The organism is Rathayibacter sp. PhB186 (genome assembly GCF_003751825.1).
Classification (GTDB): domain Bacteria; phylum Actinomycetota; class Actinomycetes; order Actinomycetales; family Microbacteriaceae; genus Rathayibacter; species Rathayibacter festucae.
Map to the genome: position 1 here is coordinate 1 of NZ_RJKO01000003.1, position 55,193 is coordinate 55,193.

The following is a 55,193-nucleotide window of genomic DNA, read 5'->3' on the forward strand; positions in this document are numbered from 1 at the left end:
TCACAAGACCCGGACGGGGTTATAAATTTGGCATTGAACATAGTGCACGCTGTTGAGTTCTCAAGAATCGGACACATCCCGCCTCCACACCTGAAAAGGTGCTTCACAACGGAAGTGATCGAAGATGTTGCCTTAGTCGGAAGACTTCGCTAAGCTGAAGAAGTTGTTCTCTCAGCCGCCGTGGCAACTTGACTAACTTAGCACATCCGCAGGCCGTGTCAAATCCGGCTTCTTCGCGATGCCGTTGCGCTCGTAGGCGCTCCGACGTTGCTCGGTTCCGGACCTGAGTCCGTCGCCGGGCGGCGAAGTTGCTGGACCCGAAGGATCCTGCGAAGGCTTTACATCCGTGCGGCAGACGTGACCCGAAGGACTGTCTTGCCGAGTGGATGGTGCCGAATGAGGCCGGGACGTCGAACCGCGCTCCCTGAGGAGCCCTGTTCTTCCGTTTCCCTGCGGCCTGTGTGGCGACTTGGAATAAGTTACGGCCCGATCCCGGCACTGTCAAACCGGGCCCCCGAAACCGCTCATCCCGGGCGTGTCGCGCTGAAGGTCCTCCCCAGGGCGCGGGTGCCGGAGCTCTCCACCGATCGCCCGGTCGGCCCTCTTCCGCCCCGGCACTGCTGACCACAATGGGCGCATGCCTCTCCCCGACCAGCCCCGTCCCCTGCTCGCCTCCCTCGAGGAGGCGGTCGCCGCGATCCACACGGCGGCGTCGGACCGGCGTCTCCTCCTGGTGGGAGTGACCGGATCGCCGGGCGCCGGCAAGTCCACGATCGCCGATCGGCTGCGTGCTCGCCTCCCCGGTGCGCTCGTCCTGCCGCTCGACGGGTACCACCTGCCTCAGCAGCGGCTGCGCGAGCTCGGCCGGCGGGAGCGGATGGGCGCACCGGACACCTTCGACGTCGACGGGTTCGTCGGGGCCTTGCGGAGTCTGCGGACCGCGCAGCCGGGCGGCACCGTGCGGGTCGCCTCCTTCGACCGCTCGATCGAGGAGCCGGTGCCGGACTCCCTCGCCCTCCCCGTGGGCGAGCGGACCGTCGTCCTGGTCGAGGGCAACTACCTGCTGCTCGAGGACGACGGCTGGGGTGAGGTCGCCGGCCTCCTCGATCTGACGCTGCACCTGCGGGTCGAGCCGGCCCTCCGCCGACGGCGACTGGTCGCGCGGCACCTCCGCTTCGGCAAGACCCTGGAGGAGGCGATCGCCTGGGCCGACGGGCCCGACGAGCGGAACGCGGAGCGGATCGAGGCGGCGGGAGCGCGGGCCGACGCGATCCTCGAGGAGTCCGCTCCCCGCGCCGTGCGGATCCTTCACCTCTCGGACACGCACCTGCTCGCCGACCCCGCTGCCCGGTACAACCGCATCGTCGATCCGCGCGCCGCACTCGACGCGGTGCTCGCCGCCCACTCCGCCGTCGCCGACCTCGACGCCGTCGTGGTGTCCGGTGATCTCAGCGACGACGGCGATCCCGAGTCCTACCGGGTCCTGCGCGCGAGGCTCGAGGAGTGGTGCGCCGAGCGGGATGCCGCGCTCGTGCTCGCCCTCGGCAATCACGACACCCGCGAGGGCTTCGGCTCCGACGGGCCCTGGAACGCCGAGGTCGTCGTGCGCGGGGTGCGGGTCCTCGTGCTCGACTCCTCGGTTCCGGGCGGAGCGTCCTGGGGACTCCTCACCGAGCCGACCCTGGCCTGGCTGCGGAATCGAGTGGCCGAGGACCCGGAGACACCGACGGTCGTGGTGCTGCACCACCCGCCGATCGAGGCGGTCACCCCGCTGCACCGGCGGATGGGACTCGCGAATCCGCACGACTTCTGGGAGGCGGTCGAGGGTTCGACGCTCCTGGCGGTGCTCGCCGGGCACTGGCACCACGCCTTCGTCGACACGACCCACCCGGCTCCGGTGGTGGTCGCTCCCGGTGCCGCGAATCGGACCGACGTCCTCGCCGGACCGCAGCACGAGCGGTCGATCGCCGCCTCGGGAGCCGCGATCGTGGAGATCCTGCCGAGCGGGGTGCGCGTGACGAGCACCGAGATCGATGCTCCGCACCGGGGCAGCGAGCTCTTCGACGTCAGCGGGGAGGTGCTCGCCGACTGGCAGCGACGCCTCGGTTTCCCGGGATGACGCGGCCGCGCTCGAAGGGATGACTCCCTCGGACGGGGAAGCGGACGGCGCGGGGCCGCATGCGACAGCCCGCGCCGCCCGCTGCTCGGGGGCGCTCGGTCCGGGGGACCGGGCGGAGGTGCGCGGCACCGGGATCAGCCGGTACCGCGCACCAGGGGGTCAGGCGTGGATGCCGACCTCTTCCGGCGAGACGTCCGCGCCGGGGGCGGAGGGCTCGAGGGCCTCGGCGACGCGCTGCGACAGCGAGCTGTCCACGTTCGCCCAGTACTGGAGCACGCGCCGGCGCAGCTCCGGGCGGGTCACCTTGGAGACGTGGCCGGCGATGTTCGCGACCAGTCGCGCCTTGGCGTCGTCGTCGAGGACGTCGCGGTAGAGCGTGCCGGCCTGGCCGAAGTCGTCGTCCTCGGGGTGCAGGGTCGCCGCGGCCCGCGTGAGCGCACCGTCGGTCTCCCAGCCGGGGCCCTCCGCCGCGCGGGCGGGGTCGGCGTGCGCGCCGCCCATCGTGTTCGGCGCGTAGACGGGCACCTCGGAGCGCTGGAAGTCGAAGCGCATAGCGCCGTCCTTCGAGTACGAGTGCACCGGCGACTTCGCGGCGTTGACCGGCAGCTGCGCGTGGTTGGTGCCCACGCGGTAGCGGTGCGCGTCGGCGTAGCTGAAGATGCGCGCGAGCAGCATCTTGTCGGGGCTGGCCTCGATCCCGGGCACGAAGTTCGAGGGGGCGAAGGTCGCCTGCTCGATCTGCGCGAAGTAGTTCTCCGGGTTGCGGTCGAGGGTCATCGTGCCGACCTCGATCAGCGGGTAGTCCGCGTGCGGCCAGACCTTGGTGAGGTCGAACGGGTTGAACCGGTAGGACTCGGCGTCGGCGTACGGCATGACCTGGACGGAGAGGGTCCACGAGGGGTGGTCGCCGCGGTCGATCGCAGCGGACAGGTCGCGGATGTGGAAGTCCGCGTCCTCGCCGGCGATCTGGTCGGCCTGCTCCTGGCTGAGGATCTCGATGCCCTGGTTCGTCTTGAAGTGGTACTTCACCCAGAAGCGCTCGCCGGCGGCGTTGACCCACTGGTAGGTGTGCGAGCCGAAGCCGTCCATGTGCCGCCACGAGCTCGGCAGGCCACGGTCGCCCATCAGCCAGGTGACCTGGTGCGCCGACTCGGGCGAGAGGGTCCAGAAGTCCCACTGCATGTCGTGGTCGCGCAGGTGGGTGCCGGGCAGGCGCTTCTGCGAGCGGATGAAGTCGGGGAACTTGATGCCGTCGCGGAGGAAGAACACCGGGGTGTTGTTGCCGACGAGGTCGTAGTTGCCCTCGCTCGTGTAGAACTTCAGCGCGAAGCCGCGCGGGTCGCGCCAGGTGTCGGGCGAGCCCTGCTCGCCGGCGACGGTGGAGAAGCGGGCGAGCATCTCGGTCTCGACGCCGGGCTGGAACAGCGCGGCGCGGGTGTAGGCGCTGACGTCGCCGGTGGTGACGAAGCGGCCGAAGGCGCCGCCGCCCTTGGCGTGGACGACGCGCTCCGGGATGCGCTCGCGGTTGAACTGCGCGAGCTTCTCGAGGAGGTAGTGGTCGTGGAGCGCGATGGGGCCGTCGGCTCCGACGCTGAGCGAGTGCTCGTCGCTGGCGACGGGGGCTCCGGCATCGGTCGTCGTGAATCGTTCCTCGGTCATGAGTCCTCCTGTCGGCGGAGCGCTGTCTCGCCCTCCGCGGCGGTGATGGCGGGCGCCGGCCGGGTCTCGGCCTGCGCGAGGCAGTCGGGGCAGGTGCCCCAGAACGTGATGTCGGCCGTGTCGATGGCGAAGCCGCTCGACGACGACGGGTGCAGGCAGGGCGCCTGGCCGACGACGCAGTCGACGTCGGCGACGGCGCCGCAGCTGCGGCAGACGACGTGGTGGTGGTTGTCGCCGACCCGGAGCTCGAAGCGGCGGGCGTGGCCCTCCGGCTCGATGCGGCGGGTGAGGCCGGCCTCGGTGAAGGCGGCGAGGACCCCGTACACGGCCTGGGCCGAGGCGTCGGGCAGATCGACGCGCACCCGCGCGAGGATCTGATCGACGTCGGAGTGCGGATGCCCCTCGAGCGCCTGCAGGACGGCCCGCCGGGTCGCGGTGGCCTTGAGCCCGGAGGCTCTCAGCCGGTCGTCCGTCATCGTCATGAGGACAAGGCTACCGAGTTGTGTTGAATAGTTCAAAACAACGGCGCGTCGCGGTGGGTGCGCCGGCGCCGCGTGCGCGTGCTGGCGGGGCGGGTCTCGATACGCCGCTCCGCGGCTACTCGACCAGCATGCGCTGTGCGCTCGCGTTCCTCGCGTTCTTGCTGATCGAGTAGACCGCGCAGCGGGCGTATCGAGATCCACACCCGTCAGCACGCGGGTCTGCAGACCGCCCTGCTGAGCACGGCGGGTCTCGATACGCCGCTCCGCGGCTACTCGACCAGCATGTGTGCCGGTCCGCGGCTACTCGACCAGCATGTGTGCCGGTCCGCGGCTACTCGACCAGCATGCTTCTCGCTGATGAACGAGCCCGCGAAGCGGACCGCTCCTAGGCGACCGGGCCCTCGACGAGGGTGACGGTCGCGGACTGCGAGGTGCCGGCGGCGGTGGTCCAGGTGAGGGTGACCGATTCGCCGGGCTCGCGCTGGGCCAGGTCCGCGGAGAGGGCGTCGCCCGAGGTGACGGCCGTGCCGTCGACCGCGGTGACGACGTCGCCCGCGACGAGACCGGCGGCGGCAGCGGGGGTGCCCTCGATCACGCCGGCGATGACGGCGCCCGCCGCGGTGCTCGCGCCCGAGACGGCTCCGGAGGCGGTGCCCGCCGTCGTGCTGGACGGCAGCGAGACGCCGAGGAAGGCCGGGTAGCCGATCGCGACGGTCGACGTGTCGGCGCCCGCCTCGATCGTCGCGACGATGTCGAGGGCCTTCGAGATCGGGATGGCGAAGCCGGTGATGTCCGCGGTTCCACTGGAGGCGGCGGTGTCGATGCCGACGACCTTCCCGGCCGCGTCGACCAGCGGGCCGCCCGAGTCGCCCGCGACGATGTCCGCGTCGACCTGGATCAGGCCGGTGAGCTTCTCGCCGGTGATGCCGGTCTCGGCCTGGGTGGTGATGCTCTGGCCGAGGGCTTCGACGGTGCCGGCCGCGGCGACCAGGTTGCCGGTGCCCTTCGCGTTGCCGACGGCGGTGACGGCGTCGCCGACCGCGACTCCGTCGGTGTCGAGGGTCGCCGGGGTGAGGCCCGACGCGTTCTCGAGCTGGAGCACGGCGACGTCGTTGGTCTTGTCGGTGCCGACGACGCGGGCGGTGTAGGCCTGCCCGGTGCTCTCGACCGTGACGGTGATGCTGGTGGAGCCCTCGACGACGTGGTTGTTGGTGAGGATCATGCCGTCGGAGGTGAGGATGACGCCGGTGCCGGCGGAGGTCGCGCCCTCGTAGGTGAGGTCGGAGGTGATCGTGACGACGCCGGCGGTCTGCGCGGTGCTCGCGGGGACGGCGTCGGTCGCCGTGGACGTCGACGTGGAACCGGAGGTCCCCGAGCCGGTGCCGCCCGAGCCGTACCCGTACACCGACCCGCTGCCGGAGCCGTATCCCGAGGAGGACCCGCCCGAGGAGGACCCGCCCGAGTAGGGCAGCACGACGATGCCGCCGCCGAAGGAGCCGCGGGAGCCGCCGGGGTAGACGATGGTGCTGGCGGCGCTCGACGAGGCGGCCGAGGCGGACTCGGAGCGGCCGGCGAGCGAGACGCCGCCCGCGGTGACGCCGATCAGCAGGGCGAGCCCGGCACCGCCGGCGATCAGGGCGCGACGGCGACGGCGTCGGTCGTCGGTCCGGAGCGCCTGGCGCTCCTCGGCGCCGGTGGGGTCCGTCGCGGTGGCAGCGGGCTCGCGCTCGGCGCCGTGGGATTCGGGTGACTCGTTCATGATGCGTCCTCGTGGCCGGGGCCGCCCCTGACGGCGACCGGAGTCCATTCGACGACCCGCCGCATCGCGCGGGCTGGACGCTGCCTATGGCGATCCTATGAACCCGGCGGCGCCCCCTCCCCCGACTTCCTCTCGCCAGGAAATAGTTGTGGCTACAACTGAGTTGGACCTAGCATGACCGGCATGACCACCTCCTCCCCCGACCTGCTCGCCCCCGACACCGTGATGGGGGCGGTCACCCTGCGCGTCGCCGATCTCGACGCGATGGTCGCCTACTACCGCGACGCCGTCCTGCTCGATCTGCTCTCGCAGGACGGCTCGGTCGCGGCGCTCGGCCGCGGCGGCGTCCCGGCGGTGATCCTCCAGCACGCTCCCGAGCTGCGGCACGCGGCCCCGCGCAGCGCCGGCCTGTTCCACACCGCGATCCTCTTCGAGTCGGAGGCGGCGCTCGCCGCCGCCGTGCACAGCGTCGCGACCCGGCACCCCGGCTCCTTCACCGGCAGCTCCGACCACCTGGTGAGCAAGGCGTTCTACTTCGACGACCCGGAGCACAACGGCGTCGAGCTCTACTGGGACCGCGACCGCAGCCAGTGGTCCTGGACGCACGGGCGGATCGAGATGTCGACGCTCTTCCTCGACCCGAACGCGTTCCTCCGGGAGCACCTGACCGAGGAGGCCATCGCCCAGCCGCGGCTCGGCGGCGCCTCGGTCGGCCACGTGCACCTCAGCGTCGGCGACGTCGCGACGGCGAAGGAGTTCTACGTCGACCGCCTCGGCTTCGAGACGACGATCGCCTACGGCGGGCAGGCGCTGTTCGTCTCGGCGGGCGGCTACCACCACCACATGGCGATGAACACCTGGAACTCGCTCGGCGCCGGGCGGCGGCAGCTCGCGCTCGGGCTGGGGCAGGTCGAGATCGTCGTGCCGGCGGCGGACGATCTGGGCGCGCTCGGCGAGCGCCTGCGCAGCGCGAAGGTCGCGACCGCGGACGACGGGCGGACGCTGTCCTTCGAGGACCCGTGGGCGAACACCCTGCGGGTGACCGCGGCGGCCTGAGCGGAAGGCCCGTCGAGACGGGCGATGACGGGACGGATCGCCGGAAAGCCGGGCGGGTACGATGGGCGCGCGGAGATCCGCACAGCCCCTCGAGACTCCGGAGAACACGGTGCCCACGATCGTCGTTGAAGTCATGCCCAAGGCCGAGCTGCTCGATCCGCAGGGGAAGGCCGTCGCCGGCGCGCTCTCGCGGCTCGGCCACTCCGCCGTCACGGGCGTGCGGGTGGGCAAGCGCTTCGAGATCACCGTCGACGAGGTGACCGACGAGGTCCGTGCCTCGATCGCCGCCCTGGCCGACGACATGCTGTCGAACTCGGTGATCGAGGACGTCGTCGGCATCCACTACCCGGAGGCGTGATCATGCGGATCGGCGTCATCACCTTCCCCGGCTCGCTCGACGACCGCGACGCCCAGCGCGCGGTCCGGTTCGCCGGCGCGGAGCCGGTGGCCCTCTGGCACGGCGACCACGACCTCGACGGCGTCGACGCGATCGTTCTGCCCGGCGGCTTCTCCTACGGCGACTACCTGCGCTGCGGCGCCATCGCCTCGCACTCGCCGATCATGCGCGAGGTGATCGACGCGGCGAACGCCGGCACCCCCGTCCTCGGCATCTGCAACGGCTTCCAGATGCTGACCGAGGCGCACCTGCTGCCCGGCGGCCTGATCCGCAACGACATCGGCTCCTTCGTCTGCCGCGACCAGCGGCTCGTCGTCGAGAACGCCGCCACCGTCTGGACCAGCGACTTCGAGGCCGGCCAGGAGATCACCATCCCGCTGAAGAACGGCGAGGGCGGCTACATCGCCTCGGCGGAGACGCTCGCGGAGCTCGAGGGCGAGGGCCGCGTGGTCTTCCGCTACCTCGGTGCGAACCCGAACGGCTCGATGAACGACATCGCCGGAGTCGCGAACGCGCGCGGCAACGTCGTCGGCCTGATGCCGCACCCCGAGCACGCGGTCGAGCCGGGCTTCGGCCCGGACACCCCGGCGGCGATGCGCTCCGGCGTGGACGGGCTCGCGTTCTTCACCTCCGCGGTGCGCGCGCTGGTCGCCACGGCCTGACGCCCGGCCGCGCTACTCCTGCGCGGCGCGCAGACCCGCGATCTCGCGCGCTGCGCCGTAGAGCGCGAGGACGGCCGCGGCGTGCGCCTCGGGCGCGAAATCGGTGAAGGCGTCCCGTGCTGCCGCGGCCGCCGCGTGGACCGGGGCGCGGTCGCGGCAGAGCCGCTCCAGGTACTCGGCGAAGGCGGTCGGCTCGACGGGCGCGAGAAGTCCCGGGCCGTCGAGGCCCTCCGTGAGGGCCGGGTCGACGTAGAGGACTCCGCGGCCGCCCTGCAGCGCCTCGACCACGACCATCGGCTGATTGTCGAAGCCGGACGAGGTCAGGGCGACGAGGTCGGAGCGGCGGACGGCGTCGCCGATGAGGCGGTTCTCGACGAAGCCGCGGAAGACGACGGCCGGGGACCCCGCCGCGAGCCGGATCGCGGGGGCGAGCGAGGGACCGGTGCCGATGATCTCGACGCGGAGGGCATCGGGGTCGCGGGCGAGGACGGCGAGGCAGGCCTCGACGAACGGGACGAGCCGCTTCTCCGGTGCGCACCGGCCGACCCAGAGCAGGCGGAGCGGACCCGAGCCGTCCGGCGCGACGTCGTCGAGGCCGGGTTCCCGCGGGATCACGGTGTTGGGCAGCACCGCCACCCGCGGCAGGCCGGCGCGACGGAGCGCCGAGGCCTGGTGGGCGGAGGGGGAGATCACGAGATCGGCCCGTGCGGCGGCGCTCCGGGTGACGTCGCGGAGGAGCTCGCCGAGGCGGTCGTCGCCGCCGCGTCGCGGGCGCGGGCGGCGGCCGGTCACGGCGGCGACGTAGGCCGCGGCGAACGGCGCCAGCAGGCGGCCGGCGCGACCGGGCACCCCGCGCCAGAAGAAGGTGTGCACGGTGGCGACCGAGGGGAGCGAGAGCGCCGCGGCGACCTCCAGTGCGGCGACCGCGAGGCCGAACTCGGAGTGGACGTGGACGGCGCCGACCCCCTCGTCGCGGAGCAGCCGCTCGAGCAGGGTCCGGGTGCGACGGGAGTCGCGGACGACCGGCAGCTGAGCGACGGGGATCCGGGGCGCCGGGATCAAGCGGACGTCGATCCCGTCGAGCGGCAGTGTCGTAACGGAGCGGGGGACGATCAGCAGGACGCGGACGCCCGCCTCCACGAGGCTCCGGCACTCCGCGACCATCGCCGTCTGCGCGCCGCCGGTGTAGTCGAGCGCGTAGTCGCTGACGACCGCGACGGTCGACTGCGCCGCCGAGGGAAACCGAGTACTGCTCATGACCATCGGGCGACGCTAGCAGCGGCCGGCGGAGCGGCTCCGCGGAGGCGCGTCGGGCGACGCTGGGTGCGGGCGGTAGCTCCGCAGGGGCGTATCGAGACCAGGACGAGTTCGGCCAACATGCTGGTCGAGTAGCCCCGAAGGGGCGTATCGACACCCCGCGTGCACGCGGTGGTGGATCTCGATACGCCCGCTGCGCGGGCTACCCGATCAGCATGAAGCGCGCCCCTTGGGCGAACTGCTCTCTCGACGGCGGAGTGCGGCGCAGCCGCTCCATCGCGAGCCGGGGCTACGGGCCCGTCAGCACCTCGGGCTCCGGGGTCATCGAGATGGTGGGGATGGAGGCGGTGATCACGGTGCCGTCCGAGCGGCGGGTGCCCTCGATGTCGGACGTGGTCGGCGCGCCGGTGAGGCGGGGGCCCTGGTGGCCGAGGCCGACGCGGACCGGGTTGCCGGACTCGACGTGCACGCGCTCGCCGCGGACGGTGATCGCCGCGGCGTCGCCGTCCTCGACGGTCAGCAGCACCGCCTCCTGGGTCACCTCGACCCGCACCCGCGTGCCGTGCAGCGCGATGCGGAAGGTCAGGCGGTCCCAGTCGTCGGGGAGGCGCGGGTCGAGCGTGATCCGCCCGCCGTGGTCGCGCATCCCGCCGAAGCCGTAGACCAGCGCGGACCAGACGCCGCCGGTCGAGGCGACGTGGATGCCGTCGGCGGTGTTGCGGTGCAGGTCGGCGAGGTCGACGAACAGCGCCGAGAGGAAGTAGTGCCGGGACAGCTCGCTGTAGCCGACCTCGGCCGCGATGATCGACTGCACGACCGCCGAGAGCGTCGAGTCGCCGGTGGTCAGCGCGTCGTAGTACTCGAAGTCGGCGCGCTTCTGCTCCGCCGTGAACTCGTTGCCCTGCAGCAGCAGCGCGAGCACGACGTCGGCCTGCTTGAGCACCTGGAAGCGGTAGATCACCAGCGGGTGGAAGTGCAGCAGCAGCGGCCGCTTGGACGCCGGGGTGTTCTCGAGGTCCCACAGCTCCTTCTCGAGGAACGCCGCGTCCTGCGGGTGGATGCCGGCGCGCGCGTCGAAGGGGATGTGCATCTTGTCGGCCGCGCGGGCCCACTCGATGACCTCGTCCTCGTCCAGCAGCAGGCGGGCGACCATCCGCTCGTAGGCCGACGGCTCGACGGCCTTCAGCAGCTCGACGGCGCGGGCGGCCGCGCGCAGGTTCGAGCGGGCCATCACGTTCGTGTACAGGTTGTCGTTGACGACGGTCGTGTACTCGTCCGGCCCGGTGACGCCGTGGATGTGGAAGTGGTCGTCGCCGTTGCTGCGCCAGAAGCCCAGGTCGGCCCACATCCGCGCGGTCTCGACCAGGATGTCGATCGCGCCGCGGGCGAGGAAGTCGTCGTCGCCGGTCGCGCCGACGTACTGCATCAGCGCATACGAGATGTCCGCATCGATGTGGTACTGCGCGGTACCGGCGGCGTAGTACGCCGACGACTCCTGGCCGTTGATGGTGCGCCAGGGGAAGAGCGCGCCGCGCTGGTTGAGCTCGGCCGCGCGCGAGCGGGCCGCCTCGAGCATGTTCTGGCGGAAGCGCAGGGCGTTCCGCGCCACGAGCGGAGCCGTGTAGCTGAGGAACGGGAGGACGTAGACCTCGGTGTCCCAGAAGTAGTGCCCGCCGTAGCCGGAGCCCGAGACGCCCTTGGCCGCGACGCCGCCGCCGTCCGTGCGGGCGGTGGACTGCGCGAGCTGGAAGAGGTTCCAGCGGGTGGCCTGCTGGATCGCCGGCTGACCGTCGATCTGCACGTCGGAGCGGGTCCAGAAGTCGTCGAGCCACTCGCGCTGCTTGGTGAACTGCTCCTCCACCGGGGTCTCGCGGGCGCGGTCGAGCGTGCGGTCGCAGCGGTCGGCCAGCTCGCGCACGGGGACCCCGCGGGAGGTGTGGTAAGTCAGCGTCTTCACCAGGCGCACCGGGACGCCGGCCTTCGCCTTCACGCGGTAGACGTGCTTGGCGAGGTCGTCGTCGATCTGGGAGGTCTGATCCCACTCGTTCTCGGTCTCGAGCACGTGCTCGGCACCGCAGGCGACGGTCATCCGGGAGTTGGTGGTGCGGTAGCCGAGCAGGTAGCGCGTGCCGCTGACCCGCTTGAGCTGCGGCTGCAGCACCCGGTCCTCGAAGGACTCGGCCTTGCGCGGGTCGAAGCCGGCCGCCTCGCTGCCCGAGGGCGCGTGGTACTCGTCGACGCCGTCCTGGCGGTTGAGGATCTGACTCGAGATCAGCACCGAGGCGTCGTGGTCGAGCATCTCGACCTCGTAGTCGAGGATCGCGAGGTGCCGGTCGGTGAAGGAGACCAGGCGGCGCGAGCGGATCAGCACGCGCTTGCCCGAGGGGGTGCGCCACTCCAGCTCGCGGGTGAGCACGCCGTTCGCGAAGTCGAGGCGGCGCGTGTAGGCGAGGACGTCGGCCTCGCTCAGCACGAACGGCTCGTCGTCGACGTAGAGGCGGATGATCTTCGCGTCCGGCACGTTGACGATGGTCTGGCCGACGCGGGCGAAGCCGAACGCCTCCTCCGCGTGCCGGATGGGCCAGGTCTCGTGGAAGCCGTTGATGAAGGTGCCGTAGGCGTAGCCGTCGCGGCCCTCCTCGACGTTGCCGCGCAGGCCCAGGTAGCCGTTGCCGGTCGCGAAGAGCGTCTCGGTGCGCCCCTGCAGCTCGGTGGCGAACTCGGTCTCGATCAGCGACCACTCGTCGACCGGGAACCGGTTGCGGTCGAGCGGGTCGGAGGTGATGGGGTTCATGCGGCGTCCTCGGGGGCGGGGGCGGAGGGGAGGAAGGGGAGCAGCTCGGCCAGGTCGTCGACGACGATGTCGGCGCCGTGCTCGAGCAGGGTGTCGCGGCCGACGCCGCGGTCGACGCCGACGACGAGGCCGAAGGCGCCCGCGCGGCCGGCGGCGACTCCGGAGTGGGCGTCCTCGACGACCACGCACTCGGCCGCGGTCAGCCCGAGCAGCTGCGCGGCGTGCAGGTAGGTGTCCGGCGCAGGCTTGCCGGCGATCGCGTCGCGGGCGGCGAGGAGGCCGTCGACGACGACCTCGAAGCGGTCGCGGATCCCCGCGGCCTCGAGCACCGGCACGCCGTTGCGGGAGGAGGTGACGACGGCCACCTCGACGCCCGTGGCGATCGCGGCGTCGACCAGGGCGAGCGAGCCGGGGTACGGGGCGACGCCGTTCTCGGCGAGGGTCTGGTTGAAGGCGTCGTTCTTGCGGTTGCCGAGTCCGCAGACGGTCTCGAGGGCGGGGTCGTCGCTCGGCGAGCCCTCGGGGAGGGTGATGCCGCGCGAGGCGAGCAGCGCCCGGACGCCGTCGTAGCGGGGGCGGCCGTCGATGTACCGGAAGTAGTCGGCGTCGGTGTAGCCCTCGGCGATGCCGCGCGACTCGAGGTACGGCGCGAAGAGACGGGCCCAGGCCTGCATGTGCACGTCGGCGGTGGGGGTGAGCACCCCGTCGAGGTCGAAGAGCAGCGCCTTCGCCCGGCCGAGGGCGGAGGCGTCGGGGCGCGTCGGTGAAGCAGTCACAGCGGGGAGGACCTCTGGTCGGGGCACGGGTGCGGTGGGCTCCGCCGTCGACAGGCCGTCCGCGCGGACACCGGGTATCGTATACGCCCCCCGGTCGCCGTCTGGAACCGTTTACACGTCCGACATCTGCGGGCCCCGGACGGTCTGCGCGGCGTGTGCGCGCCGGTGCGCGCGGAGTCGTCCGCGGAACGAACGCCGGACGACCGGATCCGCGCGTTCGAGGGCGATCCCGGGCGCTCGGCCTTCGTTGCGCGGCCCGTCAGGCGGTGTCTGCGAGGGCGTCCCCCGCATCGGGGGTGGCCGCGAGCTGCGAGACGCGGGCGGGGCTGATCCGCAGGGCAGCCGCGACGGCCTCGACGGTGTAGCCGTCGGCGCGGAGGGTGCGGACGGCCTCGCGGCGGAGCGCGCCGGCGTGCCGCAGGGCGGCGCGGGCCGCCTCCTCGGCGCGGGCACCCTCGTCCCAGATCGCGAGGACCTCGGGCGGCGCCTCGACGGTCACCCGCACGTCCACCTCGTCGACGGCGACGTCGAGGTGCACGGCGGCGAGCTCGCGGGCGGCGGCCGGGATGCCCCGGGTCGAGACCGCGTCTCCGGTCGCGACGATCTCGACTCCGTTCGGCGCGGTCGACGTCAGCTCGGGGATCTCGATGGTCCACCAGGGAGTGCCGTCCCGGTAGGCGCGGGCCGCGAGGACCCGGGGTCCGCTCGTCATGGTCATCAGGGTATTCCAGCCCACCCTGCTGCTCAAGAGTCAGGGTGGGCTTTAACTTCGTGGAGAACGGAGGGATCTCGCGCCTGGGGAGGAGATCCGCGCGGGGCAGTCAGCCGAGGGGCTGCAGGTCGGCCTCGCCCGGGCCGGCGGTGAGGCGGTGGCGGCCGAGCGGGAGCATCAGCGGGGTGCCGGAGGTGGGGTCGGTGATGATCCGGCTGTCCAGGCCGAAGACGGCGCGGACGGTGTCCTCGGTCAGGACCTCGGCGGGGGTGCCGGCGGCGTGCACGGTGCCGCCGGCGAGGGCGACGAGGTGGTCGGCGTAGCGGGCCGCGAGGTTGAGGTCGTGCAGGACCATCACGACGGTCGTGCCGCGGTTCCGGTTGAGGTCGACGAGGAGGTCGAGCACCTCGACCTGGTGGCTGACGTCGAGGAAGGTGGTCGGCTCGTCCAGCAGCAGCAGGTCGGTCTCCTGGGCGAGAGCCATCGCGATCCAGACCCGCTGGCGCTGGCCGCCGCTGAGCTCGTCGACGGCGCGGTCGGCGAGGGCGGCGGTGTCGGTCGCGTCGAGCGCCGTCGCGACGGCCTCGTCGTCGTGCGCGTTCCAGCGGCTGAGGATGCCCTGGTGCGGGTGGCGGCCGCGGCCGACGAGATCGGCGACGGTGATCCCCTCCGGAGCGATCGGCGACTGCGGCAGGAGGCCCAAGGTGCGGGCGAGCTGCTTCGCCGGCGTCCTGTGCACGGCCTTGCCGTCGAGCAGCACGGTGCCGGCGCGCGGCGCCAGCAGCCGCGACATCGAGCGCAGGAGGGTCGACTTGCCGCAGGCGTTCGCGCCGACGATGGCGGTGATCCGGCCGGGCGGGACGACGAGGTCGAGTCCCTCGACGACGGTGCGGTCGCCGTAGCCCAGGGTGAGCGCGTCGACGGTGAGGGTGTGCTCGGCGGTCACAGGGAGCCTCCCGATCGGTTGCTGCGGACGATGAGGTAGATCAGGTACGGCGCGCCGAGCACGCCGGTGACGACGCCGACCGGGTAGCGCAGGCCCAGCGCGTACTGCCCGACGAAGTCGGCGACGAGCACGAGCAGCGCGCCGACCAGCGCCGACGGGATCAGCAGCGAGCGGCCGGGGCCGACCAGCCGCGCGGCGATCGGGCCGGAGAGGAAGGCGACGAACGCGATCGGCCCGGCCGCGGCGGTCGCGAAGGCGATCAGGCCGACGGCGGCGACGATCACGACGAGGCGGGTGCGGTTCACCCGGATGCCCAGCGCGGAGGCGGTGTCGTCGCCGAGCTGCGTGCCGGAGAGGTCGCGCGAGCGGGCGAGCAGGACCGGGGTGAGGACGACGACGGCGATCAGCACCGGCACGACCTCGCTCCAGCGGGCGCCGTTGAGGCTGCCGGTCAGCCAGCGGCTGGCCTCCTGGAAGTCGAAGGCGGCGGCGCGGGAGAGCACGTAGGCGGTGACGCTGTCGAGCATCGCGGCGACGCCGATCCCGATCAGGATCAGACGGGTGCCCGCCACTCCGCTGCGGTAGGAGAGCGCATAGACGACGAGCGCGACCAGGAGGCCGGCCGCGATGGCGAGGACCGAGACCTGCGTCGCTCCGAGCGAGAGCGTGACGATGGCGAAGGCCGCGGCGGCGCTCGCTCCGGCGCTGATGCCGATGATGTCGGGGCTGGCCAGCGGATTGCGCAGCATGGTCTGGAAGGAAACGCCGCCGAGGCCGAAGCAGAGGCCGACGAGCACGCCGAGGATCGCGCGCGGCAGGCGCAGGCGCCCGACCGTGAAGGAGGCGCCGGGGACCTGCTCGCCGAGGATCACCCGGACGACCTCGGCCGGCGAGTAGATCGTCTGCCCGACGATCAGGGAGACGGCGAAGACGACGACGAGCAGCGCGACGAGCACGGCGATGACGGCGCGCCGGCGGCGACCGCGACGACGGCGGCCGGCCGCGACGGCCAGCGCGGTGGCGGAGGGCGCGGCGGAGCGGGCCGCGGGCCGGGACTGCACGGCGGTCACAGCTCGCGCACCTTCTGCCGGCGGACTATCGCGATGAAGACGGGGGCGCCGATCAGCGCGGTGATGATGCCGACGTCGATCTCGCTCGGGCGCGCGACGATCCGGCCGACGACGTCGGCGCCGATGAGGAGGACCGCTCCGGCGACCGCGGAGAAGGGGAGCAGCCAGCGGTGGTCGACGCCGACGATCAGCCGGCAGGCGTGCGGGACGACCAGGCCGACGAAGCCGATCGGCCCGGTGACCGCGGTGGTCGCTCCGCAGAGGACGACGGCGCCGAGGGCCGCCGCGCCGCGGGCCAGCGCCACGCGCTCGCCGAGGCCGGCCGCCAGCTCGTCGCCGAGGGCCAGGGTGTTGAGGCTCTTCGCCGAGAGCACGCAGAGCGCGAGCCCGACGGCGAGGAAGGGCAGGACCTGGCCGATGCTCGCGAAGGTGCCGCCGCCGACCCCGCCGATCTGCCAGGAGCGGATGCCGCCCGAGAGGTCGGCGCGCGGCAGGACGATCGCGCTGATCACCGAGACGAGCGCGGCGGAGGTGGCGGCGCCGGCGAGCGCGAGCTTGAGCGGCGTCGCTCCCCCGCGGCCGAGCGAGCCGACGACGTAGACGAAGACGGCCGCGACGGCCGCGCCCGCGATCGCGACCCAGATGAAGCCGGTCGCGGTGGAGAGGCCGAAGAAGACGATGCCGGTGACGACCGCGAGCGAGGCACCGGTGTTGACGCCGAGGATCCCGGGGTCGGCGAGCGGATTGCGGGTGACGCCCTGCATCAGCACGCCGGCGACCCCGAGCGCGGCGCCCGCGACCGCCGCGAGGACGGTGCGCGGGAGGCGCTTGGCGACCGCGGCCTGCCCGAAGCCGTCGGTGGAGCCGCCGAACGCGGCGACCACGTCGCTCCAGGCCACGTCGCGCGAGCCGATCATCACCGAGACCACCGCGACGCCGGCCAGCACCAGCAGCGAGACGAGCAGCCAGAGGGCGCGCAGACGCCTCGGGCGCCGCACGGCGGCGGCACCCGAGACGGGAGGTGCGGTGAGGGTCACGCGGTCGGAGCTCACGCAGTCGGGCGGGAGTGGATCACGCCGCCTTGTCCGCGGCCTCGGCCAGCATGGCGAGGTAGTCGTCGAGCACGTACGAGATCGACAGCGGGGTCGGGTTCGCGGCGGTGCCGAGCGGCGTGGAGGGCAGGCGCACGATGGCGTCGTTCTGCACGGCCGGGATCTGCGAGAGCAGCGGGTCGGCCTTGAGGGTGTTCACGAGCTCGTCGTCGCCGTAGGTCACGATGACGTCGACGTCGTTGAACGCGTCGGCCTGCTCGGCGCTCTGCGTGAGCGAGAACGCGTCGGTGGTGGCCGAGGCGGTCGCAATGCTCTCGGGCGTGGTCAGGCCGAGGTCCTCGAAGAAGGCCGGGCGGGTGTCGTGCGTCGTGTAGAAGCTGACCTGGCTGAGGTCGGTCGGGTCGACGTGGGTGAGGAACATCGCCGAGGCGCCGGCGAGCTGCGGGTGCGCGGCGACCTTCTCCTCGATCTCGGTCTCGAGCTCGCCGATGAGCGCGGCGCCCTCGTCGGCCATGCCCATCGCCTCGCTGTTGAAGGTGATGGTGTCGCGCCAGGAGGTGCCCCAGGCGGTCTCGGGGTAGGCGACGACGGGCGCGATCTCGGTCAGCGTGTCGTAGTCCTCCTGGGTGAGGCCGGAGTAGGCGGCGAGGATCACGTCGGGCTGCGTGTCGGCCACGGCCTCGAAGTCGATGCCGTCGGTCTCGTCGAAGAGGACGGGGGTCTCGCCGCCGAGCTCCTCGAGCTTCTCGGACACCCAGGGGAGCAGTCCGTCGCCGTCGTCGTCGCCGAAGTTCGCGGCGGCCATGCCGACCGGGACCACGCCGAGCGCGAGCGGGACCTCGTGGTTGGCCCAGTTGACGGTCGCGACGCGCTCCGGCTGCGACTCGATGGTCGTGGTGCCGAGCGCGTGCTCGATGGTGATCGGCTCGAAGCCGTTGTCGGCGGTGTCGGGGCCGGCCGCGGCGGACGAGCAGCCGGCGAGGCCGACGGTGAGCAGGGCGGTCGCGACGAGCGCGAGCGGCTTGGTGGCGCGGGGCATTGTTCCCTTTCGGAAGGCTGTGGTCATGGCGCGCAACGGGCGGCGGACGCCGTGCACTAAGGACAGCCTAACCAAAGAATGTGCAGGTTCTCAGCCGGAAAGGGCCGGGATGTCCCTACTTCAGGCGGTGACGAGCTTCTCCACGGTGCGGAGGTTCCGGGTCGTCGTGGTCGAGCGGAAGACGGCGCGGGCCAGGATCTTGGCGGCCGGAGTGTCGGTGGAGGAGCCCTTCGGGCAGCGCCAGTAGAGGACGCCGTCACCGCGGGCGAGCAGCTCGACGGCCGGGTCGGTCGCGCCGACCGCGGACTCGGCGGCGTCGAGGGCGGCGGAGTCGGAGCCGAAGACGACGTAGGGGTGCGCGGTCTCGTCGATCCGCTCGAACGGGTAGGCGGCGGCGGCCGCGGCGAGCGCCTCCTGCGTGACGAGGACGATCCAGGCGTCGTAGCCGAAGCGCTCGCCGAGGGCCGCCTCCAGCGCGGGCTTCAGCTCGGACGGGTCGCGGTCGGAGTCGAAGGCGGCGTTGCCGCTGGCGAGCACGGTGCGGACGGCGGTGCCGCCGACGCTCTCGACGGTGGCGGCGAGGTCCGCGCTGCGGACGGTGCGGCCGTTGACGTTCACTCCGCGGAGGAGGGCGACGAGGCGGGTCATGCCGCCGACGGTAGCGTGGCGGGATGGCGCGCGGTGGACGGATCTTCGGGGGCGATGCGGGGCGGGCGGGCTCGGACACGGGCTCGGACACGCTCGAGGCGGCGATCCTGCGCGCGAGCACCCGCGGGCCCGGCGCGCGGACCCGGGCGGAGATCGTCCCGCCGTCGGGGCGGCACCTCGTGCTGCCGTCGACCTCGGGGACCGTGCTCGCCGTGGACGTCGACGCGCTCGTGGCGCTGGCCGCCTCGGAGGATCTGCTGATCGCGCTGGAGCGGCGGCCCGGCGACTTCGCCGTGGCGGCGACTCCGCTGCTCTCGTGGTGGTCCGCGGACGAGACGGTGCCGGACGAGGAGACGGAGCGACGGCTCGACGCGCGCGCGCTCGCCGCGGTGAGGCTCGGGCCGGGTCCCGGGACGGATGTGGAGTCGCGGCTGCGCGGGCTCGTCGCGCGGGCGGACGTCGACGGGCTCGCCGCGGCGCTCGCGTTGCTGGCCCGGGTGCCGGATCCGCCGGCCGCGTTCCAGGACGCGGCGGGGTTCTGGCGGCTCATGGTGCCGGAGGCGCCGTTCGAGCGGCGGCTGCTGCTGGCGCTGGCGGTCGAGGCTCCGGCCGAGCGGGTGCTCCTGCTGCTGCGCGACTGCGGGTTCACGGCGACGCTGCCGAGGCGGCGGGCGGTGATCGCGGCGGCCTGCGCGCGGGTCGTGTCGGCGGCGCCGGACCCCGGGGCGCTCGCCGGACTGGCGGAGGCCGTCGACGACGCGCTGGAGAAGCGCTGGCGCGCCCCCTGACCACCTCCGGCACGCGGAACCGGCCTCGGCACGCGGGAACCCGCGGATCCGGCGAGCCGGACGCGAATCCGCGAGCCGGAACTCCCGGGGCTGCACCTCCGGCACGCGGAAACACCCTCGGCACGCCGAAGCGCGCGGATCCAGCGAGCCCGACGCGATTCCGCGAGCCGGAGCTGCCCGGGCCGCACCTCCGGCACGTGGGAACGCCCTCGGCTCGCGGAAACGGGCGGATGCAGCGAGCCCGACGCGGTTCCGCGTGCCGAAGCTCCCGGGGCTGCACCTCCGGCACGCGGAAACACCTTCGGCACGCCGAAACGCGCGGATCCAGCGAGCCCGACCCGAATCCGCGAGCCGGAGCTGCCCGGGCCGCACCTCCGGCACGCGGAGACGCCCTCGGCACGCGGAAGCCCGCTGATCGCGCGAGCCCGACCCGATTCCACGAGCCGGACCTCCCCCGGCCGCACCTCCGGCACGTGGAAACACCTTCGGCACGCCGAAATGCGCGGATCCAGCGAGCCCGACGCGGTTCCACGAGCCCGAACTCCCCCGGACCACACCTCTGGCACGTGGAAACACCTTCGGCACGCCGAAACTCGCGGATCCATCGAGCCCGACCCGAATCCGCGAGCCGGAGCTGCCCGGGCCGCACCTCCGGCACGTGGAAACGCCCTCGGCTCGCCGAAACGCGCGGATCCAGCGAGCCCGACGCGGTTCCACGAGCCGGAGGTGGACCCACGAGCACGCGGCGTGCGCCGAGCGACCGCCGCTCCGGCCCCCGGAGCACCCGCGCAGGCCGGGTGCCTAAGCTGGACGGATGTCCCTTCCCGGTCTCGAATTCCGTCGCTTCCCCGCCGCCCTGACCGCCGAGGGCGGACCCGACGCCGCCACGGCCGCCTGGGGCACCGCGATCAACGCGGGCTTCCACGAGAAGGAGTACACGCCGGAGCAGTGGCGCGACTGGGCCGAGCACATGGTCGCCGACCAGCGCGAGCTGACCGCCGTGCACGATTCGGCCTCCCCCGAGGGCATCGACGGCGAGTCCGTCCCCGTCGCCACCTACGCCGCGTTCCCCGGCTCGCTGCAGGTCGGCCGCGGGCGCGAGCTCGCCGCGCACCTCGTCTCGCAGGTCACCGTCCGGGCCACGCACCGCCGCCGCGGGATCCTCCGCGCCATGATCACCGACGACCTGCGCCTGGCCCGCGAGTCGGGCGCCGCGGTCGCCGTGCTCACCGCGAGCGAGGCCTCGATCTACCGCCGGTTCGGCTTCGGCCGCTCGGCCTTCACCCGCTCGATCCGCGTCGACACCGGCCCGCGCTTCGCCCTCCAGGTCGAGCCGGCCGGCCGCGTCGAGGTCGTCGCGACGACCTGGCTGCAGTCGCGGGTCGAGGAGGTCTTCCGCGCCTTCCACGCGCGCACCCCCGGCTCGCTGACCCGGCAGTCGCGCTACGCCGCGAACGCCGTCGGCACCGAGCCCGGCGAGACCGCGCCGGGCCGCGCCGTCCGCTCCGCCGTGCACCTCGACGCCGACGGACGGCTCGACGGCTACGTCACCTACAAGGCCGTCGGGCCGGACGAGGACGACCGCACCCTCGAGGTCGTCGACCTGGTCGCCGCGACCGCCGACGCCTACCTCGGGCTCTGGAGCTTCCTCGGTGCCGTCGACCTCGCCTCGACCGTCACCTGGGACATGGCGCCCGTCGACGATCCGCTGACCTGGGCCCTGCGCGACGCGCGCGTCGTGGAGGTGACGAAGGTCGCCGACCTGATCTGGACCCGCGTGCTCGACGTGGCGGCGGCGTTCGGCGCGCGGCCGTGGACGAGCGACGGCATGCTGGTGCTCGCGGTCCGCGACGAGCTCGGCCTCGTCGACGGCACCTACCGGATCACGGTCGAGGGCGGCGAGGGCCGGGTCGAGCGCAGCGACGACGCGCCGACCCTGTCGCTGGACGTCGCCGACCTCGGCACGCTGCTGCTCGGCTCCGCCCGCCCGTCCACGCTGGCGCGGGCCGGCGCGGTGACGCTGGCGGAAGCGGACCACGAGGGCGTCGACCGCTTCTTCTCGCCGATCGCGGCGCCGTACTGCATCTCCTTCTTCTAGGCCGCGCGCAGGGGGAAGCCCTGCTGATCGAGCAGCCCGCGAAGCGGGCGCATCGAGATCCATCAGCGCCGGAAGGGGGGGTCTGCAGGCCTGCCCTTCTGAGGGCGGCGGGTCTCGATACGCCCCTGCGGGGCTACTCGACCAGCATGTCGCGGCGCAGCCGCGTCCTCTCGACCGGCATCGCGCGGCGCAACCGCGTCCCTTCGACCGGCATCGCGCGGCGCAACCGCGTCCCTTCGACCGGCATGCAGAGTCCGGGACTCGCAGGGTCCTCCGGGTGTCCCCGCAACCGCGGTCGGTCATGCTGGAGGATCCCGACCCGCGAGGAGTTCCGCATGGGCGCATCCGTGATCGTCGACGCCGTCGTCGTGCTGAGCCTCATCGGCGCGCTCGTCGACGGCCTGCGCCGCGGCTTCCTCCGCACGCTCGGCGGCCTGGCGGGGGTGGTCGCCGGGGCGATCGCCGCCTCCTTCGCCGTTCCCGCGGTCTCCGCCTGGGCGGCCGGCAGCGAGTGGCGGCTACTCGCCGTGATCGGCACCGCGGTGCTCCTGCTCGGCGTCGGCTACGCGATCGGCGCGACCATCGGCGCCGTCTTCGGCCGCGGCGCCGACAAGGTGAAGCTCGGCCTCCTCGACCGCCTCGCCGGAGGGGTCGCCGGCGTCGCCATCACCGGGCTGGTCTGGATCGCCGTCACCTCGGCGGTCTCGCTGCTCGGCGTGCCGCTGGTCACGACCTCCGTCGCGGGCTCCACCGTCATCCGCACCATCGACGACCTCACGCCCGACCCGGTCCGCGGCTTCCTCGCCCAGCTCCAGTCGACCGTCGTCGACGAGGGCACCTCCTGGATCGTCGAGGCCCTCGACGCCCCGACCGAGGCGCCCGTCATCCCCAGCGTCGCGACGGACGACCCCGAGGTCGCGACCGCGACCGACTCGGTCGTGCGCGTCTCCGGCACCGCCTGGGCCTGCGACGTCGGCGTCACGGGCAGCGGCTTCGTCGTCTCGGACGACCGGGTGGTCACCAACGCGCACGTGGTGGCCGGAGTCTCGCAGCCCGTGGTCGAGGCGCCGAACGAGCCGCCGCGCACCGGTCGCGTCGTCTACCTCGACGCCGCCGCCGACCTCGCGGTCATCGCCGTCGACGGGCTCTCCGCCGCGCCGCTCGCCCTCGACGACGCGGTCCTGGCCGGCGACGACGGCGTGGTGGCGGGCTACCCGTTCGGCGGACCGCTGACCCTCGGCGCCGCGCAGATCTCCTCCGACGCCACCGTCTCGCTGATGGTAGACGGCGCGCCGACCTCGCGCGAGGTGCTGACGCTCGCGGCCCTCGTGAACCAGGGCAACTCCGGCGGACCGCTGCTCTCCCTCGACGGCACCGTCTCGGGCGTCGTGTTCGGCAAGGCCGCCTCGGTCGACAACGTCGGCTACGCGATCCCGCTCTCGGTGCTCGGACCGGTGGCCGCCGAGGCGCCGTCGCTGACCGACACGGTCGATTCCGGGCCCTGCCGCTCGGCCTGAGCGCGCACTCCCGCGCACAACATCAGCTGGGAAGGGGGTCCCTCGCCCCACAGCGGAGGCACCCCCTTCTCAGCTGATGTTGTGCAGCGCATCCGCGCACACCCCGGTCACTCCGCCGGCAGCGGCCCGTCCGTCAGCACCAGCCGCAGCTCGTCGAGCTGCACCACGGTCGGATCGGTCGCCAGGTACTCCTCGACCCGCGGATCCAGCGGGAAGCGCGCCGACTCCTCGATCGCGATCGCGACGATCCCCTCCGACGCCGGATCCGTCGTGTACCGATCGCCGATGTAGGGCACGTAGACCCCCGACGACATCCCCTGCACCAGCACCAGCCCGCCGTCGAGCCCGCGCTCGTGCAGCGCGCCCGCCACCCGCGCGATCCCGGTCGGCCGCTCCTGCGCGATGCCGACGGAGGTCGCGGCCGCGATCACCAGCGAGGCCACCAGCAGCAGGACGCCGACCGGCCGCGCGATCCGCCATGGCAGCACGAGCCCGTCGCGCAGCGCCTCGGCGATCCCCATCCCGGCCAGTACGCAGAGCAGCCACGCCCACGCCACGTAGTAGTGCGGCAGCGCGACCGCGCTGATCAGCAGGTGGAAGACCAGCAGGAGCAGTGTCGCGCCCGCCAGGTACAGAACCAGCGCCCGCCGCCGCGGCGCGAGCAGCGCCAGCAGCCCGCCGAGCACGAGCACGGCGAGCGCCGCCGGACCGACGCCCGACAGCATGAACCAGAGGTTCGCCCACCACGGCGGGAAGCGGTACGGCGCCCCCGCGACGTCGATCATGTGCCCGCTCGCGTTGTGCTCGCTCTGGAAGTCGAGCAGGTAGCGGATCGCCTCGACCGGGTGCACCGGCAGGTAGGCGAGCACCGCGGTCACGAGGAAGGCGAGCGCGAACGCAGCGAAGCCCCGGAGTGCCCGGCGGCGGTCGCCGATCAGCAGCAGCGGCACGAGGAACACCGGCGCCAGCGCCAGGGTCGTCAGCTTCGAGGTGACCGACAGCGCGAAGAGGACGCCGGCGAATCCGATCAGCCAGCCAGTGCGCTCCCCCGCCGCCCCGCGTCGCGCCCAGGCCCAGGCGGCGGCCATCGCGGCGACCGCGAAGAGCACCATGAACGGCTCCAGGAGCGCGAGCCGGTCGATCCGGGTGCCGCCGGTCGCGGTGGTCCGCGGGAAGAGGAGGAACAGACCGGCCGGGATCAGCGCGAGGACGGTGCCGAGCTCGCGCTTCAGCCAGAACCAGAGGATCACGCCGGTGAGGAGGGTCGCCGCGCCGGCCGCGATCCGCCCCGCGAGCAGGCCCTCGCCGAGCAGGACCTGCGCGAGTCCGATCAGGTACTTCGCGGTCGGCGGGTGCTCGAGGTTGGGCGTCATGTCCCCGTGGAGGTAGCTCCAGCCGGCGGAGAGGTAGACGGGCTCGTCCGAGGAGATGTTCGCGGCGCCGAGGTTGCCGAAGCACTGCCAGAGCGCCCAGAGCAAAGTCGCGAGGACGGCCGCGGCCCTCGCCGTGCCGGTTCCGCGTGTCGTGCCGACGGCGCGCGCCGTCCCGCTTCCGCGCGCCGTGCCGATCCCCCGCTCCACCCGGCCGATCCTAGGCGGTGCCCGATCGACGGGCAGGACGCCCGGAGGCCGCCCCCGAGCGCCGAGCGCCCGCCCCGGTAGGATCGTCGCGCATCCCCACCCTCTCTCCTGGAGCCTCCAGCACATGGCAGACAGCCGCACCGCAGACGCCCGCATCGCCGTTCCCGACACCACCGCGAACGCGGCCGTCACTCCCGAGAAGGAGCAGCCCTACGCGGCGCTGGGGCTGAAGCCCGACGAGTACGCGAGCATCCGCGAGATCCTCGGCCGGCGCCCCACGAGCGGCGAGCTGGCGATGTACTCGGTGATGTGGAGCGAGCACTGCTCCTACAAGTCGTCGAAGATGTACCTCCGCCAGTTCGGGCAGAAGGTCTCGCCTGCCATGAAGAAGAACCTCATGGTCGGCATGGGCGAGAACGCCGGAGTGGTCGACGTGGGCGAGGGCTGGGCCGTCACCTTCAAGATCGAGAGCCACAACCACCCCAGCTACATCGAGCCGTTCCAGGGCGCGGCCACCGGAGTCGGCGGCATCGTCCGCGACATCATCTCGATGGGCGCCCGCCCCGTCGCCGTGATGGACGCCCTGCGCTTCGGCGACATCGACGATCCGGACACCGCCCGCGTCGTGCACGGCGTGGTCGCCGGGATCTCCTTCTACGCCAACTGCCTCGGCCTCCCGAACATCGGCGGCGAGACGTACTTCGACTCCGTCTACCAGGGCAACCCGCTCGTCAACGCCCTCGCGGTGGGCGTCCTCCGCCACGAGGACCTGCACCTCGCCAACGCCCGCGGCGTCGGCAACAAGGTCGTGCTCTTCGGCGCGCGCACCGGCGGCGACGGCATCGGCGGCGCGTCGATCCTCGCCTCCGACAGCTTCGCCGACGGCGGCCCGACCAAGCGCCCGGCCGTGCAGGTCGGTGACCCGTTCGCCGAGAAGGTGCTCATCGAGTGCTGCCTCGAGCTGTTCCGCAAGGACCTCGTCGAGGGCATCCAGGACCTCGGCGCGGCCGGCATCTCCTGCGCCACCTCCGAGCTCGCCTCGAACGGCGACGGCGGCATGTTCATCGAGCTCGACTCGGTGCTGCTGCGCGACCCCTCGCTGACGGCCGAGGAGATCCTGATGTCGGAGTCGCAGGAGCGGATGATGGCGGTCGTCCGCCCCGAGAAGCTCGACGCGTTCCTCGAGGTCGTCCGCAAGTGGGACGTCGAGACCAGCGTGCTCGGCGAGGTCACCGACTCCGGCCGGCTCATCATCAACTGGCACGGCGAGGAGATCGTGAACGTCGACCCGCGCACCGTCGCCGTCGACGGCCCGGTCTACGAGCGCCCGATCGCCTACCCCGCCTGGCTCGACGCCCTGCAGGCCGACTCCTCCTCGCGACTGCCGCGCTCGACCGAGGGCGACGCCCTGCGCGCCGAGACCCTCGCGCTGCTCGGCTCCGCGAACCTCGCCGACAAGAGCTGGATCACCTCGCAGTACGACCGCTACGTGCTCGGCAACACCGCGCTGAGCTACCCCGACGACGGCGGCATGGTCCGCGTCGACGAGGAGTCCGGACTGGGCTTCGCCGTCGCGACCGACGCCAACGGCCGCTGGTGCCAGCTCGACCCCGCGCAGGGCGCGCGCCTCGCGCTCGCCGAGGCGTTCCGCAACGTCGCCGTCACCGGAGCGACCCCCGTCGCCGTCTCGGACTGCCTCAACTTCGGCAGCCCGGAGAACCCCGAGGTGATGTGGCAGTTCCGCGAGGCCGTCGGCGCGCTCGCCGACGCCTGCCTCGAGCTCGAGATCCCCGTCACCGGCGGCAACGTCTCGTTCTACAACCAGACCGGCGACGTGCCGATCTTCCCGACCCCCGTCGTCGGCGTGCTCGGCGTCATCGACGACGTCGCCCGCCGCATCCCCTCCGGCTGGCAGGACGAGGGCGACAACGTCTACCTCCTCGGCGTCACCCGCGACGAGCTCGACGGCTCCGCCTGGGCGGGCACCGTGCACGACCACCTCGGCGGGCGTCCCCCGCAGCTCGACCTCACCGCCGAGAAGTCGCTCGCCGAGCTGATCGCGGCCGGCTCGACCGAGTCGCTGATCGCCTCCGCGCACGACCTCGCCGACGGCGGACTCGTCGTCGCGCTGGCCGAGTCCGCGATGCGCTTCGGCGTCGGCGTGCGGATCTGGCTCGACGAGCTGATGGAGCGCGACGGCGTCGACGCCACGGCAGCCCTCTTCTCGGAGTCGACCGGCCGCGTGCTCGTGTCGGTGCCGCGCGAGGACGACGTGAAGTTCCGCGGGCTCTGCGAGGGCCGCGGCTACCCCGTGCTCCGGATCGGCGTCACCGACGCCGAGTCCCCCGTCGTCGAGGTCCAGGGCCTCTTCACGGTGCCGCTCGAGGAGCTGCGCGCCGTGAACGGCGCCGTGCTGCCGTCCCGCTTCGCCTGACGCCGGGCGGCTCCGCTCCGGAGCCCGCCCCACCCCTCAAAAGTTGCGGTAGTCGCGCTCGACTACCGCAACTTCGGAGGACTCGCCCGCACAGCCCGCCGGGGCCTCCAGCCGAGCCTCCAGAAGTTGCGGTAGTCGCGCGCCGCTACCGCAACTTTTGAGGAGTCGACGCGCGCGTTCGCCCGCGCCCCGCGGCGGGTGCCCGCGCATGCCTGCCCGCGCCCCAGAGCCCGCAGCGCCCGCCCCACTCTCCAAAAGTTGCGGTAGTCGCGCGCCGCTACCGCAACTTTTGAGGAGTGGGGCGGGCGAGTCTCCGCGGGTGCATCTCGGGTGCGCAGAAGTTGTCGTACTCGGGAAGCGCGTACGACAACTCTTGAGGAATGGGCGCGCGGGAGCAGTGCCGGGGTTCCGGGATTACGGAATGTTTGCAATAGTGGAGGTATGACCTCCGAACGTGATCTCGCCGGCGAGCTCGACGAGCTGCGGGAGCGGGTGGCGCGGCTCGAGGGGGAAGCGCTCGTCGCGGCTCCTCCCGGCACCGCCGCCACCGGCGCCCCGGCGCAGGACGACCCGTTCTGGGCGCTCAGCGCGCTCAAGGAGCGGCTGCCCTCGCCGGGCGGGGTCGTCTTCGCGGGCGCCGTCGCCACTCCGGCCGGGCCGGTCGAGTGGCAGTACGGCCTCAGCACCGACGCGTTCTTCGAGCGCGACTGGGGGTCGAGCCCGGGCCCGGCGGCGCTGGCCGCGCTGGGCAGCCCGGTGCGGCTGCGCTTCCTGCAGGCCGTCGCGGGCGGAGTCGAGACGGTCGCGCAGCTCGCCGAGAGCGAGGGCGCGGGCACGACCGGCCAGATCTACCACCACGTCAACCAGCTGGTCGCGGCGGGCTGGCTCGAGGCGCGCGGCCGCGGGCGCTACGGCATCCCGCCCGAGCGGCTGGTGCCCCTGCTGACGATCCTTCTGGCCGCAGGAGGTCCCCGATGAGAACCCGAACCCGCGTGATCGCCGCCGCCGCGGCCGTCGCCGTCCTCGCCGGAGGGGTGCTGCTGCGCCCGGCGGCACCCCGGCTCTCGGACGAGCGCACCGGCGACGCCGCGATCGCCCAGTGGCTGTCCGAGCAGGCCGACGGCACACGCGACCGGCTCGTCGCCGCCGTCGTCACTCCCGACGGCGTCCGCTTCGCCGGACTCGGCGCCGACGAGAGCACGGAGGTCGAGATCGGCTCGGTGACCAAGACGATGACGGCGCTGCTCCTCGCGCAGAGCGCCGACGCCGGGACGGTCGCCCTCACCGATCGCGCCGGCGACCACGCGGAGCTGGGCGGCTTCGACGGCACGCTGGAGGAGCTGGCGAGCCATCGCTCCGGGCTCCCGCGCCTGTCCTCGGCGCCGCTCGACCTGGCGGCGACGCTCGTCGCGCAGCTGCGCGGCGTCGATCCGTACACGACCTTCTCGCCGGACGACGTCCTGCGCCAGGCGGCGAGCGCCGGCGGCGGGACGGACGAGGTCGCCTACTCCAACCTCGGTGTCGCCGTCCTGGGGCAGACCCTCGCCCGGGCGGAGGGAGCCGACTACGCCGACCTCGTGCAGGAGCGGATCTTCACGCCGCTCGGGATGACCGGCAGCTCGGCCCCCGTCTCGGCGGACGCGCTCGCGCCGGACGCGCCCACGGGCTACTCCGAGAGCGGCCGCTCGGTCGGCCCGTGGACACTCGAGGGCTACGCACCGGCCGGAGGCGTCCGCTCGACCGCCGCGGACATGGCGCGGTACGCGCGCGCCCTGCTCACCGACGACCCGGCGCTCGGCGTCCCGGCCGCGACCGTCCTCGAGCCGCGCTTCGACGCCGGCGACGGCGACCGCATCGGCCTCGCCTGGTTCACCTCCCCGGCGGAGGGCGGCGGCTCGACGACCTGGCACAACGGCGGCACCGCCGGCTACGCGACCATGCTCGCGATGGACCGGGAGCGCGGCGTCGCCGTCTTCGTGAATTCGAGCACCGCGACCTCGGTCGACGCGCTCGGCCTCGACCTGCTCGCCCACGTCCTGGAGGAGGAGGCATGATCCTCGCCACCCTGATCGCCCTCGCCGTCACGGTCTTCACCGTCGGCCGCTTCGCGCTCGGGAGCATCCCCTGGCGCCGCACGGCGAAGCACCTCGACCGCGATCGCCTGCGCGTGCTCACCCGCGGCGTCGAATCGGCGCTCGTGCTGCTGCTGGTGCGGGTGCTCGCCGACTGGACGCTCGTGTCCCTCGTGCCGTGGTTCGCGCTCGTGGCGCTGGCGGCGGCCGGGGCGTTCGGCGCCGTCGTGCGCTGGCACGCCCTCCCCTGGCTCGAGGACCCGTCGAAGCGCCGGGCCCGGACCACGGGCTTCGCCGGCACGGTCGCCCTCTCGGCCGTGCTCGTCGGCGTGATCGGGCTCTGACCGACACGCCGCCCATGCTGGTCGAGTAGCCCCGCAGGGGCGTATCGAGACCCGCCACCGCCAGCAGGGCGGGACTGCAGACCCGACTCCCGGTGACGGTGGATCTCGATACGCCCGCTCCGCGGGCTACTCGATCAGCATGAATGCGCCCGACCTCGGCCACACGGAGACGGGTACCGCCTGCATGCTGGTCGAGTAGCCCCGCAGGGGCGTATCGAGACCCACCATCGCCAGCAGGGCGGGACTGCAGCCCCGACTGCGCAGGATCTCGGCACGCCCGCTCCGCGGGCTACTCGATCAGCATGCGAGGGCCGGGTCAGCCGGCCTGGGTCGGCAGCGGCTCGGGCTCGGCGTTGTCGAGGACGCGGCCGTTCTGGTCGCCGACGGTCAGCACCGTCGACGGGCTGAGGTTGAGGGTGTCGCCGCCGAAGAGGCTGCTCAGGTTGACGCCGTCGCGGCGGACGGAGTTCAGGGCGTCGAGGTAGTCGGCGCTGACGCAGAAGCGGTCGGCGATGCGGGCGGGATTGTCCCCGGCCGCGACGACGTACGCGGCGGGCGTGCCGTCGGTCGCGGGGCGCACCGTCCCGGCCGCGCCCTCGCGGGTCCCCCGGTCGCGCACGACCTCGAGGTCGACGTCGCCGATCGAGCCGCCGCCGGCGAGGTCGGAGATCACGCACTCGCCGGTCGCGGCGACGGGCACCGGCGCGAGCGAGACGCTCGGCACGGGACGCGGACCGGCGTCGGCGCTCGGCGCACTCGTGGCGGTCGCGGAACTCGCCGCACCGGCCTCGGCGGTCGGCGCCGCGTCGGGGATGTCGGCCGCCGACGTGCAGCCGGCGAGCAGGAGGGTGCTCGCGAGCACGATCACGATGCGCTGAGTCGTCTTCGATGCCACTCCCAGACTCTAACCCGCAGCGCGATTGACCTCCTCCCCCGCTGAATCCCATCGCCGACGCCTGTTGGACACCGGGCCCGCGACGGCGTCAACTGGAGGCATGCAGTACACGAATCTCGGCCGCACCGGTCTGTCCGTCTCCCGCGCCGTCCTGGGCACCATGAACTTCGGCCCGGAGACCAGCGAGCCCGACTCGTTCGCGATCATGGACCGCGCGCACGAGCTCGGCGTCAACTTCTTCGACACCGCGAACGTCTACGGCGGCGAGGGCGGACGCGGCGCGACGGAGGAGATCGTCGGCCGCTGGTTCGCGCAGGGCGGCGAGCGCCGCGAGCGCACCGTCCTCGCGACCAAGCTCTACGGCGACATGGAGCAGCACGCCGCTCCCGGCGCCGAACGCGGTCGCGACTCCTGGCCCAACGGCGGGCGGCTCTCTGCCCTCAACATCCGCCGCGCGCTCGACGACAGCCTGCGCCGCCTCCAGACCGACCACATCGACCTGTACCAGTTCCACCACGTCGACCGCACGACGCCGTGGGACGAGATCTGGCAGGCGATGGAGGTCGCCGTGCAGCAGGGCAAGGTCCTCTACGTCGGCTCGAGCAACTTCGCCGGCTGGCACATCGCGCAGGCGCAGGAGGCGGCGCGCGACCGCCGCTTCACCGGCCTCTCCTCCGAGCAGTCCATCTACAACCTGCTCGTGCGCGACATCGAGCGTGAGGTCCTGCCCGCCGCGCAGCACTACGGGCTCGGCGTCATCCCCTGGTCGCCGCTGCAGGGCGGACTGCTCGGCGGCGTGATCGAGAAGACGGAGTCGGGCAGCCGTCGCGCCTCCGCCCGCTCGCTCGAGGCGATCGAGAAGAACCGCCCCGCGCTGGAGCAGTACGAGGCCTTCGCCCGCGAGCGCGGCATCGCGCCGGGGGAGCTCGCGCTCGCCTGGCTGCTGCACCAGCCGGGTGTCACCGGTCCGATCACCGGCCCGCGCACGATGGAGCAGCTCGAGAGCGCCGTCGCCGCCGTCGACATCGCGCTCGAGCCCGCCGACCTGGCCCGCCTCGACGAGATCTTCCCCGGACACCGCACGGCGCCGGAGGACTACGCCTGGTGAGCGGCCTGCCCGCGCCCGCATGCTGATCGAGCGGGGCGCTCCCCTTTCATGCTGATCGAGCAGCCCGCGCAGCGGGCACATCTCATGCTGATCGAGTAGCCCGCGCAGCGGGCGTATCGAGATCCACCACCGCCGGAAGCAGAGTCCGCAGACCCGCCCCTCTGACAACGGTGGGTCTCGATACGCCCCTGCGGGGCTACTCGACCACCATGTCGATCTCCCGTCCGATGACACCCCCTACCTGGAAAGAGACCCCATGAAGCAGCGCAGCATCGGCGACATCAGCGTCGGCAGCATCGGACTCGGCGGCATGCCGATGTCGATCGAGGGCCGCCCCGACCGCGAGCGGTCGATCGCCACGATCCACGCCGCCCTCGACGCCGGCGTCACCCTCATCGACACGGCGGACGCCTACCACCAGGGCGGCGACGCCGACCTCGGCCACAACGAGCTGCTCATCGCGGAGGCGCTCCGCGGCTACGGCGGCGACACCTCCGGGGTGCTCGTCGCCACCAAGGGCGGGCACCTCCGCCCCGAGCCGGGAGTGTGGACGCAGGACGGCCGCCCCGAGTACCTCAAGGAGGCGGCCCGCGCCTCCGCGCAGCGCCTCGGCGTCGACGCGATCGACCTCTATCAGTACCACCGCCCCGACCCCGAGGTGCCCTACGCGGACTCGATCGGCGCGCTCGCCGAGCTGCTCGACGAGGGAGTGATCCTCCGCGCCGGCATCTCGAACGCCGACCCGGACCAGATCCGCGAGGCGCACGGGATCCTCGGCGACCGCCTGGTCTCGGTGCAGAACCAGTTCTCGCCGAAGTTCCGCTCCAGCGAGCCGGAGCTCGAGCTCTGCGCCGAGCTGGGCCTCGCCTTCCTGCCGTGGAGCCCGCTGGGCGGCATCACCTCGGCCGCCGAGCTGGGCACGTCGTTCGCGGCATTCGCCACCGTCGCCGAGGCGCACGACGTCTCGCCGCAGGTCGTCTGCCTGGCCTGGGAGCTGGCGAAGTCGCCCACCGTCATCCCGATCCCGGGATCGTCGCGCCCCGAGAGCATCCGCGACTCCGCCACGGCGGCCGACCTCGAGCTGACCGCGGAGGAGCTCGCCTCGCTCGACTGAGCGCGGCGGATCTCGATACGCCCGCTTCGCGGGCTACTCGATCGACATGGAGGACCCGCCCCGCGGGTTCCTCGGTCAGCAGGCGGCCCATGCTGGTCGAGTAGCGCGCAGCGCGTATCGAGACCCACGCTCCGGACGAGCGTGGATCTCGATACGCCCGCTTCGCGGGCTACTCGATCAACATGCAGGACCCGCTCTGCGGGTTCCTCGATCAGCATGAAGGGGCGGCTCCGAGGACTGCTCGATCAGCAGGGAAGGGGCCCCGCGCGGGCCGTCGGTCAGCGGGCGGCGGCGGCGGCCGGCAGGGCCGCGACGAAGGCGCGGGCCGCGGCCGTCGGCCGCTCGGGGAGGGCGACCATGGTGCGCCAGACGAGCAGCGGGTCCTCCAGCGGCACCGCGCGCAGGCCGGCCGGACGCTTCTCGGCGAAGTGCGCCGGCACGACGGCCACGCCCATGCCGTACTCGACGAGGTCGAGCAGGGTGTGCACGTCGTTCACCTCGAGCTCCACCTCGAACGCCAGCCCGTGCGCGGCGAACGCCTGGGCCGCGAGGTGGCTCGCGCCCCAGTGCTCCTGCAGGCCGACGATCGTCTGCCCCTCGAGGTCGGGGATGCGGCAGACCGGCCGGTCGGCCAGCGGATGCTCCGGATGCGCGAGCACCGCGAAGCCCTCGCTGGCGAGCGGCCGCGTGACCACTCCCGCCGGCACCGCGCCGATGTCGGCGACCAGCGCGAGATCGAGGCGCCCGCTGCCCACCGCGTCGAGCAGCGTGCCGGACCCGTCGTGGGTCAGCCGCAGCCCGACGCCCGGGTGCTGCTCCCGGAAGGTCGCGAGCTCGCGCGGCAGGTGCACGCCGCCCAGGCACTCCTCGGTGCCGACGGCGAGACTCCCCCGCAGCACGCCCTGCACCGCCAGCACGGCGTCGCGGGCGGCGAGCGCGCTGGCGACCGACTGCTCCGACTCCGCGAGCATCGCCCGGCCGGCCGGCGTCAGCTCGACCCGGCGGGTGCTCCGGGTGAACAGCGGGCTGCCCAGCTCGCTCTCGAGCGCCCGGATCGACGCCGACAGGCCCGACTGCGAGATCTGCAGGGCGCTCGCCGCGCGGGTGAAGTGCTGCTCCTTCGCGACGGCGAGGAAGTGTTCGAGCTGGCGCAGTTCCATGGGTCCATCCTCCTCGCGCGCGGGCACCACCGGGACCGGTTGCGCCGGCGGCTCAGCGCCCGACGGCTCAGCGCCCGACGGCTCAGCGCCTGACGACCCAGCGCCCGACGGCTCCGCGCCCGGCGGACCGGCCCACCCGGCCTAGCACTCCGCCGAGATCGCCAGCACCACGTCGGTGAGCGTCGCCCGGAGCCGCTCGAGCGCGGCCTCCTCCGAGTCGCCCTCGAGGATCGAGGTCTTGACCGCGTCGTCGTAGCTCGCGATCAGCAGGCGGACGGCCGTGGTCGGCGCCAGCGAGAAGTCGCGGTGCACCTGCTGCAGCGCCCCCCGCACGATGTCGACGAGGGTCGCGTCGAAGCCCGCCCGGAAGGCGCTGTACTGCGGAGCGATCGCGGCGTCGCGCAGCGCGAGCAGCTCGAACTCGGACTGCACGACGCACCAGCGCCGGCTGTCGGTGAACGGCCCCTGCAGGAAGTCGAGGATGACGACCGCGAGCGTCTCGGGAGTCAGCGGCTCGTCCGATTCGGCGACCTTGGGGATCGTGCGCCCCATCTGCTCGACCAGGCCGTCCAGGCGGGCGCCGTTCTCCCGCTGCATCAGCGCGAAGAACAGCTCCTCCTTCGTGGAGAAGTTGGAGTAGAAGGCGCCGCGGCTGAACCCCGCGCGCTCGCAGATCTGCTCGACCGAGGCGGTGTGCACGCCGGTCTCGGCGAAGACGTCGTACGCGGCGTCGAGGAGCCGCTCGCGCGTCCGGCCTCTGCGGGAGGTCTCGACGGAGTCGGTCATCCTGAGTCCTTCCCGGGCGGGCGTCGGCGGTGTTGAGATACATCACTGTATCGGATACATTCGCGTATCGGATACGTTCGTGTATCGGGCACGGTCGTGCATCGAGCACGTCGCCTCCCGCGCGTTCGTGCTGACGGCACGACCGCGCTCTCCGAGCACAGAGTCGTGTCCCTTTCCGCTCCCCCGTCGTCAGGAGACACGCGTGTCGTCGATGCTCTACCGACTCGGCCGCTGGGTGTTCCGCGCCCACCGGCTGGTCGCCGTCCTCTGGCTCGCCGTCGTCGTCCTCGCGGGCGGCGGCGCGCTGCTGCTCAACCAGGGCACGGACAACACGTTCTCCATCCCCGGCACCCAGTCGCAGACCGCGCTGGACCAGCTCGAGCGCACCTTCCCGCAGGTCAGCGGCACCTCGGCGCGCTACGTCGTCGTCGCTCCCGACGGCGGCAGCGTCCAGGACGCGGACATCAGCGGCCCAGTCGGCGAGGCGGTCACCGCGCTCGAGGGGATCGACGGCGTCGCCGCGGTCACCGACCCCTACTCCGACACCGTCGAGGGCACGATCTCCGAGGCCGGGAACGCGCTGGTCATCACCACGCAGATGGACGGCTCCGCCACCACGACCTCCGAGGCGTCGCGGGACGCGCTCCAGGCCGAGGCCACCACCCTCCAGGACGCGCTCCCCGCGGGCGCCGTGGTCTCGCTCGGCGGCGACCTCTTCTCCCAGAGCCTGCCCGGCGTCACCGTCACCGAGGGGATCGGCCTCCTCGTGGCGCTGGTCGTCCTGGTGCTCACCTTCGGCTCGTTCCTCGCCGCCGGCATGCCACTGGTGACCGCGCTGCTCGGCGTCGCGCTCTCGATGTCCGCGATCTTCATCGCGACCCGCTTCGCCTCGATCTCCTCCACCACGCCGCTGCTGGCGCTGATGCTCGGCCTCGCGGTCGGCATCGACTACGCGCTCTTCATCATCAGCCGGCACCAGGACCAGCTGAAGCAGGGCATGGCGCCGGAGGAGTCGGCCGCCCGCGCGACCGCGACCGCCGGCTCCGCTGTCGTCTTCGCCGGCCTGACCGTCATCATCGCGCTCGCCGGCCTCTCGGTCGCGGGCATCCCGTTCCTCACCACGATGGGCATTGCGGCGGCGGGCGGAGTCGCCATCGCCGTGGTCATCGCGCTCACGCTCACCCCCGCGCTGCTCGGCTTCGCCGGCGAGCGCCTGCGGCCGAAGGAGCGGAAGGCGAAGAAGGCCGCCGCGAAGCAGGCCGCCGCGACCTCCGGCGCCGAGAAGGCCGCTGTCACCACCGGCGCCCACACCGACCCCGACGCCGCCGAGGACGCGACCGCCCCCTCCCCCGGCTCGCACGTGCACGCCGAGGTCCCGCGCGGCTTCTTCCGCGGCTGGGTGCGCGTCGTCACCCGCTTCCCGATCCTCACGATCATCGCCGTCGTCGGCGTACTCGGCATGGCGTCGATCCCGGCGCTCAGCCTCCGCCTCGCCCTGCCGGACGCCGGCTACCAGGCCGAGGGCACACCCGCGCGCGACACCTACGACCTGCTCGCCGAGAACTTCGGCCCCGGCTACAACGGCCCGCTCATCGTCACCGGCACGATCATCGGCTCGACCGATCCGCTCGGCCTGATGGCCGACCTCAAGACCGAGATCGAGGGCCTGGACGGCGTCGCCTCCGTGCCGCTCGCCACCCCGAACGAGACCGCCGACACCGGGATCATCCAGGTGATCCCCGAGGGCGGCCCCGACTCCGAGGCCACCAAGGCGCTCGTCGCCGAGATCCGCGACAAGCACGACTACTTCGAGGAGACCTACGGGGTCGACCTCGCTGTCACCGGGCAGACCGCGGTCGGCATCGACATCTCCGACACCCTCGCGAACGCGCTGCTGCCGTTCGGCCTGCTGGTCGTCGGGCTCTCGCTGGTGCTGCTGACGATGGTCTTCCGCTCGCTCTGGGTGCCGCTCAAGGCGACGCTCGGCTACCTGCTCTCCGTCGGCGCGTCCTTCGGCGCCGTCGCGGCGGTCTTCGAGTGGGGCTGGTTCGCCGATGCGCTGCACGTGGACAAGACCGGCCCGATCATCAGCTTCATGCCGATCATCCTGATGGGCGTGCTCTTCGGGCTGGCGATGGACTACGAGGTGTTCCTCGTCTCGCGGATGCGCGAGGACTACGTGCACGGCCGTCCGGCCCGCGCGGCGGTCGAGTCGGGCTTCGTCGGCTCGGCGAAGGTCGTGACCGCGGCGGCGATCATCATGTTCTCCGTCTTCGCGGCGTTCGTGCCGGAGGGCGACACCAACATCAAGCCGATCGCGCTCGGCCTGGCGGTGGGCGTGTTCGTCGACGCCTTCATCGTCCGGATGACGCTCGTGCCCGCGGTGCTGCACCTCCTCGGCGACCGCGCCTGGCACATGCCGCGCTGGCTCGACCGGGTGCTCCCCTCCTTCGACGTGGAGGGCGAGGGCCTGACCAAGGAGCTCGCGCTCGCCGACTGGCCCGAGCCCGGCGCCACCGACGCGGTCGCGGCCGAGGGGCTGTGCCTCGACGGTCCCGACGGCCCGGTCTACCGCGACGTCGACGTGCGGGTGCCCGCGGGCGGCGCGCTCGTCGTGCACGGCCCGCACCGCTCGGGCCGCACCGCGCTGCTGCTGACGATCGCGGGGCGCCTCGCCCCCGACGCCGGCCGGCTCAAGGTCGACGGCCTCGTCGTGCCGATCCGCTCCTCCGCGGTCCGCGGCCGGGTCGGACTCGTCCGGCTCGCCGGCGCGGCCGATCCGGTGGCCGAGGTGCGCGCGGCGCTCGAGACGGCCCCGCCGCTGCTGGCGCTCGACGACCTCGACACCGTCACCGATCCGCAGCTGCGCGACGGCATCCGCGCCGAGCTCGACCGGGCCCGCGCAAAGGCCGCGCAGAAGGAGCACTCCTTCACGGTGATCGCCTCCTCCGTCGACGCGGACGCGCTCGACGACCTCCTCCCCACCGACCGCGGCGAGCTCGCGGTCTCCCCCGCGGCCGAGCGCCGCGCTATCGCGAAGGTCCGCTGACAGATGGCTCTCTTCTCCCTCGAACGCCCCCGCGGCGTCAAGAAGGTGTCCTGGGTGACCCTTCTCGGCATCGTCCTCGTCCCGCTGGTCATCGGCGGCCTGCTCGTCTGGGCGCTGTGGAACCCGACCGAGCGCCTCGACACCATCACGGCCGCGGTCGTGAACGAGGACACCCCCGTCGAGCTCAACGGGCAGACCGTGCCGCTCGGCCGCCAGCTCGCGGCCGGGCTCGTCACCGGCGGGGAGACGGACGCGGCGACGCCCACGCCCTCCGCGTCCGTCACTCCCTCCCCCTCCTCGAGCCCCGCGGCGAACGTCTCGGGCTCCGACTCGACCGGCAACTTCACCTGGGTCCTCACCGACAAGGACGACGCGGCGAAGGGCCTCGCCGACGGCAGCTACGCGACCGTCGTCACCATCCCGTCCTCGTTCTCGGCCGCCGCGACCTCCTACGCCGGAGACGCCGCCGCCGCGACGAAGGCCACGATCGACATCGCCACCAGCGAGAAGGCGAAGCTCGTCGACGACGCCATCTCGGCGACGGTCACCAGCACGGCGACGGCGCTGCTGAACACGCAGCTCACCACCGCCTACCTCGAGAACATCTACGTCGGCTTCAACACCCTGAACGAGCAGATCGGCCAGGCGGCGGACGGCGCCGGCACCCTCGCGGACGGCGCCGACCAGCTCGGCACCGGCGCCTCCACGCTCGCCGACGGCACCAGCACGCTCGCGGACGGCATCGACGATCTCGCGACCGGCGCGTCCGGGCTCTCCGACGGCGTCGCGCAGCTCGGCACCGGCGCGTCGTCCCTGGCGGACGGCGTCGCGCAGGTGGGCACCGGTGCCTCCGACCTCTCGGGCGGCGTCTCGCAGCTCGCGACCGGCGCGCAGCAGTCGGCCGACGGCGCGACGCAGCTCGCGACGGGGGCGGGCTCGCTCGCCGACGGGCTCGACGGTCTCGCCGCGGGAGTCTCGGCGCTGGGCGACACCGCCGCGACCGCCTCCGGGCTCGCCGCCCGGTCCGCGACCACCACCGGCACCTCGCTCGGCACCATCGCCGCGCTCGCGCAGTCCTGCGCCGCGACCGACCCCGTCTGCGCCGCCATCCTCGCGGAAGCCGGCAGCCAGCTCGACACCACGAACCAGGCCGGCGCGCTCTACCAGGCGGGCGCGACCGCGCAGTACGCCGCGGGCATCTCGGCCGGCATCAACGACGGAGCGAACGGTCAGCCGTCGCTCGTCGCCGGGACCGCGCAGTCGGCCGCCGGAGCGCGCGGCGTCGCCGACGGAGCGACCGCCCTCGCGGGCGGCCTGGGCCAGCTCTCGACCGGAGCCGCCACGGCGGCCGGCGGAGCATCCCAGCTCGCCACCGGCGCCTCCTCCGCCGCCGACGGCGCCCGCCAGCTCGCGACCGGCGCGACCTCGGCCGCGGACGGCGCCGCGCAGCTCTCGACCGGCGCCTCCTCGGCGGCCGACGGAGCACGACAGCTCGCCGACGGCGCGGGCGGAGTCTCGGACGGCGCCCTCCAGCTCGCCGACGGCACCCGCTCCCTCGCCACCGGCCTCGACGCGGCCGTGGCCCAGCTGCCGACCTACACGGAATCGGAGTCGCAGAACCTCGCCGACGTCGTCTCCGACCCGGTCGAGAACTCGAGCGGCAGCACTGACCTCTTCGGAGCGTCGAGCGTGCCCTTCTTCGCGACGATCGCGCTCTGGCTCGGCGCCCTGGCGACCTTCCTCGTGCTCGCCGCGTTCTCGCACCGCGCGCTCTCCTCGACCCGCTCCTCCGCGGCGCTGGCGCTGTCCTCGTACGTGCCGGCCCTCGTGATCGGACTCGTGCAGGGCCTCGCCGTCGCGATCGTGATGAGCGCGGTCGCGAGCCTGGACCTCGTGACCTGGTTCGGCTTCGCCGCGCTGGCGATGCTCGCAGGGGCGTCCTTCGCCGCCGTGAACCAGGGCCTGGTCGCCCTGCTCGGCGGGCTCGGGCGCTTCGTCTCGATGGTCGCCGCGGTGATCGGCCTCGGCGCCGGCATCATCTCGACCGTTCCGGGCGTCTTCGACGACGCCCTCGCCTTCCTGCCGCTCTCCGCCGCGCAGAACGCGCTGGCCGGCGTGGTCGAGGGCACCGGCGGCGTCGGCGCCGCAGTCGTCGGCCTGCTGATCTGGCTGCTCTTCGGCCTGCTGCTGACGGTCGCCGCCATCGCCCGCCGCCGCGTCACCTCGGTCCGCGCCCTGACCCGCCCCGTCGAGGCCTGACTTCTCCCCTCCGCGAGATGCCACTTGTGCACGCGACACGCCGTGTCGAGCGTGCACAAGTGGCATCTCGCGGGAGGGGTCAAGAGGTCCAGCATCACGGAGCGGCCGCCGCAGGCGCCCCCCATGCTGGTCGAGCAGCCGCCGCAGGCGGCGTATCGAGACCGGCCGTCGTCAACAGGCCGGGTCTGCAGACTCCGCTCCTGACGCTGGTGGATCTCGATACGCCCGCTCCGCGGGCTACTCGATCAGCATGAAGCGGGGCCGCTCGGTGAGCGGCCGCCCAGCATGTCGGGCGGGCGCCCATCCATGCTGGTCGAGCAGCCGCCGGAGGCCCGCACCCCTGCTGGTCGAGTAGCCCCGAAGGGGCGTATCGAGACCCACCCGAGCGAACCCGCCGCGAGCGTCAGTCCGCCGCGCCGCTCGCGATCTGCTCGTGGTGGTGGATGACCTCGGCGACAATGAAGCCGAGGAACTTCTCCGCGAAGGCCGGGTCGAGGTGCGCGTCCTCCGCCAGGGCCCGCAGCCGCGCGATCTGGCGCGACTCGCGCTCGAGGTCGGCGGGCGGCAGCCCGTGCGCCGCCTTCAGCCGCCCGACCTTCTGCGTGAACTTGAAGCGCTCGGCGAGCAGGTGGATCAGCGCCGCGTCGATGTTGTCGATGCTCTGACGGATCTGCTCGAGCTCGGCCAGCGCCTCGGCGTCCGACCCCTCGCGCGACGGTTCCTCGATCATGCCTCCGACCCTAACGGACGGGCACGACGCACTCCTGCCGTGGCAGACCTCCGGCTCGCGGAGGCACCTCCGGCACGCCGAAAGCCGCAGTTCCCGCGAGCTCGACCCGTCATCACGAGCCGGAGCTCGACCCCCGCCAAGCTCCGGCACGCAGAAACACCCCGGGCACGCGAAATCTCGCGATTTCCACGAGCCCCAGCCAGAATCGCGAGCCAAAGCTCGACCCCACCGACCCCCGGCACGCACAAACGCTTCCGGCACGTCGAATCCCGCGATTCCCGCGAGCCCGAGCCGGAATCACGAGCCGAAGGCGGCGGCACGACGAAGGCCCCCGCCGTCACCGGGCAGGGGCCTTCGAGGAGAAGGGGCGTCAGTCGACGATGTTGAGGACGACGTCCACGTTGCCGCGGGTCGCGTTCGAGTACGGGCACATGGTGTGCGCCTTCTCGGCGACGGCGTGCGCGTCCTCCGAGCTCGCCTTCGGCACGTAGATGTCGAGCTCGACGGCGAGGCCGAAGCCGCCGTCGTCGTTCTTGCCGATCGAGACGCTCGCCGACACCTGCGCGTCGGTGGTGTCGATCGAGAGCGCCTTGCCGGAGCCGTGCAGCGCGCTGAGGAAGCAGGCCGCGAAGCCGGCGGCGAAGAGCTGCTCGGGGTTCGTGCCCTCGCCGGAGCCGCCGAGCTCCTGGGGCGGGCGGGTGTCGAGGTCGAGCCGGTCGTCCTCGGTGCGGACGTGGCCGTCGCGTCCTCCACCGGAGGCGTGGGCGATGGCGGTGTAGAGAGCATCCATCCCTCCATCACACCACTGCGCGGCCGGGAGCGGGGTGAGCGTCGGGTGCACGTCCTCTCGACATCGCCGCCGCCGACGGGAGCGCCCCGGGAATCGCCTCCGAACCGCCCCGGTCCGGCCGTCAACCCCCTCCCGGCTCCGCGTCACCGGGTGTCGCCTGGAACACGCATCCGGCGAGCGCCGGAGAACCACCGGCGTCCGCGCCGGGAGAAGGAGGAAGCATGCGCGCACTCACGTGGCAGGGCGTCGAGAAGGTCTCGGTCGAGACGGTTCCCGATCCCCGCATACAGCAGCCGACGGACGCCATCGTCCGGATCACCTCGACGGCCATCTGCGGCTCCGACCTGCACCTGTACCGCCTGCTCGGCCCGTACCTCGACAAGGGCGACATCCTCGGCCACGAGCCGATGGGCGTCGTCGAGGAGGTCGGCGCGGGCATCACCAAACTCAAGGTCGGCGACCGCGTCGTCGTCCCGTTCAACATCTCCTGCGGCGAGTGCTTCATGTGCCGTCGCGGCCTGCAGTCGCAGTGCGAGACCACCCAGGTGACCGAGTACGGCTCCGGAGCCTCGCTCTTCGGCTACACGAAGATGTACGGCCAGGTCCCCGGCGGCCAGGCGGAGTTCCTCCGCGTGCCGCTCGCCGACTACAACACCGTCGTCGTCGACACCGTCCTGCCGGACGAGAACTACCTCTTCCTCAGCGACATCGTGCCGACGGCCTGGCAGGGCGTCGAGTACGCGAACGTGCCCGACGGCGGCTCGCTCGTCGTCTTCGGCCTCGGCCCGGTCGGCCAGTTCGCCGCCCGCATCGGCGCGCACAAGGGCTACCGCGTGCTCGCGGTCGACCCGGTCGCCGAGCGCCGCGCGATGGCCGCCCGGCACGGCATCGAGGTCTTCGACTTCACGGACGACATCAACGACCAGCTGCGCGACCTCACCGAGGGCCGCGGCCCCGACTCCGTCGTCGACGCGGTCGGCATGGAGGCGCACGGCTCGCCGATGGGCTCGTTCGCGCAGACCGTCGCCGGGCTGCTCCCCGACCCGATCGCGCGGAAGGCGATGGACACGGTCGGCGTCGACCGGCTCGCCGCGGTCGTCTCCTCGCTCGACCTGGTGCGCCGCGGCGGCACGGTCTCGCTGAGCGGTGTCTACGGCGGCGAGGCGGACCCGCTGCCGCTGAAGTCGATGTTCGACAAGCAGATCACCCTGACGATGGGCCAGTGCAACGTGAAGCGCTGGATCGACGACCTGCTGCCGCTGGTCGAGGACTCGAGCGACCCGCTGGGCGTCAACGACCTCGTCACCCACCGTGCCCCCCTCGAGGACGCCCCCGGCCTCTACGAGACGTTCCAGAAGAAGGAGGACGGCTGCATCAAGGTCGTCCTGCAGCCGTAGAGGCGGCGCCGGGTCTCGATACGCGCCCGGCGGCGCTGCTCGACCAGCAGGGATCGCTCATGCTGATCGAGTAGCCGCGGCACGCGGCGTATCGAGATCCACCGTCTGCAGGCGTGGGTCTCGATACGCGCCTGGCGGCGCTACTCGACCAGCATGGAGCGCACGCGCCGATGCGTCGACATCGAGCGCACGCGCCGATGCGTCGGCATGGGGTGCACATGCCGAAGCGCGCGCGGCGCCGCCTCATGCTGATCGAGTAGCCGCGGCACGCGGCGTATCGAGATCCCTCCGCCGGGACACGACGAAGGCGGCGTCCCCGAGGGGGCGCCGCCTGAGTCGTGGTGCGGGGTAGACCTACTTGAAGACGTCCTTGATGTCCTCGCCGGTCTTCTTCGCGGAGGCCGAGGCCTGGTCCTTCTGGCCCTCGGCCTTCAGGCTGTCGTCGTTCTTGTGGTCGCCCAGGGCTTCCTTCGCCTTGCCGGCGATGTCCTGAGCGGCGTTCTTGATCTTGTCATCGAGCCCCATAGCGGTGCCTCCTTCGTGATCGTCGTGCGCTGAACTGTCACCCGAAGGTAGGAGCCGTTTCTGCTCGTCGGCTGGGAGCCGGAAGGGGCTTGCCCGGACGATCGCCGAGGTGCCACGATCGTCGGTTGCCCGCTCCCGGCCGGGTCACATGACGGGCGTCGCGGTGTCCGACGGCGCGGTCTGCGTCGGCTCCATCGTGGGCGTGCGGGTCGAGCCGTCGTCGGCGCTGGTGGGCACGGCGCTCCCGGACTGGTTCGGGGTCTGCGCGTCACCGGTGCAGCCCGCGAGCAGGCCGATGGTCAGGGCGGAGGCGCCGAGCGCGCCGAGGACGCGCACGGTGCGGGACGGTCGAGTGCTGAGCATGGGGTGCCTTTCCGGAAGCGGAGACGGGGCGGTCGTGCCCCCGTCCCCCTCGACGCTAGGCAGCGCTCCTCGCCGACGAGAAGGGCTTGACGCCGCGGTCCACCGGATCCGGAGCCGACGCCCGGGAAGCGCCGCAGCGGCGTCAGAGCACGGATGCGCGGGATGGTACGCCCTCACGCCTTCAGTCCGCTACGCCCTATCTCGGTGCGCGGCGCACTGCCCAGACTGGCGACGCCGGCACGCAGACCACCATTTCTCGATCCTGGAAGGGACAGACGATGTCGAACATCGATCCCGCTTCACCTCCGTTCGGAGACGGCGCGGCGAACGCCCGCGCCGCCGACCCCTCGTACGACAGCACCGACAGCACCGACAGCACCTACGACGCACCGCTCACCTCCGAGCCGTACTCGTCGGACACGACGACCACGGACACGACGTCCGGCGCGCACAGCGTCGGCGGTGGCACCTCGGGCAGCGTCTCGGACGCCGCCGGCTCCGCCAAGGAGAAGGCCGCCGAGACCGCGGGCGCTGCGAAGGAGCAGGCCGGCGCCGTCGCCGGCGACGCCAAGCAGGCCGCGGGCGACGTGCTCGCCACCGGCAAGGAGGAGGCCGCCAACGTCGCCCAGGAGGCGAAGGTGCAGGTCAAGGACCTCCTCGACCAGAGCCGCACCCAGCTCACCGAGCAGGCGCACGCCCAGAAGGAGAACGCCGCCAAGGGTGCCCGCGCCTTCAGCGACGACCTCACCGCACTCGCGAACGGCGAGGGCGGCGACGACAACGCGGCGTCGAAGCTCGTCTCGCGGGCCGCCGAGCGCGTCCAGGGCGTCGCCTCGTGGCTCGAGAACCGCAACCCCTCCGAGCTGCTGGACGACGTCCGCTCGTTCGCGCGCCGCCGTCCGGGTGCGTTCATCCTCATCGCCGCCGCGACCGGCCTGGTCGCCGGACGCCTCGTCCGCGCGCTGACCGCCGAGGCGAAGGACGAGAAGGCCGCGACCGCGGACACCTCCGGACCCGAGTTCGCCGCTCCCGCCGCCGCGGACTACTCCGGTGGCGCGACCACGACGACCTCGTTCGACGAGCGCGGTGATTTCGCGCCGACCGAGCCGGTCGCCGACCCGCTGAGCACGCCGATCACGCCCGGCTACGACGCCTTCCCGAACGGAACCCGGCCGTGAGCGATCCGCTGGGCGCGCATCGCGCCTCCGCCGAGCCGACGCCCGGAGAGCGCGCGGGCTCGACCTCCCTGGGCGATCTGCTCGGCGAGGTCTCCCGCGACCTCTCGACGCTGATCCGCCAGGAGATGGCGCTGGCGAAGGCCGAGATCAAGGAGTCGGCCGGCAAGGCCGGGAAGGGTGCCGGACTCCTCGGCGGCGCGGGCTACGCGGCGCTGATGGCCGTGCTCTTCCTCTCGATCGCCCTCTGGTGGGCGCTCGGGACGCTGGTCGGCAACGGCTGGTCGGGCGTGATCGTCGCCGTGATCTGGGGCGTCGTCGCGGCGATCCTCTTCGCCGTCGGCCGCAAGAGCCTCAAGCAGGTCGACGGAGTCCCCGAGACGGTCGACACCCTCAAGCAGATTCCCGAAACCCTCAAGCCGAACGGGGCAGGACGATGACGTACGACGCAGGACAGAGCAAGACTCCGGAGGAGATCCGGGCCGACATCGAGCGCACGCGGCTCGAGCTCGGCGGAGACGTGGACGCGCTGGCCGAGAAGGTCAGCCCGAGCGCGATCGTCGACCGCCAGACCGACAAGGTCAAGGCGGCCGTGGGCTCCGTGCGCGACCGGGTGATGGGCTCGGCGCACGATGCCGGCGACTCGCTCTCCGGCACGGCCGGATCGGTGAAGAGCAAGGCGAACGGCAACCCCTTCGCGGTGGGCCTGATGGCCTTCGGCGCCGGGCTCCTGATCGCCTCGCTCATCCCCGCCTCGGACGCCGAGAAGGACGCGGCCGGCAAGGTCAAGGAGCAGGCGCAGCCCGTCGTCGATTCCGTGACCGGTGCCGCGAAGGACGTCGCGAACGAGCTGCGCAAGCCGGCGCAGCAGGCCTTCGCCTCGGTGAAGGACACCGCGACCGACGCCGCGCAGAACGTCAAGGAGGCGGGTGGATCCGCCGCCGAGGACGTCAAGGACTCCGCCCGCGAGGCCAAGCACGCGGTGCAGGAGAACGTGACGCAGGACAGCGACCGCTCGTAACTCCCCCTCCCCGCGAGATGCCACTTGTGTACGCCTTTCGCGGCGTGTCGCGTACACAAGTGGCATCTCGCCGTCTGGGACGGGGTGCGCGGGAATAGGGGGCGGCTCGCGGGGCTTCTGGGTCCTATGCGATCCATCGTCTACTCCCGCTCCGGTTCCTCCTCCGTCCTCTCGCTCGTCGACCGGGAGGCCGGCACGCCGGGCGCCGGCGAGGTGCGCGTCCGCGTCCTCGTCTCCGGCGTCAATCCGACCGACTGGAAGGCGCGCGCCGGCGGCGAGCCGCCCTTCGACGAGGTCGTCCCCAACCAGGACGGCGCCGGCGTGATCGACGCCGTCGGCGAGGGCGTCGACGGGTTCGCCGTGGGCGACCACGTCTGGTTCTACCTCGCCGCCCACCAGCGGCCGACCGGCTCCGCGCAGGAGTCGACCGTCCTCGCCGCCGAGCACGTCGTGCGCCTCCCCGAGGGCATCGGCGCCGAGCTCGGAGCGAGCCTCGGCGTCCCCGCGATGACCGCGCACCGCGCCCTGACCGTGCACGAGGAGGGGCCCGTCCGCCTCTCCCCCGGCGCGCTCGCAGGCCGCACCGTCCTGGTGCAGGGCGGCGCGGGCGCGGTCGGTCACGCCGCCATCCAGCTCGCGGTCTGGGCCGGAGCGACCGTCATCGCCACCGTGAGCAGCGACGCGAAGGCGCGGCTCGCGACGGCCGCCGGCGCGCAGCACGTCCTGCAGTACCCGGACGAGCAGCTCGCGGAGAGGATCCTCGAGATCGCCCCCGACGGCGTCCAGCAGATCGTCGAGGTCGCGCCGGCGCAGAACGCCGCGCTCGACGTCGAGGTGCTCGCGAACCACGGCAGCATCGGCTACTACGCGAACAACAACGGCGACGAGTTCACCATCCCGATCGTGCCGAGCTTCGCCAAGAACGCCCGCTGGCAGGGCCTGCTGCTCTACACGGTCGGCGAGGCCCCGCTCCAGGCCGCGGCCGAGGACATCACCGCGGCCCTGCGCGACGGCGCCCTGCCCGTCGGCGAGGAGGCCGGCCTGCCGCTGACCTGGTTCCCGCTCGAGGAGACCGCCGCCGCCCACGACGCCGTCGAGAGCGGCGTGACGGGCAAGGTGCTCATCCGCGTCGCCGCGGAGTAAGGACGCCTGCCTTCTGCATGCTGATCGAGTAGCCCTCGCAGAGGGCGTATCGAGATCCACCGTCATCCGGTGGGCGGGTCTCGATACGCGCTGCGCGCTACTCGACCAGCATGAACCGCGCTGCGCTGCCCGTCCGAGATGCAGGGTCCGTTCCCTGCTGATCGAGTAGCCCTCGCAGAGGGCGTATCGAGATCCGCGGTCAGCCGCGCAGCGGCGGCGAGCCGGCGACCGTCGCGCGGTCGGCGAGGCCGTCGAGGAGCTCGCGCAGCGCCTCCTCGGCGGTGGTCGTCGGCTCCCAGCCGAGGACGGTGCGCGCCTTCTCCGTCGACATGACCGGCGTGTTCGTCGCGATGTCGAGCCAGCCCGCGTCGGTGCGCTGCAGCCGCAGCCGCCAGGTCGCCGTGACGATCGAGCGGAGCAGCCCCGCGGGCACCGTCACGAGCCGCGCGCCGACGACGTCCGCGATCCGCTGCGGCGTGAGCACCGGCTCCGCGGCGATGTTGAAGGCCCCGCCCGCCCGGCGATCGAGCGCGCGCCAGAACGCGTCCGCGACGTCGTCGGCGTGCACGCCCTGGAAGATCAGCGTCCGCGGCAGCGGCAGGACCGGCGGCCGGACCGCCCGCAGCCAGCGCGTCGGGTACCGCGGGCCGGCGAAGAGCCCGGCGATCTCGGTCGCCGCCCCGCGCTGGAACACCAGCCCCGGCCGCAGCCGGGTGAGCACCACCTCCGGGTGCTCCGTCTCGAAGGCGTCCATCGCGCGCTCGTTCGCCGCCTTGTGCCGGCTGTAGGTCGAGGTGTGCAGCCCGCCGGTCGGCCAGCTCTCGTCCACGCGCAGGCTCTTCGGCGCCGCGCTGTAGGCGCCGACGGACGACGCCACCGCGACCTGGCCGACTCCGCTCGCCGCCGCGGCCGCCAGCACCGCCGCGGTCCCGCCGACGTCGACCAGGCGCTGGAACGGCTCGTCGTGGCTCGGCTGCAGCGCCCAGGCCAGGTGCACGACCGCGTCCACGCCGGTGAACGCCTCCCGCAGCTGCCGCTCCGCGTCGCTCGAGGCCACGTCGACCTCGTGCCAGCGCACGTCGCGGTACTCGTCCGCTCCGGGTCGCGGCTCGCGCCGGGCGATCCCGACGATCTCCGTCACCGCGTCCTCCCGCTGGAGGCGCCTCAGCAGGGCCGTGCCCAGGTTGCCCGTCGCTCCGACGATCGCGATCCGCATGATGTCCCTCCGCGGGCGGCGTCCGCCGTCCTGCTCCGAGGCTAGGCACCGCTCCCCCGCCGCAGCAGCCGCTTGACACTCCCCGCCCCGCCGGCCGCCCCGCCCGACCGCCTAGCCCACCCGACCGGCGCCGCGCACCCCCGCGCGCGCCGGCACCGCCGTGCCTAGCCTGGAAGGCATGCCCCGCCCCTCGCCCGTCGTCCGCCACCGGATCGACGGGATCGAGCTCCGGACCCTCGCGACCGGTCGCCCCGACGCCGAGCGCACCTTCGTCCTGATCCACGGCATCGGGATGTCGCACCACACCTTCTCGACCCTCGCCGTCGCCCTCCGCGCGCACGGCCGCGTCGTCGCCGTCGACCTCGCCGGCTTCGGCGCCAACCGCTCGCCCCGCCGCCGCGTCGGCATCGCCGACCACGCCCGTCTGGTCGAGAGAGCGCTGGCGGAGCAGGGCGTCACCCGGGCGGTCGTCGTCGGCCACTCGATGGGCGCCCAGGTGACGGTCGAGCTCGCCGCCCGCGCGCCCGGCCTCGTCGCGGGCGCGGTCCTGATCGGCCCCGTCGTCGATCCACAGCGTCCCGGCGCCGTCCGGCAGGGCCTCGCCCTCGCCCGCGACTGCCTGGGCGAGCCGCTCGGCGTCGACGCCCTGCTCTTCGCCGACTACGTCCGCGGCGGTCTCGGCTGGTACCTGCGCCAGCTGCCCGAGATGCTGCACTACCCGATCCAGCGGCGGCTGGCCGCGGTCAGCGTGCCCGTGCTGGTCGTGCGCGGACGGGACGATCCGATCGCCACCCGCGACTGGTGCGAGCGCCTCCTCGCCCACGCGGCGGAGGCGCACCTCCTCGAATTCGCCGGCTCCCGCCACGTGGTCCCGCGCACGCAGCCGGAGTCGCTCGCGCTCGCCCTGGCGTCCTTCGCCGCCGACATCGCCCGCGCGCCCGACGCCGCCCCCGCGCCCGACGCCGCCCCCGCGCCCGACGCCGCCCCCGCCCCCGACGCCGACCCGTCCCCGGTGCCCGCATGAGGCACCTCGTCCGCGACGCCGTCTGGTGGATCCGCGACTACGCCTACGCCGTCGCCTGGCAGGTCCGCGCCTTCGTCTCCCGCCGCGCCCCGGACGACTACCTCGACGGCACGGAGCGGCCGATCGTGGTCCTGCCCGGCATCTGGGAGACCTGGGCCTTCCTCCGCCCGATCATCGACCCGCTGCACCGCCGCGGCCACCCGATGCACGTGCTCACCAGCCTCGGCTGGAACGGCCGCCCGGTCGCCCGCACCGCGGAGGACGTGGCCGCCTACCTCGCCGAGCACGACCTCCGCGGCGTGGTGATCGTCGCGCACAGCAAGGGCGGCCTGATCGGCAAGTACGTGATGACCGAGCTCGACCCCGACGGCCGCGTCGACCGGATGGTCGCGGTCGCCACGCCGTTCGGCGGCTCGCGCTACGCGCCCTACCTGCTGCTGAAGAGCCTCCGCTCGTTCTCGCCCCGCGACGCGACGACCCTGCTGCTCTCCAGCCGGGCGGGCGCGAACGCGCGGATCACCTCGGTCTTCGGCCTCTTCGACCCGCACATCCCCGAGGGCAGCATGCTCGAGGGCGCGGTCAACGTGCGGATCGAGACCGGCGGGCACTTCCGCATCCTCAGCGACCCGGAGACGCTCGCGGCGGTCGTCGCCGCGGTGGACGCGCCTACTCGGCCGGCGGAGTGATCGTCTCGGCGTCGGCCGGGCACTCGATGACCGCCACGCCTCCGCCGTCGGCGTCGTCGACCACGGCACCCGCCGCGGCGAACGGCGCGCGGAAGCAGTAGGCCTCCGGCAGGTCGGCCACGTCCGGGAAGGCCGCGGCGTCGACCGGCGTGCGGAACGACAGCGCCCCGAACTCGCCGCCCTCGCTGAGCGCGTCGTAGGACTCGATCCCGATCAGGTCCACGCCCTCGACAGCCTGGTCGCTCGCGAGCCGGGCGTAGCCGAAGGCGTCGTCCTGCGGCCCGGAGAGGGACGAGACGAGCGCGAGCACGCGGTCGCGCGACTCCTCGCGGGGCGCCACGTCGTTCGACACGACCACGTCCGGCGCGGGAGCGGTGCAGCCGGCGAGCGCGAGCACCGCCAGGGCCGCGCCGATCAGCAGGGCCGGCGGGGTCGCGCGGGCCGGGGAGGTCGTCGGGGCCGGTCGCGTCCGCATCAGCTTCACCCGACCGACCCTAGCCGCGTAGCAACTGCTCCGCACCGCGCGGAACCCCCTCGGCCGGGCGGGCCGCGGAGCGGAGCATGGAGCGATGAGCTCCTCCACCAGCCCCGGCCCGCGCACCTCCGGCCCCACCGAGCTCCTCCTCGTGCGCCACGGCGAGAGCGTCGCCAACATCGCGGCGAGCGCCGCCGAGGCGGAGGGCGCCCACGACATCGCCGTCGACCGGCGCGACCCCGACGTCGAGCTGTCCTCGGCCGGCCGCGAGCAGGCCCGCGCGCTCGGCCGGTGGCTCGCCGACGGCAACGCCCCGATCGCCGCCTGGTCCTCGCCGTACCTGCGCGCGTCCTCGACAGCGCAGCTGGCCTTCGAGGAGGCGGGCCTCGACCTCGTGCCCCGCCTCGACGAGCGGCTCCGCGACCGCGATCTCGGCATCGCCGACCGCCTGACCACCGCGGGCTTCCGTGCGCGATTCCCCGAGGAGGCGGCGCGGCGGGACTGGCTCGGCAAGTTCTACTACCGCCCGCCGGGCGGCGAGTCCTGGACCGACCTCGCCCAGCGGGTGCGCTCGTTCCTGGACCACCTCGACGTCGTCGCGCCGGCCGGACCGGTCGCGCTGTTCTGCCACGACGCCGTCGTCCTGATCATCCGCTCCGTCTGCGAGGGCCTCACCGAGCGCGAGCTGCTCGACATCGGCCGGGCGACCCCGGTCGCGAACGCCTCCGTCACCCGGCTCGTCCGCGACGGCGACGCATGGACGCTCGAGCGCTTCAACGAGACCGCGCACCTCGAGCAGTCGAGCGCGCCGGTCACCCGCCACGACACCGGCGAGGACACCGCCGTCGACACCGCGGTCGACACCGCCGTCGACGACCCGCGAGGAAGGACCGACTCATGAGCGAGACCCGGCACAGGAGCGAGACCGCGCACAGGAGCGCCGTCGTCGACCGCGCCCTGCTCGAGCGGCGCTGGCCGCTGCCCGACCCGGCGGGATCGAAGCACGCCCGCGGTGACGTGGTCGTGGTCGGCGGCGCCCGCAAGACGCCCGGAGCGGCGATCCTCGCCGGGATCGCGGCGCTCCGGGTCGGCGCCGGCCGGATCACCCTCTGCGTCGCCGAGTCCGTCGCCTCCGCCACCGCCGTCGCGCTGCCCGAGTGCGGCGTCGTGCCGCTGGAGGAGACCCGCGGCGGCTCGATCTCGGGCCGTGGGCTCTCCGCTCTGGAGGGCGAGCTGGGCTCCGCCGACGTCGCGCTGATCGGCCCCGGACTCGACGACCCGAAGGCGACCGCCGCGACGCTGCGCGCGATCGCTCCGCTGCTCGCCGACGTCCCCGCCGTGCACCTCGACGCCTTCCCGCTCGGCGTGCTGCCGGGCCAGCGGCGCGTCGCCCGCGCCCTCGCCGGCCGTCTGCTCCTGACGCCGAACACGGAGGAGGCCGCGCGGCTGCTCGGCGCAGAGGTGGACGACGTGGAGGCCGCCGCGATCGCCGTCGCGCAGCGCTATGGAGCGGTCGTCAGCCTCTTCAACGTGATCGCCGCGCCCGACGGCGACGCCGTGCGCATCGAGGGCGAGCACCCCGGCCTCGCGACGGCGGGCAGCGGCGACGTCCTCGCCGGCGCGACGGCCGGGCTCCGCGCGCGCGGCCTCGACCCGCAGGGCGCCGCGGCGTGGGGTGCCTTCCTGCACACCGAGGCCGACTCGGTCCTCGTGCGCAGGCTCGGCCCGGCCGGCTACCTCGCGCGCGAGATCCCGGGCGAGTTCCCGGCGCTGCTCACAGGCTGACGCGGGAGCGGTCCGGGACGGCGGCTCGGAACGGGTGGCTCAGGACGTGCCGTTCAGGATCGGTGGCTCAGGATCGGCGACTCGACCGGCGGGAGTCAGTGCGCGACGTCGGCGACGGAGAACGCCACTCCCGGCGTGATCAGGATCGACGTCTCGCGGGGCTGGCCCTCGCCCTGGTTGACGGTCAGCCAGCGTGAGGCGGTGCCGTCGAGCGCCTCCTCGACGCTCGCACGGACGTCCGCGGCGGTGGTGTCGTGCAGGCTGTAGGGGGTGCCGCCGTAGATCAGCTCGACGCGCTTCACAGCAGGCCCTCCTCGCTCTGGCGGGCACCGCCGTGCGGCTCCTCGCTGATGCGCAGGCCGTGGGCGCTGTGCGAATCGGCCAGGAGCTGGCGGATCCAGTCGGGGTTGATGGCCGGGGCGCGGCCGCCGTGGTACTTGAAGCGCAGCGGGATCGCCGGGTGCAGCCAGATCGACGTGCGACCGTCGCCGACGGACTGCGAGTCCTTCCACGAGAGGTAGAAGGACTCGTTGCGCGACAGCTTCGAGCCGATGACGATCTGCAGGTGAGCGAGCAGTCGGTCGTCGAAGTCGGCTTCGAGAGTCGAGTCGTAGATCAATCGGCCCATGAGGGCGGTCTCCGTTCGCAGTGCAGTCCAGCCGGCGGGGGCACGGCCGGACGGTACGGGGCGATTCTAACCGCCCCGGGGCCGACGCTCAGCGTCGATCGTCGTCCGAATCGAAGTGCGGGATCTCGAGGTCGGACAGGTGCGACGAGGACGAGTCACCCTCCTCGGCCAGCGGCTGGGACACTCCGAGCCGCGCCGTCTCCTTCGCGAGCCTCTCGACCAGGGCCGCGTCCACGATCTCCTCGCCGCCGTCGTCCTCGGTCTCCGAGAAGAGCTGGCTGGCCGGACCGATCAGCAAGGTCGCCCGGCCGAGTTCGCCGGTGGAGCGCCGGATCGGGATGTCGACCGACATCGCGCCCTTGCGCAGCGCGAGGGCCTCCGCGTAGCCGACGAGCGAGTGCGCGATCCGGCTGCCGGTGAGCACCGAGCTGCCGGCGTAGTGGATGCGTTCCATGCGTCCTTCCTACCGCTCAGCGCCCGATCGGAGCATCCGGGTTGCGCGGCGGGACCGGGCTTGATAGCGCCTCGATCCTCCGCTCGAGCCCCTCGCGGACCGCCGGCCACTCCTCCACGAGGATCGAGTGCACCGCCGTGTCGCGCCAGGAGCCGTCCGCCCGCCGCTGGTCGTGCCGCAGCACGCCCTCGAAGACCGCGCCGAGGCGGAGGATCGCCGCGCGGGAGCGCGCGTTCGCCGCGTCCGCCTGCAGCTTCACCCGCGAGAAGCCGCTGTCGAAGGCCAGGCCGAGCAGGAGGAGCTTGGTCTCGGGGTTCACGGCCGTGCCCCAGACCTCGGGGGCGTAGGCGGTCCAGCCCAGGTGCGCCGCCTCCCGCCGCTCGTCGAAGTCGGTCAGCGAGGAGGTGCCGACGACCCGGCCGTCGACGAGCACGGCGCAGGGGTTGCCGGTCTCCCACGGGTAGTAGCGCCGGGCGAAGGCGCGGAACGCCTCGGCGCCGTCGGGGAGGCCCGAGGGTCCGCCGCCGTAGCCCGCGGCGAACACCTCGGGGCGGCCGATCGCGGCCCGCAGCGGCTCCAGGTGCTCCTCGGTGAGCGGCTCGAGGACGACGAGACGGCCGGTCAGCACGGTGGGGGCCGGGCGGACGGGACGGACGGGACGGCCGGGCGAGGCGGGGCTGCTCATCCGGACATTCTGGGGCCACTGCGGCCCGCTGAGGAGTCCAGGACGCGTGCCAGCATGAGGTCCATGGACAGCACCGCGATGTTCGCCGCCTCGGCCGGCGCCCTGCTCCGCCTCGTCGAGCGGATCGGGGACGAGCAGTGGGTGCTGCCGGGGCTGGGCGTCTGGGACGTCCGCGGCCTCACCGGGCACGCCTCGCGGGCGATCACGACGGTCGAGACGTACCTGCTCGCGGAGGAGCCGGCCGCCGCGACCGTGCCCGACGCGCTCGGCTACTACGCGGCCCTGGCCGGCGGACGCGCCGACCCCGCGGCCGTGGCGCGGCGGGGCGTCGAGACCGGGGTGCTGCTCGGCGAGCACCCGGCCGAGGTGATCGCGGCGTCGCTGCGGCGTGCCCTCGCGCTGCTGGCGCAGCAGCCGTCCGGGCGCCTCGTCGCGATCGGCGAGCACGCCCTGGCCCTGGACGAGTACCTGCGGACCCGCGTGCTCGAGCTGGTCGTGCACACCCTCGACCTGTCGCGGGCGACGGGCCTCGCGCACGAGATCCCGCCCGAGGCGGTCGAGGCCTGCTCCGCCCTGGCGGGGGCGCTCGCCGCTCGGGCGGGACGGGGCGAGGAGCTCCTGCTCGCGCTGAGCGGGCGGGAGCGCCTCGCGGAGGGCTTCTCGGTGGTGTGAGCCGCCCGGTGGTTCGAGCGGCCCGGTGGTTCGAGCCGCTCGCGAGCCGAGCGGCCGGCGCGCTCAGGCGACGGCGAGCGCCTCCACCGGCGGCACCCGGGTCGCGCGGCGGGCCGGCAGGACCGCGGAGACCGCGGTGAGGACGATGCTGACCAGGACGACGGCGACCAGGATCCCGACCGGGATCGTCGGCGGCACCAGTCCGATGCCCGGCAGCGAGCCGAAGATCGCGACCGCGCCGGCCCAGCCGTAGAAGGCGCCGAGCACGAGGCCCAGGAGCGCCGCGGCGATCACCATCTGCGCCGCCTCGACGACGACCATCCAGCGCACCTGCGAGCCCGTGAAGCCGAGCGCGCGGAGCAGGCCCAGCTCGCGGCGGCGCTGCAGCACGCTCAGCGAGAGCGTGTTGACCATGCCGACGGCCGCGAGCAGCACCGAGAAGCCGAGCAGCACGCTCATGATCGCCGTGCTGACCGCGACGAACTGGTCGAGCGCCGCGAAGATCTCCGGGCTCATCTCGCTCGAGGCCTGCATGATCGACGAGAAGGTCGCAGCGGCCACCGCGAACATCGTGACGAGCGTCACTCCGATCACGAGGCCGATGACGGCACGCGCGCTCCGGGCGGGGTTGCGGGTGGCGTTCGCGGAGGCGAGGCGCGCGACGGGGCCGCCGCCGAAGGCCCGGCCGACCAGCGAGATCAGCGGCGGGAGCAGGACCGGCGCTCCGAGGACCACCCCGGTGAAGGAGAGCATGCCGCCGGCGAGGCCGATCAGGACGCCGAGCGGGCTGAC

At 73.2% G+C, this 55,193-nt stretch carries 52 protein-coding genes (1 of these 52 running past the window's edge); 25 read left to right on the forward strand and 27 right to left on the reverse strand.

The features are described from left to right. Positions 1-637 precede the first annotated feature (637 nt). Positions 638-2,119 (forward strand): metallophosphoesterase, encoded by a 1,482-nt coding sequence (locus EDF45_RS10040; RefSeq protein WP_123736292.1) that lies wholly within the window; start codon positions 638-640, stop codon positions 2,117-2,119. Between the two features lie 159 nt (positions 2,120-2,278). Here EDF45_RS10040 and EDF45_RS10045 read toward each other — a convergent pair whose 3' ends face one another. The 3 genes from EDF45_RS10045 to EDF45_RS10055 form a co-directional block, all read right to left on the reverse strand. Further along, positions 2,279-3,778: a catalase gene (locus EDF45_RS10045; protein ID WP_123705970.1), complete on the reverse strand. Its 1,500-nt coding sequence runs from the start codon at positions 3,776-3,778 to the stop codon at positions 2,279-2,281. Further along, positions 3,775-4,260: a Fur family transcriptional regulator gene (locus EDF45_RS10050; RefSeq protein WP_185019989.1), complete on the reverse strand. Its 486-nt coding sequence runs from the start codon at positions 4,258-4,260 to the stop codon at positions 3,775-3,777. Before EDF45_RS10050 ends, EDF45_RS10045 begins: the two co-directional genes overlap by 4 nt. 385 nt (positions 4,261-4,645) lie before the next feature. Then, positions 4,646-6,019, reverse strand: coding sequence for a S1C family serine protease (locus EDF45_RS10055; protein WP_221181112.1), 1,374 nt, complete (start codon positions 6,017-6,019; stop codon positions 4,646-4,648). 183 nt (positions 6,020-6,202) lie between these two features. Between EDF45_RS10055 and EDF45_RS10060 the strand changes: the two genes are divergently transcribed. The 3 genes from EDF45_RS10060 to purQ all read left to right on the forward strand — a co-directional run bounded on the left by EDF45_RS10060 (position 6,203) and on the right by purQ (position 8,134). After that, on the forward strand, positions 6,203-7,075 hold the full coding sequence (locus EDF45_RS10060; RefSeq protein ID WP_397460047.1) for a VOC family protein: 873 nt from the start codon (positions 6,203-6,205) through the stop codon (positions 7,073-7,075). 109 nt (positions 7,076-7,184) lie between these two features. After that, a complete protein-coding gene (gene purS / locus EDF45_RS10065) occupies positions 7,185-7,433 on the forward strand; it encodes a phosphoribosylformylglycinamidine synthase subunit PurS (RefSeq protein ID WP_123447082.1) in 249 nt (82 codons plus the stop codon). Between the two features lie 2 nt (positions 7,434-7,435). After that, a complete protein-coding gene (gene purQ, locus EDF45_RS10070) occupies positions 7,436-8,134 on the forward strand; it encodes a phosphoribosylformylglycinamidine synthase subunit PurQ (RefSeq protein WP_123736290.1) in 699 nt (232 codons plus the stop codon). 12 nt (positions 8,135-8,146) lie between these two features. Here purQ and EDF45_RS10075 read toward each other — a convergent pair whose 3' ends face one another. From EDF45_RS10075 to EDF45_RS10115, 9 genes are all read right to left on the reverse strand, one after another. After that, entirely contained in the window at positions 8,147-9,397 is a 1,251-nt protein-coding gene (locus EDF45_RS10075) for a glycosyltransferase family 4 protein (RefSeq protein WP_123736289.1), read from the reverse strand. Between the two features lie 283 nt (positions 9,398-9,680). Next, positions 9,681-12,185, reverse strand: a complete 2,505-nt coding sequence (locus EDF45_RS10080; protein WP_123736288.1) for a glycoside hydrolase family 65 protein — start codon at positions 12,183-12,185, stop codon at positions 9,681-9,683. After that, on the reverse strand, positions 12,182-12,961 hold the full coding sequence (locus EDF45_RS10085) for an HAD family phosphatase (RefSeq protein WP_123736287.1): 780 nt from the start codon (positions 12,959-12,961) through the stop codon (positions 12,182-12,184). Before EDF45_RS10085 ends, EDF45_RS10080 begins: the two co-directional genes overlap by 4 nt. 259 nt (positions 12,962-13,220) lie before the next feature. Then, complete coding sequence (locus tag EDF45_RS10090; protein WP_123736286.1) at positions 13,221-13,679, reverse strand: hypothetical protein; 459 nt, start codon at positions 13,677-13,679, stop codon at positions 13,221-13,223. Between the two features lie 103 nt (positions 13,680-13,782). Further along, positions 13,783-14,619 (reverse strand): ABC transporter ATP-binding protein, encoded by an 837-nt coding sequence (locus tag EDF45_RS10095; protein WP_123447087.1) that lies wholly within the window; start codon positions 14,617-14,619, stop codon positions 13,783-13,785. Then, entirely contained in the window at positions 14,616-15,689 is a 1,074-nt protein-coding gene (locus EDF45_RS10100) for a FecCD family ABC transporter permease (protein WP_397460048.1), read from the reverse strand. Before EDF45_RS10100 ends, EDF45_RS10095 begins: the two co-directional genes overlap by 4 nt. Further along, the gene (locus tag EDF45_RS10105; RefSeq protein ID WP_123736314.1) at positions 15,686-16,726 is read right to left on the reverse strand and encodes an iron ABC transporter permease; all 1,041 of its coding nucleotides are present in this window, start codon (positions 16,724-16,726) and stop codon (positions 15,686-15,688) included. The genes EDF45_RS10100 and EDF45_RS10105 overlap by 4 nt, the downstream gene beginning before the upstream one ends. Positions 16,727-16,760: 34 nt before the next feature. Then, a complete protein-coding gene (locus EDF45_RS10110) occupies positions 16,761-17,780 on the reverse strand; it encodes an iron-siderophore ABC transporter substrate-binding protein (RefSeq protein ID WP_123736285.1) in 1,020 nt (339 codons plus the stop codon). Between the two features lie 120 nt (positions 17,781-17,900). Then, positions 17,901-18,428: a DUF1697 domain-containing protein gene (locus EDF45_RS10115; protein WP_123736284.1), complete on the reverse strand. Its 528-nt coding sequence runs from the start codon at positions 18,426-18,428 to the stop codon at positions 17,901-17,903. A gap of 23 nt (positions 18,429-18,451) precedes the next feature. Between EDF45_RS10115 and EDF45_RS10120 the strand changes: the two genes are divergently transcribed. From EDF45_RS10120 to EDF45_RS10130, 3 genes are all read left to right on the forward strand, one after another. Further along, positions 18,452-19,216 carry a DUF2254 family protein gene (locus EDF45_RS10120; protein WP_123736283.1) on the forward strand — a complete coding sequence of 255 codons (765 nt, stop codon included), beginning with the start codon at positions 18,452-18,454 and terminating at the stop codon, positions 19,214-19,216. A gap of 814 nt (positions 19,217-20,030) precedes the next feature. Then, a complete protein-coding gene (locus tag EDF45_RS10125) occupies positions 20,031-21,314 on the forward strand; it encodes a GNAT family N-acetyltransferase (RefSeq protein ID WP_123736282.1) in 1,284 nt (427 codons plus the stop codon). A gap of 335 nt (positions 21,315-21,649) precedes the next feature. Continuing rightward, entirely contained in the window at positions 21,650-22,831 is a 1,182-nt protein-coding gene (locus tag EDF45_RS10130) for a MarP family serine protease (RefSeq protein ID WP_165909125.1), read from the forward strand. Positions 22,832-22,938: 107 nt separating this feature from the next. Here EDF45_RS10130 and EDF45_RS10135 read toward each other — a convergent pair whose 3' ends face one another. Further along, positions 22,939-24,411, reverse strand: coding sequence for a glycosyltransferase family 39 protein (locus tag EDF45_RS10135; protein ID WP_185020145.1), 1,473 nt, complete (start codon positions 24,409-24,411; stop codon positions 22,939-22,941). 124 nt (positions 24,412-24,535) lie between these two features. Here EDF45_RS10135 and purL point away from each other — a divergent pair, with 124 nt between their 5' ends. The 4 genes from purL to EDF45_RS10155 all read left to right on the forward strand — a co-directional run bounded on the left by purL (position 24,536) and on the right by EDF45_RS10155 (position 29,261). Next, entirely contained in the window at positions 24,536-26,845 is a 2,310-nt protein-coding gene (purL, locus tag EDF45_RS10140; protein WP_123736279.1) for a phosphoribosylformylglycinamidine synthase subunit PurL, read from the forward strand. A 441-nt stretch (positions 26,846-27,286) separates the two neighbouring features. Further along, positions 27,287-27,823 carry a helix-turn-helix transcriptional regulator gene (locus tag EDF45_RS10145; RefSeq protein WP_123736278.1) on the forward strand — a complete coding sequence of 179 codons (537 nt, stop codon included), beginning with the start codon at positions 27,287-27,289 and terminating at the stop codon, positions 27,821-27,823. Further along, a complete protein-coding gene (locus tag EDF45_RS10150; RefSeq protein WP_123736277.1) occupies positions 27,820-28,899 on the forward strand; it encodes a serine hydrolase in 1,080 nt (359 codons plus the stop codon). Before EDF45_RS10145 ends, EDF45_RS10150 begins: the two co-directional genes overlap by 4 nt. After that, positions 28,896-29,261 carry a hypothetical protein gene (locus EDF45_RS10155; RefSeq protein WP_123736276.1) on the forward strand — a complete coding sequence of 122 codons (366 nt, stop codon included), beginning with the start codon at positions 28,896-28,898 and terminating at the stop codon, positions 29,259-29,261. The genes EDF45_RS10150 and EDF45_RS10155 overlap by 4 nt, the downstream gene beginning before the upstream one ends. A 316-nt stretch (positions 29,262-29,577) precedes the next feature. Here the strand turns inward: EDF45_RS10155 and EDF45_RS10160 are convergent, their stop codons facing one another. After that, positions 29,578-30,156 (reverse strand): hypothetical protein, encoded by a 579-nt coding sequence (locus EDF45_RS10160; protein ID WP_123736275.1) that lies wholly within the window; start codon positions 30,154-30,156, stop codon positions 29,578-29,580. A gap of 100 nt (positions 30,157-30,256) precedes the next feature. On the opposite strand from EDF45_RS10160, the gene EDF45_RS10165 reads away from it, so the two are divergent. Together EDF45_RS10165 and EDF45_RS10170 are read left to right on the forward strand one after the other, a co-directional pair. After that, positions 30,257-31,264 (forward strand): aldo/keto reductase, encoded by a 1,008-nt coding sequence (locus tag EDF45_RS10165; RefSeq protein WP_123705988.1) that lies wholly within the window; start codon positions 30,257-30,259, stop codon positions 31,262-31,264. Positions 31,265-31,520: 256 nt separating this feature from the next. Then, complete coding sequence (locus EDF45_RS10170; protein WP_123736274.1) at positions 31,521-32,378, forward strand: aldo/keto reductase; 858 nt, start codon at positions 31,521-31,523, stop codon at positions 32,376-32,378. A 278-nt stretch (positions 32,379-32,656) separates the two neighbouring features. Here the strand turns inward: EDF45_RS10170 and EDF45_RS10175 are convergent, their stop codons facing one another. Continuing rightward, positions 32,657-33,538 carry a LysR family transcriptional regulator gene (locus tag EDF45_RS10175; RefSeq protein ID WP_123736273.1) on the reverse strand — a complete coding sequence of 294 codons (882 nt, stop codon included), beginning with the start codon at positions 33,536-33,538 and terminating at the stop codon, positions 32,657-32,659. 141 nt (positions 33,539-33,679) lie between these two features. After that, the gene (locus EDF45_RS10180) at positions 33,680-34,324 is read right to left on the reverse strand and encodes a TetR/AcrR family transcriptional regulator (RefSeq protein WP_123736272.1); all 645 of its coding nucleotides are present in this window, start codon (positions 34,322-34,324) and stop codon (positions 33,680-33,682) included. Positions 34,325-34,535: 211 nt separating this feature from the next. Between EDF45_RS10180 and EDF45_RS10185 the strand changes: the two genes are divergently transcribed. Together EDF45_RS10185 and EDF45_RS10190 are read left to right on the forward strand one after the other, a co-directional pair. After that, the gene (locus tag EDF45_RS10185) at positions 34,536-37,373 is read left to right on the forward strand and encodes an MMPL family transporter (protein WP_311316340.1); all 2,838 of its coding nucleotides are present in this window, start codon (positions 34,536-34,538) and stop codon (positions 37,371-37,373) included. A gap of 3 nt (positions 37,374-37,376) precedes the next feature. Further along, positions 37,377-39,632, forward strand: coding sequence for a YhgE/Pip domain-containing protein (locus EDF45_RS10190; protein ID WP_123736271.1), 2,256 nt, complete (start codon positions 37,377-37,379; stop codon positions 39,630-39,632). A gap of 403 nt (positions 39,633-40,035) precedes the next feature. On the opposite strand, the gene EDF45_RS10195 is transcribed toward EDF45_RS10190, so the two are convergent. Both EDF45_RS10195 and EDF45_RS10200 read right to left on the reverse strand, forming a co-directional pair. Beyond that, a complete protein-coding gene (locus EDF45_RS10195; protein ID WP_123447104.1) occupies positions 40,036-40,362 on the reverse strand; it encodes a chorismate mutase in 327 nt (108 codons plus the stop codon). 370 nt (positions 40,363-40,732) lie between these two features. Continuing rightward, the gene (locus EDF45_RS10200) at positions 40,733-41,152 is read right to left on the reverse strand and encodes an organic hydroperoxide resistance protein (RefSeq protein ID WP_123736270.1); all 420 of its coding nucleotides are present in this window, start codon (positions 41,150-41,152) and stop codon (positions 40,733-40,735) included. A gap of 221 nt (positions 41,153-41,373) precedes the next feature. On the opposite strand from EDF45_RS10200, the gene EDF45_RS10205 reads away from it, so the two are divergent. Then, a complete protein-coding gene (locus EDF45_RS10205) occupies positions 41,374-42,549 on the forward strand; it encodes a zinc-dependent alcohol dehydrogenase (RefSeq protein ID WP_123736269.1) in 1,176 nt (391 codons plus the stop codon). Between the two features lie 354 nt (positions 42,550-42,903). On the opposite strand, the gene EDF45_RS10210 is transcribed toward EDF45_RS10205, so the two are convergent. Next, positions 42,904-43,074 carry a CsbD family protein gene (locus tag EDF45_RS10210; RefSeq protein WP_123736268.1) on the reverse strand — a complete coding sequence of 57 codons (171 nt, stop codon included), beginning with the start codon at positions 43,072-43,074 and terminating at the stop codon, positions 42,904-42,906. Between the two features lie 144 nt (positions 43,075-43,218). Then, positions 43,219-43,437: a hypothetical protein gene (locus EDF45_RS10215; RefSeq protein WP_123447108.1), complete on the reverse strand. Its 219-nt coding sequence runs from the start codon at positions 43,435-43,437 to the stop codon at positions 43,219-43,221. A 278-nt stretch (positions 43,438-43,715) separates the two neighbouring features. Between EDF45_RS10215 and EDF45_RS10220 the strand changes: the two genes are divergently transcribed. The 4 genes from EDF45_RS10220 to EDF45_RS10235 all read left to right on the forward strand — a co-directional run bounded on the left by EDF45_RS10220 (position 43,716) and on the right by EDF45_RS10235 (position 46,776). After that, entirely contained in the window at positions 43,716-44,615 is a 900-nt protein-coding gene (locus EDF45_RS10220) for a hypothetical protein (protein WP_123736267.1), read from the forward strand. Next, on the forward strand, positions 44,612-45,052 hold the full coding sequence (locus EDF45_RS10225) for a phage holin family protein (protein WP_372487831.1): 441 nt from the start codon (positions 44,612-44,614) through the stop codon (positions 45,050-45,052). The genes EDF45_RS10220 and EDF45_RS10225 overlap by 4 nt, the downstream gene beginning before the upstream one ends. Continuing rightward, a complete protein-coding gene (locus EDF45_RS10230) occupies positions 45,049-45,633 on the forward strand; it encodes a DUF3618 domain-containing protein (protein ID WP_123736266.1) in 585 nt (194 codons plus the stop codon). Before EDF45_RS10225 ends, EDF45_RS10230 begins: the two co-directional genes overlap by 4 nt. Before the next feature lie 126 nt (positions 45,634-45,759). Then, positions 45,760-46,776 carry an NADPH:quinone reductase gene (locus EDF45_RS10235; RefSeq protein WP_123736265.1) on the forward strand — a complete coding sequence of 339 codons (1,017 nt, stop codon included), beginning with the start codon at positions 45,760-45,762 and terminating at the stop codon, positions 46,774-46,776. A gap of 199 nt (positions 46,777-46,975) precedes the next feature. Here EDF45_RS10235 and EDF45_RS10240 read toward each other — a convergent pair whose 3' ends face one another. Next, on the reverse strand, positions 46,976-47,992 hold the full coding sequence (locus tag EDF45_RS10240) for an NAD-dependent epimerase/dehydratase family protein (protein ID WP_123736264.1): 1,017 nt from the start codon (positions 47,990-47,992) through the stop codon (positions 46,976-46,978). Between the two features lie 178 nt (positions 47,993-48,170). Here EDF45_RS10240 and EDF45_RS10245 point away from each other — a divergent pair, with 178 nt between their 5' ends. Then, positions 48,171-49,016: an alpha/beta fold hydrolase gene (locus tag EDF45_RS10245; RefSeq protein WP_123736263.1), complete on the forward strand. Its 846-nt coding sequence runs from the start codon at positions 48,171-48,173 to the stop codon at positions 49,014-49,016. Continuing rightward, on the forward strand, positions 49,013-49,702 hold the full coding sequence (locus EDF45_RS10250; RefSeq protein WP_123736262.1) for a triacylglycerol lipase: 690 nt from the start codon (positions 49,013-49,015) through the stop codon (positions 49,700-49,702). Before EDF45_RS10245 ends, EDF45_RS10250 begins: the two co-directional genes overlap by 4 nt. On the opposite strand, the gene EDF45_RS10255 is transcribed toward EDF45_RS10250, so the two are convergent. Next, positions 49,683-50,186, reverse strand: coding sequence for a hypothetical protein (locus tag EDF45_RS10255; RefSeq protein ID WP_123736261.1), 504 nt, complete (start codon positions 50,184-50,186; stop codon positions 49,683-49,685). The two genes, EDF45_RS10250 and EDF45_RS10255, sit on opposite strands and share 20 nt — an antisense overlap. Before the next feature lie 85 nt (positions 50,187-50,271). Here EDF45_RS10255 and EDF45_RS10260 point away from each other — a divergent pair, with 85 nt between their 5' ends. Beyond that, positions 50,272-51,078, forward strand: a complete 807-nt coding sequence (locus tag EDF45_RS10260) for a histidine phosphatase family protein (RefSeq protein WP_123736260.1) — start codon at positions 50,272-50,274, stop codon at positions 51,076-51,078. Then, the gene (locus EDF45_RS10265) at positions 51,075-51,962 is read left to right on the forward strand and encodes an ADP/ATP-dependent (S)-NAD(P)H-hydrate dehydratase (RefSeq protein WP_123736259.1); all 888 of its coding nucleotides are present in this window, start codon (positions 51,075-51,077) and stop codon (positions 51,960-51,962) included. The genes EDF45_RS10260 and EDF45_RS10265 overlap by 4 nt, the downstream gene beginning before the upstream one ends. Before the next feature lie 95 nt (positions 51,963-52,057). On the opposite strand, the gene EDF45_RS10270 is transcribed toward EDF45_RS10265, so the two are convergent. From EDF45_RS10270 to EDF45_RS10285, 4 genes are all read right to left on the reverse strand, one after another. Continuing rightward, positions 52,058-52,264 carry a hypothetical protein gene (locus EDF45_RS10270; protein ID WP_123736258.1) on the reverse strand — a complete coding sequence of 69 codons (207 nt, stop codon included), beginning with the start codon at positions 52,262-52,264 and terminating at the stop codon, positions 52,058-52,060. Next, positions 52,261-52,590, reverse strand: coding sequence for an ATP-dependent DNA ligase (locus tag EDF45_RS10275; protein ID WP_123447118.1), 330 nt, complete (start codon positions 52,588-52,590; stop codon positions 52,261-52,263). Before EDF45_RS10275 ends, EDF45_RS10270 begins: the two co-directional genes overlap by 4 nt. Before the next feature lie 88 nt (positions 52,591-52,678). Further along, positions 52,679-53,044: a hypothetical protein gene (locus tag EDF45_RS10280; RefSeq protein WP_123736257.1), complete on the reverse strand. Its 366-nt coding sequence runs from the start codon at positions 53,042-53,044 to the stop codon at positions 52,679-52,681. Between the two features lie 16 nt (positions 53,045-53,060). Beyond that, positions 53,061-53,729, reverse strand: coding sequence for a GNAT family N-acetyltransferase (locus EDF45_RS10285; RefSeq protein WP_123736256.1), 669 nt, complete (start codon positions 53,727-53,729; stop codon positions 53,061-53,063). A gap of 63 nt (positions 53,730-53,792) precedes the next feature. On the opposite strand from EDF45_RS10285, the gene EDF45_RS10290 reads away from it, so the two are divergent. Then, positions 53,793-54,401 carry a maleylpyruvate isomerase N-terminal domain-containing protein gene (locus tag EDF45_RS10290; protein WP_221181111.1) on the forward strand — a complete coding sequence of 203 codons (609 nt, stop codon included), beginning with the start codon at positions 53,793-53,795 and terminating at the stop codon, positions 54,399-54,401. Positions 54,402-54,464: 63 nt separating this feature from the next. On the opposite strand, the gene EDF45_RS10295 is transcribed toward EDF45_RS10290, so the two are convergent. Beyond that, positions 54,465-55,193: the 3' portion of an FtsX-like permease family protein gene (locus EDF45_RS10295; RefSeq protein WP_260312171.1), read on the reverse strand. 684 nt of this gene lie beyond the right edge of the window; 729 of the gene's 1,413 nt are visible here — the last part of the coding sequence; its start codon lies beyond the right edge, outside the window; its stop codon occupies positions 54,465-54,467.

Coding starts and splice junctions, on each gene's coding strand:
- EDF45_RS10190 (WP_123736271.1), top strand. CDS start 37,377: ATGGCTCTCTTCTCCCTCGAACGCCCCCGCGGCGTCAAGAAGGTGTCC.
- EDF45_RS10150 (WP_123736277.1), top strand. CDS start 27,820: ATGAGAACCCGAACCCGCGTGATCGCCGCCGCCGCGGCCGTCGCCGTC.
- EDF45_RS10240 (WP_123736264.1), bottom strand. CDS start 47,992: ATGCGGATCGCGATCGTCGGAGCGACGGGCAACCTGGGCACGGCCCTG.
- EDF45_RS10145 (WP_123736278.1), top strand. CDS start 27,287: ATGACCTCCGAACGTGATCTCGCCGGCGAGCTCGACGAGCTGCGGGAG.
- EDF45_RS10195 (WP_123447104.1), bottom strand. CDS start 40,362: ATGATCGAGGAACCGTCGCGCGAGGGGTCGGACGCCGAGGCGCTGGCC.
- EDF45_RS10155 (WP_123736276.1), top strand. CDS start 28,896: ATGATCCTCGCCACCCTGATCGCCCTCGCCGTCACGGTCTTCACCGTC.
- EDF45_RS10250 (WP_123736262.1), top strand. CDS start 49,013: ATGAGGCACCTCGTCCGCGACGCCGTCTGGTGGATCCGCGACTACGCC.
- purL (WP_123736279.1), top strand. CDS start 24,536: ATGGCAGACAGCCGCACCGCAGACGCCCGCATCGCCGTTCCCGACACC.
- EDF45_RS10175 (WP_123736273.1), bottom strand. CDS start 33,538: ATGGAACTGCGCCAGCTCGAACACTTCCTCGCCGTCGCGAAGGAGCAG.
- EDF45_RS10075 (WP_123736289.1), bottom strand. CDS start 9,397: ATGGTCATGAGCAGTACTCGGTTTCCCTCGGCGGCGCAGTCGACCGTC.
- EDF45_RS10125 (WP_123736282.1), top strand. CDS start 20,031: ATGTCCCTTCCCGGTCTCGAATTCCGTCGCTTCCCCGCCGCCCTGACC.
- EDF45_RS10080 (WP_123736288.1), bottom strand. CDS start 12,185: ATGAACCCCATCACCTCCGACCCGCTCGACCGCAACCGGTTCCCGGTC.
- EDF45_RS10110 (WP_123736285.1), bottom strand. CDS start 17,780: ATGCCCCGCGCCACCAAGCCGCTCGCGCTCGTCGCGACCGCCCTGCTC.
- EDF45_RS10115 (WP_123736284.1), bottom strand. CDS start 18,428: ATGACCCGCCTCGTCGCCCTCCTCCGCGGAGTGAACGTCAACGGCCGC.
- EDF45_RS10275 (WP_123447118.1), bottom strand. CDS start 52,590: ATGGGCCGATTGATCTACGACTCGACTCTCGAAGCCGACTTCGACGAC.
- EDF45_RS10290 (WP_221181111.1), top strand. CDS start 53,793: ATGGACAGCACCGCGATGTTCGCCGCCTCGGCCGGCGCCCTGCTCCGC.
- EDF45_RS10260 (WP_123736260.1), top strand. CDS start 50,272: ATGAGCTCCTCCACCAGCCCCGGCCCGCGCACCTCCGGCCCCACCGAG.
- EDF45_RS10285 (WP_123736256.1), bottom strand. CDS start 53,729: ATGAGCAGCCCCGCCTCGCCCGGCCGTCCCGTCCGTCCCGTCCGCCCG.
- EDF45_RS10055 (WP_221181112.1), bottom strand. CDS start 6,019: ATGAACGAGTCACCCGAATCCCACGGCGCCGAGCGCGAGCCCGCTGCC.
- EDF45_RS10120 (WP_123736283.1), top strand. CDS start 18,452: ATGGCGCGCGGTGGACGGATCTTCGGGGGCGATGCGGGGCGGGCGGGC.
- EDF45_RS10050 (WP_185019989.1), bottom strand. CDS start 4,260: ATGACGATGACGGACGACCGGCTGAGAGCCTCCGGGCTCAAGGCCACC.
- EDF45_RS10180 (WP_123736272.1), bottom strand. CDS start 34,324: ATGACCGACTCCGTCGAGACCTCCCGCAGAGGCCGGACGCGCGAGCGG.
- purQ (WP_123736290.1), top strand. CDS start 7,436: ATGCGGATCGGCGTCATCACCTTCCCCGGCTCGCTCGACGACCGCGAC.
- EDF45_RS10130 (WP_165909125.1), top strand. CDS start 21,650: ATGGGCGCATCCGTGATCGTCGACGCCGTCGTCGTGCTGAGCCTCATC.
- EDF45_RS10090 (WP_123736286.1), bottom strand. CDS start 13,679: ATGACCATGACGAGCGGACCCCGGGTCCTCGCGGCCCGCGCCTACCGG.
- EDF45_RS10230 (WP_123736266.1), top strand. CDS start 45,049: ATGACGTACGACGCAGGACAGAGCAAGACTCCGGAGGAGATCCGGGCC.
- EDF45_RS10060 (WP_397460047.1), top strand. CDS start 6,203: ATGACCACCTCCTCCCCCGACCTGCTCGCCCCCGACACCGTGATGGGG.
- EDF45_RS10165 (WP_123705988.1), top strand. CDS start 30,257: ATGCAGTACACGAATCTCGGCCGCACCGGTCTGTCCGTCTCCCGCGCC.
- EDF45_RS10245 (WP_123736263.1), top strand. CDS start 48,171: ATGCCCCGCCCCTCGCCCGTCGTCCGCCACCGGATCGACGGGATCGAG.
- EDF45_RS10280 (WP_123736257.1), bottom strand. CDS start 53,044: ATGGAACGCATCCACTACGCCGGCAGCTCGGTGCTCACCGGCAGCCGG.
- EDF45_RS10265 (WP_123736259.1), top strand. CDS start 51,075: ATGAGCGAGACCCGGCACAGGAGCGAGACCGCGCACAGGAGCGCCGTC.
- EDF45_RS10210 (WP_123736268.1), bottom strand. CDS start 43,074: ATGGGGCTCGATGACAAGATCAAGAACGCCGCTCAGGACATCGCCGGC.
- EDF45_RS10200 (WP_123736270.1), bottom strand. CDS start 41,152: ATGGATGCTCTCTACACCGCCATCGCCCACGCCTCCGGTGGAGGACGC.
- EDF45_RS10185 (WP_311316340.1), top strand. CDS start 34,536: ATGCTCTACCGACTCGGCCGCTGGGTGTTCCGCGCCCACCGGCTGGTC.
- EDF45_RS10235 (WP_123736265.1), top strand. CDS start 45,760: ATGCGATCCATCGTCTACTCCCGCTCCGGTTCCTCCTCCGTCCTCTCG.
- EDF45_RS10170 (WP_123736274.1), top strand. CDS start 31,521: ATGAAGCAGCGCAGCATCGGCGACATCAGCGTCGGCAGCATCGGACTC.
- EDF45_RS10205 (WP_123736269.1), top strand. CDS start 41,374: ATGCGCGCACTCACGTGGCAGGGCGTCGAGAAGGTCTCGGTCGAGACG.
- EDF45_RS10040 (WP_123736292.1), top strand. CDS start 638: ATGCCTCTCCCCGACCAGCCCCGTCCCCTGCTCGCCTCCCTCGAGGAG.
- EDF45_RS10220 (WP_123736267.1), top strand. CDS start 43,716: ATGTCGAACATCGATCCCGCTTCACCTCCGTTCGGAGACGGCGCGGCG.
- EDF45_RS10045 (WP_123705970.1), bottom strand. CDS start 3,778: ATGACCGAGGAACGATTCACGACGACCGATGCCGGAGCCCCCGTCGCC.
- EDF45_RS10215 (WP_123447108.1), bottom strand. CDS start 43,437: ATGCTCAGCACTCGACCGTCCCGCACCGTGCGCGTCCTCGGCGCGCTC.